At 71.7% G+C, this 56,989-nt stretch carries 53 protein-coding genes (2 of these 53 only partly in view); 36 read left to right on the top strand and 17 right to left on the bottom strand.

Annotation, left to right across the window (positions count from 1 at the left end):
- The 6 genes from I847_RS0111945 to rny all read left to right on the top strand — a co-directional run.
- Positions 1-1,667 carry the 3' portion of an alkaline phosphatase family protein gene (locus I847_RS0111945; RefSeq protein WP_028049869.1) on the top strand. Its footprint begins 409 nt before the window's first position, so only the last 1,667 of its 2,076 coding nucleotides appear in the window; the start codon falls outside the window, past its left edge; it ends in the stop codon at positions 1,665-1,667.
- On the top strand, positions 1,664-2,431 hold the full coding sequence (locus tag I847_RS0111940; protein WP_028049868.1) for an MBL fold metallo-hydrolase: 768 nt from the start codon (positions 1,664-1,666) through the stop codon (positions 2,429-2,431). The genes I847_RS0111945 and I847_RS0111940 overlap by 4 nt, the downstream gene beginning before the upstream one ends.
- A gap of 223 nt (positions 2,432-2,654) precedes the next feature.
- Positions 2,655-3,695, top strand: a complete 1,041-nt coding sequence (gene recA, locus I847_RS0111935) for a recombinase RecA (protein WP_028049867.1) — start codon at positions 2,655-2,657, stop codon at positions 3,693-3,695.
- A gap of 5 nt (positions 3,696-3,700) precedes the next feature.
- Positions 3,701-4,276, top strand: coding sequence for a regulatory protein RecX (locus I847_RS0111930; protein WP_028049866.1), 576 nt, complete (start codon positions 3,701-3,703; stop codon positions 4,274-4,276).
- A gap of 82 nt (positions 4,277-4,358) precedes the next feature.
- Positions 4,359-5,162: an alpha/beta fold hydrolase gene (locus I847_RS23465; RefSeq protein WP_155856129.1), complete on the top strand. Its 804-nt coding sequence runs from the start codon at positions 4,359-4,361 to the stop codon at positions 5,160-5,162.
- Between the two features lie 398 nt (positions 5,163-5,560).
- Positions 5,561-7,063, top strand: coding sequence for a ribonuclease Y (gene rny, locus I847_RS0111920; protein ID WP_028049865.1), 1,503 nt, complete (start codon positions 5,561-5,563; stop codon positions 7,061-7,063).
- An 8-nt stretch (positions 7,064-7,071) separates the two neighbouring features.
- On the opposite strand, the gene I847_RS0111915 is transcribed toward rny, so the two are convergent.
- The 4 genes from I847_RS0111915 to I847_RS0111900 form a co-directional block, all read right to left on the bottom strand.
- Complete coding sequence (locus I847_RS0111915) at positions 7,072-7,938, bottom strand: amino acid ABC transporter permease (RefSeq protein ID WP_028049864.1); 867 nt, start codon at positions 7,936-7,938, stop codon at positions 7,072-7,074.
- The gene (locus I847_RS0111910; RefSeq protein ID WP_028049863.1) at positions 7,935-8,624 is read right to left on the bottom strand and encodes an amino acid ABC transporter permease; all 690 of its coding nucleotides are present in this window, start codon (positions 8,622-8,624) and stop codon (positions 7,935-7,937) included. The genes I847_RS0111915 and I847_RS0111910 overlap by 4 nt, the downstream gene beginning before the upstream one ends.
- A 63-nt stretch (positions 8,625-8,687) precedes the next feature.
- The gene (locus I847_RS0111905; RefSeq protein WP_028049862.1) at positions 8,688-9,554 is read right to left on the bottom strand and encodes a glutamate ABC transporter substrate-binding protein; all 867 of its coding nucleotides are present in this window, start codon (positions 9,552-9,554) and stop codon (positions 8,688-8,690) included.
- A 78-nt stretch (positions 9,555-9,632) separates the two neighbouring features.
- Positions 9,633-10,409 carry an amino acid ABC transporter ATP-binding protein gene (locus I847_RS0111900; protein ID WP_028049861.1) on the bottom strand — a complete coding sequence of 259 codons (777 nt, stop codon included), beginning with the start codon at positions 10,407-10,409 and terminating at the stop codon, positions 9,633-9,635.
- Positions 10,410-10,489: 80 nt separating this feature from the next.
- Here I847_RS0111900 and miaB point away from each other — a divergent pair, with 80 nt between their 5' ends.
- On the top strand, positions 10,490-12,040 hold the full coding sequence (miaB, locus tag I847_RS0111895) for a tRNA (N6-isopentenyl adenosine(37)-C2)-methylthiotransferase MiaB (RefSeq protein ID WP_028049860.1): 1,551 nt from the start codon (positions 10,490-10,492) through the stop codon (positions 12,038-12,040).
- Here miaB and I847_RS0111890 read toward each other — a convergent pair.
- Positions 12,037-12,558: a YbjN domain-containing protein gene (locus I847_RS0111890; RefSeq protein WP_028049859.1), complete on the bottom strand. Its 522-nt coding sequence runs from the start codon at positions 12,556-12,558 to the stop codon at positions 12,037-12,039. The two genes, miaB and I847_RS0111890, sit on opposite strands and share 4 nt — an antisense overlap.
- On the bottom strand, positions 12,555-13,148 hold the full coding sequence (locus tag I847_RS0111885; RefSeq protein WP_028049858.1) for a YbjN domain-containing protein: 594 nt from the start codon (positions 13,146-13,148) through the stop codon (positions 12,555-12,557). The genes I847_RS0111890 and I847_RS0111885 overlap by 4 nt, the downstream gene beginning before the upstream one ends.
- 80 nt (positions 13,149-13,228) lie before the next feature.
- Here I847_RS0111885 and I847_RS25695 point away from each other — a divergent pair, with 80 nt between their 5' ends.
- The 5 genes from I847_RS25695 to I847_RS0111860 all read left to right on the top strand — a co-directional run bounded on the left by I847_RS25695 (position 13,229) and on the right by I847_RS0111860 (position 16,746).
- The gene (locus I847_RS25695; RefSeq protein ID WP_051274835.1) at positions 13,229-13,963 is read left to right on the top strand and encodes a hypothetical protein; all 735 of its coding nucleotides are present in this window, start codon (positions 13,229-13,231) and stop codon (positions 13,961-13,963) included.
- A gap of 74 nt (positions 13,964-14,037) precedes the next feature.
- A complete protein-coding gene (locus I847_RS23455; protein WP_051274834.1) occupies positions 14,038-14,523 on the top strand; it encodes a YbjN domain-containing protein in 486 nt (161 codons plus the stop codon).
- Positions 14,523-15,479 carry a tRNA (adenosine(37)-N6)-dimethylallyltransferase MiaA gene (miaA, locus tag I847_RS0111870; RefSeq protein ID WP_028049857.1) on the top strand — a complete coding sequence of 319 codons (957 nt, stop codon included), beginning with the start codon at positions 14,523-14,525 and terminating at the stop codon, positions 15,477-15,479. Before I847_RS23455 ends, miaA begins: the two co-directional genes overlap by 1 nt.
- On the top strand, positions 15,476-16,423 hold the full coding sequence (dapF, locus tag I847_RS0111865) for a diaminopimelate epimerase (protein ID WP_028049856.1): 948 nt from the start codon (positions 15,476-15,478) through the stop codon (positions 16,421-16,423). The genes miaA and dapF overlap by 4 nt, the downstream gene beginning before the upstream one ends.
- The gene (locus tag I847_RS0111860; RefSeq protein WP_028049855.1) at positions 16,420-16,746 is read left to right on the top strand and encodes a thioredoxin family protein; all 327 of its coding nucleotides are present in this window, start codon (positions 16,420-16,422) and stop codon (positions 16,744-16,746) included. Before dapF ends, I847_RS0111860 begins: the two co-directional genes overlap by 4 nt.
- Here I847_RS0111860 and I847_RS0111855 read toward each other — a convergent pair.
- Positions 16,692-18,095, bottom strand: a complete 1,404-nt coding sequence (locus I847_RS0111855; protein ID WP_028049854.1) for an MFS transporter — start codon at positions 18,093-18,095, stop codon at positions 16,692-16,694. The two genes, I847_RS0111860 and I847_RS0111855, sit on opposite strands and share 55 nt — an antisense overlap.
- Complete coding sequence (locus I847_RS0111850) at positions 18,092-18,691, bottom strand: class I SAM-dependent methyltransferase (protein ID WP_028049853.1); 600 nt, start codon at positions 18,689-18,691, stop codon at positions 18,092-18,094. Before I847_RS0111850 ends, I847_RS0111855 begins: the two co-directional genes overlap by 4 nt.
- Before the next feature lie 106 nt (positions 18,692-18,797).
- Here I847_RS0111850 and hflX point away from each other — a divergent pair, with 106 nt between their 5' ends.
- The 3 genes from hflX to I847_RS0111835 are packed head-to-tail and all read left to right on the top strand — an operon-like array spanning position 18,798 to position 23,439.
- Positions 18,798-20,315, top strand: a complete 1,518-nt coding sequence (gene hflX, locus I847_RS0111845) for a GTPase HflX (RefSeq protein WP_028049852.1) — start codon at positions 18,798-18,800, stop codon at positions 20,313-20,315.
- Positions 20,316-20,324: 9 nt separating this feature from the next.
- Positions 20,325-22,385: an ATP-dependent DNA helicase gene (locus tag I847_RS0111840; protein ID WP_028049851.1), complete on the top strand. Its 2,061-nt coding sequence runs from the start codon at positions 20,325-20,327 to the stop codon at positions 22,383-22,385.
- Positions 22,386-22,440: 55 nt separating this feature from the next.
- Positions 22,441-23,439, top strand: a complete 999-nt coding sequence (locus I847_RS0111835; protein WP_051274833.1) for an L-lactate dehydrogenase — start codon at positions 22,441-22,443, stop codon at positions 23,437-23,439.
- A gap of 133 nt (positions 23,440-23,572) precedes the next feature.
- On the opposite strand, the gene I847_RS27120 is transcribed toward I847_RS0111835, so the two are convergent.
- Both I847_RS27120 and lexA read right to left on the bottom strand, forming a co-directional pair.
- Positions 23,573-23,842, bottom strand: a complete 270-nt coding sequence (locus I847_RS27120) for a Rho termination factor N-terminal domain-containing protein (protein ID WP_028049849.1) — start codon at positions 23,840-23,842, stop codon at positions 23,573-23,575.
- 110 nt (positions 23,843-23,952) lie between these two features.
- A complete protein-coding gene (gene lexA / locus I847_RS23450) occupies positions 23,953-24,666 on the bottom strand; it encodes a transcriptional repressor LexA (RefSeq protein WP_034610123.1) in 714 nt (237 codons plus the stop codon).
- Between the two features lie 451 nt (positions 24,667-25,117).
- Between lexA and I847_RS27115 the strand changes: the two genes are divergently transcribed.
- From I847_RS27115 to I847_RS23440, 3 genes are all read left to right on the top strand, one after another.
- Entirely contained in the window at positions 25,118-25,504 is a 387-nt protein-coding gene (locus I847_RS27115; RefSeq protein WP_051274832.1) for a LysM peptidoglycan-binding domain-containing protein, read from the top strand.
- Between the two features lie 337 nt (positions 25,505-25,841).
- Positions 25,842-26,360 (top strand): transcriptional regulator NrdR, encoded by a 519-nt coding sequence (gene nrdR / locus I847_RS0111810; protein ID WP_028049848.1) that lies wholly within the window; start codon positions 25,842-25,844, stop codon positions 26,358-26,360.
- A gap of 47 nt (positions 26,361-26,407) precedes the next feature.
- Positions 26,408-28,414 (top strand): S9 family peptidase, encoded by a 2,007-nt coding sequence (locus I847_RS23440; RefSeq protein WP_051274831.1) that lies wholly within the window; start codon positions 26,408-26,410, stop codon positions 28,412-28,414.
- Here the strand turns inward: I847_RS23440 and I847_RS0111800 are convergent.
- Complete coding sequence (locus I847_RS0111800; protein ID WP_028049847.1) at positions 28,380-29,384, bottom strand: aldo/keto reductase; 1,005 nt, start codon at positions 29,382-29,384, stop codon at positions 28,380-28,382. The two genes, I847_RS23440 and I847_RS0111800, sit on opposite strands and share 35 nt — an antisense overlap.
- A gap of 122 nt (positions 29,385-29,506) precedes the next feature.
- Between I847_RS0111800 and I847_RS0111795 the strand changes: the two genes are divergently transcribed.
- Positions 29,507-29,704 carry a DUF5302 domain-containing protein gene (locus tag I847_RS0111795; RefSeq protein WP_028049846.1) on the top strand — a complete coding sequence of 66 codons (198 nt, stop codon included), beginning with the start codon at positions 29,507-29,509 and terminating at the stop codon, positions 29,702-29,704.
- A 56-nt stretch (positions 29,705-29,760) separates the two neighbouring features.
- On the opposite strand, the gene serA is transcribed toward I847_RS0111795, so the two are convergent.
- Positions 29,761-30,960 (bottom strand): phosphoglycerate dehydrogenase, encoded by a 1,200-nt coding sequence (gene serA / locus I847_RS0111790; protein WP_028049845.1) that lies wholly within the window; start codon positions 30,958-30,960, stop codon positions 29,761-29,763.
- A gap of 69 nt (positions 30,961-31,029) precedes the next feature.
- Positions 31,030-33,258: an AAA family ATPase gene (locus I847_RS0111785; protein WP_231384201.1), complete on the bottom strand. Its 2,229-nt coding sequence runs from the start codon at positions 33,256-33,258 to the stop codon at positions 31,030-31,032.
- 216 nt (positions 33,259-33,474) lie between these two features.
- On the opposite strand from I847_RS0111785, the gene I847_RS23435 reads away from it, so the two are divergent.
- The 5 genes from I847_RS23435 to I847_RS0111760 all read left to right on the top strand — a co-directional run bounded on the left by I847_RS23435 (position 33,475) and on the right by I847_RS0111760 (position 38,230).
- Positions 33,475-34,665 (top strand): PP2C family protein-serine/threonine phosphatase, encoded by a 1,191-nt coding sequence (locus tag I847_RS23435; protein ID WP_051274830.1) that lies wholly within the window; start codon positions 33,475-33,477, stop codon positions 34,663-34,665.
- Positions 34,662-36,254 (top strand): ATP-binding protein, encoded by a 1,593-nt coding sequence (locus I847_RS23430; protein ID WP_231384200.1) that lies wholly within the window; start codon positions 34,662-34,664, stop codon positions 36,252-36,254. Before I847_RS23435 ends, I847_RS23430 begins: the two co-directional genes overlap by 4 nt.
- Positions 36,251-36,688, top strand: a complete 438-nt coding sequence (locus tag I847_RS0111770) for a response regulator (RefSeq protein WP_028049843.1) — start codon at positions 36,251-36,253, stop codon at positions 36,686-36,688. Before I847_RS23430 ends, I847_RS0111770 begins: the two co-directional genes overlap by 4 nt.
- A gap of 142 nt (positions 36,689-36,830) precedes the next feature.
- Positions 36,831-37,763, top strand: a complete 933-nt coding sequence (locus I847_RS0111765; protein WP_028049842.1) for a PAC2 family protein — start codon at positions 36,831-36,833, stop codon at positions 37,761-37,763.
- Between the two features lie 263 nt (positions 37,764-38,026).
- Positions 38,027-38,230, top strand: a complete 204-nt coding sequence (locus I847_RS0111760; RefSeq protein WP_028049841.1) for a cold-shock protein — start codon at positions 38,027-38,029, stop codon at positions 38,228-38,230.
- A gap of 77 nt (positions 38,231-38,307) precedes the next feature.
- Here I847_RS0111760 and I847_RS23425 read toward each other — a convergent pair whose 3' ends face one another.
- Positions 38,308-39,099 carry a spermidine synthase gene (locus tag I847_RS23425; RefSeq protein WP_081680825.1) on the bottom strand — a complete coding sequence of 264 codons (792 nt, stop codon included), beginning with the start codon at positions 39,097-39,099 and terminating at the stop codon, positions 38,308-38,310.
- Positions 39,100-39,282: 183 nt separating this feature from the next.
- Between I847_RS23425 and I847_RS23420 the strand changes: the two genes are divergently transcribed.
- From I847_RS23420 to I847_RS0111740, 3 genes are read left to right on the top strand one after another with little or no spacing between them, the layout of a single operon-like run.
- The gene (locus I847_RS23420) at positions 39,283-39,753 is read left to right on the top strand and encodes an SAV_6107 family HEPN domain-containing protein (RefSeq protein WP_196804548.1); all 471 of its coding nucleotides are present in this window, start codon (positions 39,283-39,285) and stop codon (positions 39,751-39,753) included.
- Positions 39,750-41,024 carry a DNA polymerase IV gene (gene dinB / locus I847_RS23415; RefSeq protein WP_034610070.1) on the top strand — a complete coding sequence of 425 codons (1,275 nt, stop codon included), beginning with the start codon at positions 39,750-39,752 and terminating at the stop codon, positions 41,022-41,024. Before I847_RS23420 ends, dinB begins: the two co-directional genes overlap by 4 nt.
- 39 nt (positions 41,025-41,063) lie before the next feature.
- Positions 41,064-41,456, top strand: a complete 393-nt coding sequence (locus tag I847_RS0111740; protein WP_028049840.1) for a DUF3040 domain-containing protein — start codon at positions 41,064-41,066, stop codon at positions 41,454-41,456.
- On the opposite strand, the gene I847_RS0111735 is transcribed toward I847_RS0111740, so the two are convergent.
- Genes I847_RS0111735 through I847_RS0111725 form a run of 3 tightly spaced genes read right to left on the bottom strand, consistent with a single transcriptional unit; the run spans position 41,401 to position 45,949 of the window.
- Complete coding sequence (locus I847_RS0111735; protein ID WP_028049839.1) at positions 41,401-43,644, bottom strand: DUF3488 and transglutaminase-like domain-containing protein; 2,244 nt, start codon at positions 43,642-43,644, stop codon at positions 41,401-41,403. The genes I847_RS0111740 and I847_RS0111735 overlap by 56 nt on opposite strands.
- Positions 43,645-43,694: 50 nt before the next feature.
- On the bottom strand, positions 43,695-44,948 hold the full coding sequence (locus tag I847_RS0111730; RefSeq protein WP_028049838.1) for a DUF58 domain-containing protein: 1,254 nt from the start codon (positions 44,946-44,948) through the stop codon (positions 43,695-43,697).
- Entirely contained in the window at positions 44,948-45,949 is a 1,002-nt protein-coding gene (locus I847_RS0111725; RefSeq protein WP_028049837.1) for a MoxR family ATPase, read from the bottom strand. Before I847_RS0111725 ends, I847_RS0111730 begins: the two co-directional genes overlap by 1 nt.
- A 363-nt stretch (positions 45,950-46,312) precedes the next feature.
- Here I847_RS0111725 and mraZ point away from each other — a divergent pair, with 363 nt between their 5' ends.
- The 9 genes from mraZ to ftsW form a co-directional block, all read left to right on the top strand.
- Positions 46,313-46,789, top strand: a complete 477-nt coding sequence (gene mraZ, locus I847_RS0111720) for a division/cell wall cluster transcriptional repressor MraZ (RefSeq protein WP_028049836.1) — start codon at positions 46,313-46,315, stop codon at positions 46,787-46,789.
- A gap of 165 nt (positions 46,790-46,954) precedes the next feature.
- A complete protein-coding gene (gene rsmH, locus I847_RS0111715; protein WP_028049835.1) occupies positions 46,955-47,977 on the top strand; it encodes a 16S rRNA (cytosine(1402)-N(4))-methyltransferase RsmH in 1,023 nt (340 codons plus the stop codon).
- Between the two features lie 137 nt (positions 47,978-48,114).
- Positions 48,115-48,390: a hypothetical protein gene (locus I847_RS0111710; protein WP_231384199.1), complete on the top strand. Its 276-nt coding sequence runs from the start codon at positions 48,115-48,117 to the stop codon at positions 48,388-48,390.
- A complete protein-coding gene (locus I847_RS23410; RefSeq protein WP_081680823.1) occupies positions 48,387-50,273 on the top strand; it encodes a penicillin-binding protein 2 in 1,887 nt (628 codons plus the stop codon). Before I847_RS0111710 ends, I847_RS23410 begins: the two co-directional genes overlap by 4 nt.
- A gap of 49 nt (positions 50,274-50,322) precedes the next feature.
- On the top strand, positions 50,323-51,888 hold the full coding sequence (locus I847_RS0111700; RefSeq protein WP_028049833.1) for a UDP-N-acetylmuramoyl-L-alanyl-D-glutamate--2,6-diaminopimelate ligase: 1,566 nt from the start codon (positions 50,323-50,325) through the stop codon (positions 51,886-51,888).
- Complete coding sequence (gene murF, locus I847_RS0111695; RefSeq protein WP_028049832.1) at positions 51,885-53,333, top strand: UDP-N-acetylmuramoyl-tripeptide--D-alanyl-D-alanine ligase; 1,449 nt, start codon at positions 51,885-51,887, stop codon at positions 53,331-53,333. Before I847_RS0111700 ends, murF begins: the two co-directional genes overlap by 4 nt.
- Positions 53,330-54,412 (top strand): phospho-N-acetylmuramoyl-pentapeptide-transferase, encoded by a 1,083-nt coding sequence (mraY, locus tag I847_RS0111690; RefSeq protein ID WP_028049831.1) that lies wholly within the window; start codon positions 53,330-53,332, stop codon positions 54,410-54,412. The genes murF and mraY overlap by 4 nt, the downstream gene beginning before the upstream one ends.
- Positions 54,413-55,858 (top strand): UDP-N-acetylmuramoyl-L-alanine--D-glutamate ligase, encoded by a 1,446-nt coding sequence (gene murD, locus I847_RS0111685; RefSeq protein ID WP_028049830.1) that lies wholly within the window; start codon positions 54,413-54,415, stop codon positions 55,856-55,858. It abuts the gene before it with no gap.
- A gap of 40 nt (positions 55,859-55,898) precedes the next feature.
- On the top strand, positions 55,899-56,989 hold the 5' portion of the coding sequence (gene ftsW, locus I847_RS0111680) for a putative lipid II flippase FtsW (protein ID WP_081680821.1). The gene runs 169 nt beyond the window's last position; 1,091 of the gene's 1,260 nt are visible here — the first part of the coding sequence; its start codon is at positions 55,899-55,901; its stop codon lies beyond the right edge, outside the window.

The following is a 56,989-nucleotide window of genomic DNA, read 5'->3' as shown; positions in this document are numbered from 1 at the left end:
TGATCGCGGTGGTCGTGCGCCGTGCGCGTCGGCACGCCCGGCGTCAGGGCATCGTCGAGCGGGGCGACGGCGCGCCGCGGGAGGCAGGGATGCTCGTCGTGCAGCTGGACGGGGTCGCGGCGCCGGTGCTGCGGGAGGCCATCGAGGCGGGGTTGGCGCCGAACATCCAGCGGTGGATCACCAGCGGCGACCACGTGCTCGAGGACTGGTGGGCGCGCATCCCGTCGACGACCCCGGCGAGCCAGGCCGGCCTGCTGCACGGCGACTCCGGCCAGATCCCTGCGTTCCGCTGGTGGGACCGGGACCTCGGCCGCCTCGTCGTGACGAACCACCCGGAGGACGCGGAGCTGGTGGAGCAGCGGCTCACCACCGGGAAAGGTCTCCTCGCAGGCGGAGGGACAGCCATCTCGACGATGTTCTCGGGCGACGCCACGACGGCGTACGTCGTGATGAGCCGTTCGCGCACGAAGGGCCCCGACGGGGGCCTCGGTCCGGGTCCCGCGTACGTGCGGTTCTTCGCCAGCCCGTTCGTCCTCGCACGTGCGGTCACCGTGTCGGCCGGCGAGATGGTCAAGGAGCTCTACCAGGCCCGTCGTCAGCGGGTGCGCGACGTGCAGCCGCGCATCTCCCGGGCGGGCTGGTACATCATCCTGCGCGGCATCAGCAACGTGCTGCTGCGCGACCTCAACACGTCCTTGGTGGCCGAGGCGCTCCTGCGCGGAGACCCGACGATCTACGTCGACCTCGTCGACTACGACGAGATCGCCCACCACGCAGGGCCGACCCGCCCGGAGTCGCTGCGGTCGCTGGAGGGACTCGACCGAGTGCTCGGCACGCTCGAGCGGGTGATCGCCGTGGCGCCGCGTGACTACGAGATCGTCGTCCTGTCCGACCACGGGCAGGCGCTCGGGGCGACCTACGCGCAGCTCGGCGGGGAGAGCCTCCTGGACTCGGTCCGCGCGCTCATGGCCGAGCCGACCGCCGACGGGGTGGACAGCGGGACCGGTGAGGACTGGGGACCGCTGAACGCCCTGGTCAACAGCGCGCTGAACCTCTCCAACCGCACGGCGGTGCTCGGTCCGGACCAGGGACGCCCGAAGGTGCAGGCCGCGGACGAGCTGCCCGACGTGGTCACCGTCGGATCGGGCAACCTGGGTCTCGTCTGGTTCCCACGGGTCCCGCATCGCCTCACGCTCGAGGACTTCCAGGCGAGGTGGCCCGGACTCGTCACCGGGCTTGCGGCCCGACCGGGTGTGGGGGTCGTCGTCGTCGACACGGCCGACGGTGGACTGGTCGCCATCGGGCCACGAGGACTCGTGCTGCTCGAGCAGGAGGGCGCCGAGCCCGAGGGTGAGGACCCGCTGCTGCCCTACGGCCCGCGAGGGCGTCCGGACCTGGTGCGCGCCGCGCGCCTGCCGCACACGGGCGACCTGCTGCTGATCTCGACGGTGGGCGAGACCGGCCACGTGCACGCCTTCGAGGGGCAGGTCGGCTCGCACGGCGGGATCGGCGGCGCGCAGAACCACGCGTTCCTGCTGCACCCGTCGCACTGGCTGATGGACGACGAGCTGCGCGAGCCGGTCGGCGACGCCGAGATCCTCGTGGGTGCCGAGTCCGTGCACGAGCAGCTGATCCGGTGGGGTGCGGCGCGGGGCCTTCGACCGTGACGCTCCGGCTGCGCTGGCTCGGGCACGCGAGCACGGTGCTCGATCTCGACGGTGTGCGGCTGCTGACCGACCCGCTCCTCCTGCGGCACGCCGGTCTGCTGCGGCGGCGCGGCGCGGCCCCGCGTCCCGCTGACTGGCAGGGCTCGGCGACCGTGCTGCTCTCGCACCTGCACCACGACCACGCCGAGCTGGGGTCGCTGCGTCAGCTCGGCGGGACGCCGGTGCTGACGGCCCCCGCGAACGCGCACTGGCTGCGCCGGCGTGGCATCGAGGGCGCGACCGGACTCACCGACCACGAGTGGTGGGACGTCCCGGGCTCGCAGGTCCGGGTCCGACTGGTCCCGGCGGTCCACATCCACCGGCCGATGCCGCACCGGCCGAACGCGGCCAACGGGTTCCTGGTCACCACGCCGACCTACCGGATCTGGTTCGCGGGGGACACGTCCCCGTTTCCCGCGATGGCGGACCTGCCGGCCCTGGCCGAGGGGCCGATCGACCTCGCTCTCATCCCGGTGGGCGGCTGGGGACCGCGCCTCTCGGGGGGGCACATGGATCCCGCTCAGGCCGCGCGTGCCTGCGTGACGGTCGGGGTCCGGGCCGCCGTCCCCGTGCACTGGGGGACGCTGCACGCACCGGTGTCGCGACGACTGCCCCCGGGGTGGATGGACCGTGCCGGACCCGCCTTCGCGCACGCGGCCGCACGTGTGGCTCCGGACCTCGCCGTGCATGTGGTGGTGCCGGGCGAGCAGCTGGAGCTCTCCTGAGCTCCTTGCGCTGCATCTCGGCGACACGCGCGGCGTGTCGGAGCTGATCGAACGTCTGTTCGGTATGGTGTGTCGTGCGAGCGGTTGAGCCGCCCACAGCCCCCGCCAGAGTGCGGGGACGGGGGGGCTCGGCCGGGATGTCGGTGGTCGGACATAGCGTCTCTCGTGACAAGGACCAGCCCCCGTACCGCAGCACACGCTGCTCGAGACAGACGAGGTCACCATGGCCGCACCACAGGATCGCGAGAAGGCGCTCGAGGCAGCACTGAGCCAGATCGACCGCCAGTTCGGCAAGGGATCGATCATGCGCCTCGGCGACGACGGGCGTGCCCCGGTGGAGGTCATCCCCACCGGCTCCATCGCGCTGGACGTCGCGCTCGGTATCGGCGGGCTGCCCCGCGGCCGCGTCGTGGAGATCTATGGCCCGGAGTCCTCGGGCAAGACGACGGTGGCCCTTCACGCGGTCGCCAATGCGCAGCGCGCCGGTGGCATCGCGGCGTTCATCGACGCGGAGCACGCGCTGGACCCCGAGTACGCCAAGAAGCTCGGCGTGGACACGGACGCGCTGCTCGTCTCCCAGCCGGACACCGGTGAGCAGGCGCTCGAGATCATGGACATGCTGATCCGCTCCGGCGCGATCGACATCGTCGTCATCGACTCGGTCGCGGCCCTCGTGCCCAAGGCCGAGATCGAGGGCGAGATGGGGGACAGCCACGTCGGTCTGCAGGCGCGACTGATGTCGCAGGCACTGCGCAAGATCACCGGCGCGCTCAGCCAGTCCGGCACCACGGCGATCTTCATCAACCAGCTGCGCGAGAAGATCGGGGTGTTCTTCGGTTCTCCTGAGACCACGACCGGTGGCAAGGCGCTCAAGTTCTACGCCTCGGTGCGTCTGGACATCCGTCGCATCGAGACCCTCAAGGAGGGCACGGAGGCGGTCGGCAACCGGACCCGCGTCAAGGTCGTCAAGAACAAGATGGCGCCGCCCTTCAAGCAGGCGGAGTTCGACATCCTCTACGGCGTCGGCATCTCCCGCGAGGGCAGCCTGATCGACATGGGCGTGGAGCACGGGTTCGTGCGCAAGTCGGGTGCCTGGTACACGTACGAAGGCGACCAGCTGGGTCAGGGCAAGGAGAACGCCCGCACCTTCCTGAAGGACAACCCCGACCTGGCCAACGAGCTCGACAAGAAGATCAAGGAGAAGCTCGGCATCGGCGCGCGGATCGACGCACCCGCCGACGCCCCAGCGCCCGTCGACTTCTGAGACGCATGGCCTTCCAGACGGGCCGACGGGGGCGGAGCGGCAACGAGCCGCCCCCGGTCGGCGCGGCCGCGTCGGACGTCGAGCCGGACCAGGAGTCGGTCGCGCGCGCGATCGCGTTACGGCTCCTGACCGGTGCGGCGCGAAGTCGGGCCCAGTTGGCGGACGCGATGGCACGCAAGGACGTTCCGGACGCGGTCGCCGAGAAGGTGCTCGACCGTTTCAGCGAGGTCGGACTGATCGACGACGCCGAGTTCGCACGGATGCTCGTGCGGACCCGGCACGCCGAACGTGGGCTGTCCCGCAGAGCGATCGCGGTGGAGCTGCGTCGCAAGGGCATCGACGACGAGCTGGCCTCTTCTGCGCTGGAAGAGGTCGACGGCGACGACGAGGAGGCCGCGGCGCGCGCGCTCGTGCGGCGCAAGCTTGCTGCGACCTCCACGTTGGACACCCAGACCCGGGCCAGGCGCACGTATGCGGCGCTCGGTCGCAAGGGCTACCCGCCGGGACTCGTGTCACGGCTGGTGCGTGAGGAGCTCGCCGACGCGGCGTCAGAGGTCCCCGGCGGCTTGGAGCCGGACTGACCGGCTGACGGCATCGACCCGGGAGTCCGTCGGTGTTCCAGGGTCGGACGGTCCTTGGTGAGGGCCGTTGTAGGGTCACCCGGTGATTCAGGACCACCGCACGGTCCGCGTCGAGGACGGCACCACGATCGCCTACTCGGTCGTCGACGGGGCGGAGCCGACCGTCGTGATCCTGCACGGTCTGGCCGGCAGCAGCCGCGAGCTCGTCCCCACCGCCGAGGCGCTGTCCGGCCGGCGGGTGATCCTGGTCGACCAGCGCGGACACGGCCTGAGCACCCGCGTACCCGCCGACACGTCGCGAGCCGCCTTCGTCGGGGACGTGGTGCGGGTGATCGAGTCGGAGTCGTCCGGCCCTGTCGACGTGGTGGGGCAGTCGATGGGCGCGCACACCGCGATGCTGGTGGCGGCCGCCCGCCCGGACCTCGTGCGCAGGCTGGTGCTGCTCGAGTGCAACGAAGGGGGCGGGTCGGCGGACGAGAGCGCGGACCTCGGTGAGTACTTCCGCTCCTGGAAGGTCCCGTTCGCAGGTCGCGACGAGGCGCGCGCCGCTCTGGGTGACGGGCCGTTGGCCCAGGCGTGGGTGGCGGACCTGGACGAACGCCCCGACGGCCTCCACCCGCGGTTCGACCCGGACGTGATGGTCGCGTCGATCCGCGACGTCGCGGTGCCACGCTGGGAGGAGTGGGCGAGCGTGGTGGCGCCCACCCTCGTCGTCTACGCGGACGGGGGCATGTTCTCCGAGGAGGCGAAGGCCCGCTTCGTCGCCCATGGGAGGGACGCCACGCGGGTCGACCTGGTCGGCGCCTCGCACGACGCCCACCTCGACGCCTTCGAGCAGTGGGCCGCGGCGCTCACCGACTTCGTGACGAGCGCCGAGGCGTCCTAGGGCGTGGGTGTCCACGCCCACGACGAACTGGTGCGGATCCACGCCGATGGTCACGGCGGGTCGGGTCCTGCGTGCTCCGGGGACGACGCTTCGGCCGCCTGCCCTGGCCGGACAGATCCCCAGCACGGCACCCACGAGGGCGGAGCGGGCGCCGGGTCGCGACCCAGACGAGCGGCCGACGCCATCCGAGACAGTCGGGTCCCGGACCAGCCAAACCGAGGGACTCGCGGGATGTTTCGCTCCCGTCGACACTGTTCAGGCTCACGATGTTGGGAATCGTCCGGGTCGTGCCGGGTGGCGGTCCGTCATTTGTGCACCTCACCTGCGCGAGAATGGCGGTAGCGCACGGATCGACCTGCGCAGCGTGCACACGCGGACGGCGAGCGGAGGATGACTCAGTGGACGACCCAGGCGCCCTGGCCACCGTCGTCGGCCTGCTCGGCGCCTGCCTCGTTGCGCTGGTCCTCGTCCTCGTCGCTCGGCGCGAGGCGGGACTCCAACGAGCTCAGGCGGCGCAGGACGTCGCCGCGATCAAGGACGAGGCGCGCGCGCTCCGGGCGGACGCCGAGCGCCGAGACGTGCGGACCGCGGAACGCGAGCAGACGCTGGCTGCCGATCGTGCCGAAGTCGAGGAGCTGCAGAAGACGACCCGCGCCCGCGCGGACAGCGCCGCCCACGAGCAGCGTGAAGCGTCTCGACTCCGGGACGAGATCGACCGCGACGTCGCCCGCAGGATCGCCGAGGTGGACCGTGCAGCGATCGCCGAGCTCGAGGCGATCTCCGGGATGACAGCCGAGGACGCCCGCGCCGAGCTGGCGCGTCGGATCACCACCCAGGCCGAGAACGACGCCGCCGCGCAGGTTCGCCGCGCCGAGGCCCAGGCGCGCCGCACGGCGGACGCGCGTGCCCGTCGGATCATCACGACAGCGGTCCAGCGGCTCGCGGTCGCCACGAGCTCGCAGTCGGCGATCACGGTTCTCCCGCTGCCCTCGGACGAGATGAAGGGCCGGATCATCGGCAAGGAGGGCCGCAACATCCGGTCCTTCGAGGCACTGACCGGTGTGAACGTCCTCGTCGACGACCAGCCCGACTCGGTCGTGCTCTCGTGCTACGACCCGGAGCGGCGCGAGATCGCGCAGGTGACGCTCGAGGCGCTGATGGCGGACGGTCGGATCCACCCACAACGCATCGAGCAGGCGTACGGCGATGCCCTGGCGAGTGCCGAGGAGCGTACGGAGGCGGCCGGCCACGACGCTGCAGAGCGCGTCGGGATCGCGGGCCTGCATCCGACGCTGGTGCGCACGCTCGGACGTCTCCGTCTGCGCACGTCGTACGGGCAGAACGTCCTCGAGCACCTCATCGAGACGGGTCTGCTCGCTGCCGCGCTCGCCGCGGAGGTCGGTGCCGACGTCGAGGTCACCCGGCGCGGTGCGTTCCTGCACGACCTGGGCAAGGCGCTCACGTCGCAGCTTCCCGGGACGCACGCGGCCGTCGGCGCGGACCTCGCTCGACGGCACGGGGAGTCGCCCGCCGTGGTGAACGCGATCGCCGCTCACCACGACGAGGTCCCGCCGGAGACGGTCGAGGCAGTGCTCGTCCAGGTCGCCGACGCGATCTCGGCGGCGCGTCCCGGTGCCCGTCGGGAGGAGCTCGACCAGTACGTCGAGCGGATCGACAAGCTCGAGCAGCTCGTCGCTGCCCATGCCGGTGTGCGTCGCGCGCTGGCCATGTCCGCGGGCCGTGAGGTCCGGGTCGTCGTCGAGCCGTCCGAGGTGGACGACTACGCGCTGCCGCAGCTTGCGGTCGCCATCGCACGGCACATCGAGTCGGACCTGGCCTACCCGGGCGAGATCAAGGTGACGGTCATCCGCGAGATCCGCGCGAGCGCGACCGCCGGCTGACCGAGAGGTCACGTCGCCCCGGGTCCGACGGCGAGGCCGGGGGCCTCGGCGCGTGGCCGGCCAGCGGTCCGGCCGCCGACCCGCCGCGCCAGGCGGCCCGCCAGGCGGGTCAGCGCGTAGTTGATGACGATGAACATTCCTGCGGCGATCATCAGCGCCTGCAGGATGTTGCCGTCGCCCGATCCGAGCCGACGGGCGGCGTCGAGCAGGTCCGGATACGTGATGATCGAGCCGAGCGCGGTGTCCTTGAGGATGACGACCAGCTGGCTCGCGATGGCCGGAAGCATGGCGATGAGCGCCTGGGGCACCTCGATCAGCCGGAGCGACTGTGTCGGTCGCAGGCCGACGGCGAGGGCCGCCTCGCGCTGACCGCGCGGCAGGCTGTGGACGCCGGACCGGATGAGCTCGGCGAAGACGGAGCCGTTGTAGAACGTCAGCCCGAGCACGACCGCGACCAGGGGCAGATCGGCCGGCTCGACTACGTGCAGGCGCGCGATGCCGAGGTAGAAGAAGATCATCATCAGCAGGACCGGGACGGCCCGGAAGAACTCGACGATCGCGCCGCTGACACGGCGCACGAGCGACGAGCGGGAGAGCCGGCCGATGCCGAACACGATCCCGAAGATGCTCGCGGTCACGATCGAGATGCCCGCGGCCTTGAGCGTGTCCTTGAGTCCGGGCAGGAGGAAGTTCTCCCAGGCACGCGAACCGACGAACGGGTTCCAGAGGTCGGCGTCGAGCTGTCCCTTGGCCGCGAACGCGCGCAGCACCAGGAACCCGATGCCGGCGACGACAAGCGCGCCGACGATGTTCATCCAGAGCATCCGGCGCCGTGCCCGCGGTCCGGGGGTGTCGAAGAGCGGGGAGTCGGTCATCGGACGACCGCCAGTCGTCGCGACAGTGCCGTGGTCGCCATCCCGACGGGGACGACGAGAACGACGAAGCCGAAGGCGAAGGTCAGGAAGATCGCGAGGATGACGTCGGGTCGGAACTCGATCATGGTCTTCATCAGGCCGGCAGCCTCGGCGACGCCGGCCGCGGCCGCGACGGTCGAGTTCTTGATGAGGGCGATCAGGACGTTGCCGAGCGGTGCGACTGACCCGCGGAACGCCTGGGGCAGGATCACGAGACGCGCAGCCGGGAGGAAGCTCAGCCCGATCGCGCGGGCGGCCTCGGCCTGACCGATCGGCACCGTGTTGACGCCCGAACGCAGCGCCTCGCAGAAGAAGGCGGCGTGGTAGACGGTCAGGGCGACGACCGCGAACCGGAAGAAGTTCGTCGTGAAGTCCGGTGACAGCGTCCAGCCGAGCTGACCCCAGAGCCCGAGCACGCAGAACACCATGATGATCGTGAGCGGGGTGTTCCGGAACACGGTGACGTAGGCGGACCCGGCCCAGCGCAGGCTCGGGACGGGGGAGATGCGCATGGTGGCCAGCACGGTGCCGAGGACGAGGCCGAGGATCCCGGCGTACACGGTGAGCTGGATGTTCACCCAGAAGGCGCCGATGACGTCGAACTCCTCGAACAGGGACACGTACTGCTGCAGGTACCCGTCGTCCACCGGCACTCCTCTCGGGCGCAGACGTCCCGGAGGCCCCGGGCGGGCCTCCGGGACGTGGGGCGGTCAGCTGCAGGCGGCCGGCTTCGGCGGATTCAGGTCCGTGTTCGCCTTGTAGCCCGACGCGCCGACGTTGTCGGCGAGGAGCTCGTCCCAGGTGCCGTCCTCGATCATCTTCTTGATCGCGGTGTTGATCGCCTCGCACTTGTCGCTGTCCTTGGGCAGGCCGACCCCGTAGTTCTCCTCGGAGAACGGGTTGCCGACGACCTTGACCTTGCCCTTGTTCGCGGGCACCGCGGCCAGACCGGCCAGGATGATGTCGTCCGTCGTGACGGCGTCGACCGACCCAGCCGTCAGGGCCGTGACGCACTCGGCGTACCCCGGCTGCTCGAGCAGGTTGGTGCCCGTCGCGTACTCGTCCTTGATGCGCTGCGCGGAGGTCGAGCCGGTGACGGAGCAGAGGTTCTTGCCCTCGAGGTCCTCGGGGCCCTTGATCGAGTCGTCGTCCGCCGCGACGAGCAGGTCCTGCCCGGCGACGAAGTAGGGGCCGCCGAACGAGACGACCTCCTTGCGCTTGTCGGTGATCGAGTACGTCGCGAAGATCATGTCGACCTGACCGGTCTCGAGCAGGTTCTCGCGCTGAGCGGACGGCGACTGGACGAACTCGATCTGGTCCTCGCCGTACCCGAGCTCGTTCGCCACATACCTGGCGACGTCGACGTCGAACCCCGTGTACTCGTCGCCGTCCTTGAACCCGAGGCCCGGTTGGTCGAACTTGATGCCGATGCGGACGGTGCCCTGCGCGCCGCCGCTGCTCTCGGACGCCCCTCCCGTCGAGCCGGAGTCGGCATCGTCGTCGTCACTGCTGGAGCAGCCGCTCAGTGAGAGCATCGCCGCCGCTGCCAGGGCCGTGACCACTCGTCCTGTACGCATCCTGGGTCCCCTTTGTTGTGTGTGTTCCTGCGGTGTCGTTTCGGGTCTGTGGGTGTGGCCGGACTCTGGAGGAAGGTGTCAGTGGGAGAGGATCTTGGCGAGGAAGTCGCGGGCGCGGGCGCTCGTCGGCGCGGTGAAGAACGTCTCGGGTTCCGACTCCTCGACGATCTGGCCCGCGTCCATGAACACCACGCGGTGCGCGGCGCGCCGGGCGAAGCCCATCTCGTGCGTGACGACGAGCATCGTCATCCCGTCACGGGCGAGCCCGACCATGACGTCGAGGACCTCGTTGATCATCTCCGGGTCGAGCGCCGAGGTCGGTTCGTCGAAGAGCATGACCTTGGGCTGCATGGCCAGAGCGCGGGCGATCGCGACGCGCTGCTGCTGACCACCCGAGAGCTGCGCGGGCAGCTTGTCGGCCTGGTCGGCGACGCCCACCCGCTCGAGCAGCTGCATGGCGGTGGTCCGCGCGGCGGAGGTCTTCACGCCCCGGGCCTTGACCTGGCCGAGCACGACGTTCTGGAGCACGGTCATGTGCGCGAACAGGTTGAAGGACTGGAACACCATCCCGACGTCCGCCCGGAGCCGGGCGAGCGCTCGGCCTTCCTGCGGGAGTGCCTTGCCGTCCACCTCGATCACGCCAGCGTCGATCGTCTCCAGGCGGTTGATGGTGCGGCAGAGAGTCGACTTGCCGCTGCCTGACGGGCCGATGATGACGACGACCTCACCGCGAGCCACGGTGAGGTCGATGTTCTGGAGCACGTGCAAGGACCCGAAGTACTTGTCGACGCCCTGTAGTGAGACCAGCGCGTCGGCGGTATGTGACGCCGTCGGTGCGGCCGAGAGGTCCACCATCCGGTCAACCTAGTCGGGTATGCGCGGTTGCGCATGACGGGAATTCGGCCCTGCTCGCCGCGGTCGTACCCTTGGCCGTGATGCCGACCAGCCTGCTGCCCACCGCCGACGACACGTTCGGCGACTCCGGCGCGCGTACGTACGTCGTCAAGACGCTCGGCTGCCAGATGAACGTGCACGACTCGGAGCACATGGCGGGCATGCTCGAGCAGGCGGGGTACGTGGCCGCGAGCCCGGCCGCCGCTGCCACCGAGGACGCCGATGTGGTCGTCATCAACACGTGCGCGGTCCGTGAGAACGCGGCCGACAAGCTCTACGGGAACCTGGGCCGGCTGGCCGCCGTCAAACGAGCCCGTCCGGGGATGCAGATCGCCGTGGGCGGGTGCCTCGCACAGAAGGACCGTGCGGGGATCGTCGACCGGGCGCCGTGGGTGGACGTGGTCTTCGGGACCCACAACCTCGACGTCCTGCCGGTGCTGCTCGAGCGGGCGAGGCACAACGCCGAGGCGCAGGTCGAGATCGAGGAGTCCCTCAAGGTCTTCCCGTCGACCCTCCCGACGCGGCGGGAGTCCGTCTACGCGGGCTGGGTGTCGATCAGCGTCGGCTGCAACAACACCTGCACCTTCTGCATCGTCCCCCACCTGCGGGGCAAGGAGCGCGACCGTCGCCCGGGCGAGGTCCTCGCCGAGGTCGAGGCGCTCGTCGGACAGGGCGCGGTCGAGGTGACGCTGCTCGGGCAGAACGTGAACTCCTACGGCGTCGGTTTCGGTGACCGGGGTGCGTTCGCCAAGCTCCTGCGCGCGGCCGGCGCCATCGAGGGCCTCGAGCGGTTGCGGTTCACCTCGCCGCACCCCGCCGCCTTCACCGACGACGTCATCGAGGCGATGGCGCAGACGCCGACCGTGATGCCGCAGCTCCACATGCCGTTGCAGTCGGGTTCGGACCGCATCCTGCGCGCGATGCGTCGCTCGTACCGGTCGGACACGTTCCTCGGCATCCTCGACCGCGTGCGCCAGGCGATGCCGGACGCCGCGATCACCACGGACATCATCGTGGGGTTCCCGGGGGAGACGGAGGAGGACTTCCAGGAGACGCTGCGGGTGGTCGAGGCCTCCCGGTTCTCCTCGGCGTTCACGTTCCAGTACTCCCCGCGGCCGGGCACCCCCGCGTTCGACCTGCCCGGCGAGCTGCCCAAGGCCGTCGTCCAGGAGCGCTACGTCCGGCTCGCAGCGCTGCAGGACCGGATCTCGCTCGAGGGGAACCAGCTGCAGGTCGGCCGCACCGTCGAGGTCCTGGTGGCCGAGGCGGAGGGCCGCAAGGACGGTGCGTCGCACCGGCTCACGGGCCGTTCGGCCGACAACCGCCTGGTGCACTTCGCCCTTCGGGAGTCCGGCGAGGTACCGCGACCGGGCGACCTGGTGCGCGTAGACGTCACCTACGCGGCGCCCTACCACCTCGTCGCGGACTCGGCGGCTGATGATGGTGGCCGATTCGAGGTCCGACGCACCCGCGCGGGCGATGCCTGGGATCGACGTTCGGGCGACGACCACAGCCACGGTGGCGGCGGCGACGCGTGCGGTACGGGTGGACCCACCGGGCCGGTCGTGCTCGGGTTGCCGTCGATCCGCTAGTTGTCGGGGACGTCCGGCGGCGTCACGTCGTCGTGGGGGAGCAGGGCGTCCAAGGTCGAGAACATCTGCACGCCGGTGCCCAGTCCGCAGGCGAGCAGCTGAGCGAGCTGGATGTCCGTGACGCCGGGCTCGAAGTCCGCCGAGACCTCGCTGTAGAGCGCGAGGACGCCCTCTTCCTCGCGCAGGTAGGCCTTCGGCCAGATCCGCTCGCGGTTCCAGTCGTTGACGGCCAGGGCGGTCGCGGCGCGCTGGTCGAGCGGAAGGCTGCGGTGCCAGCGGCCCCGGACCTGGAGGATCTCCTGCTGCTCGCCGAGCATGAGGAACCAGAACCGGCTGCCGTCCCAGGTGCCGGTGAGGTCACCGTCGTCGTCCACCACGAACCGGTACCCGCGGCCGACCAGGTAGTCCGCGATGCGCTCGCGCGTCAGCGGGAGCGGCGGCTCGTCGCCGGGGATCGGTCGCTTGGTCGGCTTGGGCAGGCCACCCAGGACCCGTAGCAGCCAGCCCGGGCCGCTCACGGCGCGACCCCCGCCGGGTCGGGATAGCGCTCGTCGAGCGCGTCGAAGAACATGCTCCCCGTGGACAGGCCGCAGAAGAGCATCTGGCTGAGCTGCGCGTCGGTGGCCCCGTGCTCGAGGTCCGTCGCCACCTCCGACACCACGTGGATGCGGCCGTTGTCGCGGACGCGGACGTAGGCCTTGGGCCAGATCCGGTCGGCGTTCCACTCGTTGCAGATGTCGAGCACCTCTTCGAGCCGCTCGATCGCGACCTCGCGGTGCCACTGGCCGCGGATCTGGAGGATCTCGGAGTCCTCGCCGAACAGGAAGAAGTAGAAGAGCCGGCCGCGCCACAGACCGCCGAGATCGCCGTCGTTGTCGACGAAGTAGGAGAACGCGTTGTCGGTCATCCACGACGCGATGCGCGCCGGGGAGACGTCGGTCGGCAGGTCGTTCGAGGACTCGGCGATCCCGAGCTCCTTGGCCAGGAGCTCGGCGACGCGGTCGTGGAGCTCCTCGTCGTCCGCCGGGATCCGGGTGACGGGACCCGACGGCGCCGGGCGTGCCGGGCCGCGGAACCAACGCCGCGCACGATCCCCGAACGAGCTCATGCGCACGACCATACCGGCGGGCGCCCACGTTGGGGGACGGGGTGACCAGAGTCCCACCGTCCGGCCGCTACCGTCGGACCATGCTCGTCGCCGCCGCGCTGATCCCCGACACCGCGGTGCTCGTGGCCGGAGTCACCGGCGCCGCAGTCTCCGTGCACAGCCTCCTCGATCCGACGCTCGAGGCGATCACGCAGGTCATGGCGCTGGAGCCCGACGTGGTCGTGATCGTCGCCCCGGGACTCTCGGACCGAGTCCTCGGTGGGACGGTCAGCACGTCGCTCGCCGCCGCCGGGGTCCCCGACGACCGGGTGCTGTGGCCGACGCGCACCCTCACCCTGGACGACGACTCGGCGGGTCGCGACCAGCCGTCGGTGGCCAGTGCGGTCGCCCTCCACCTGGTCTCACGCGCGGGTCGGCACCGGGGGCTGCGCGTCGTCGAGGTGACGTCCGCGCCGGGAGCCACCGCCCTCGCCGCGCTCGGCCGTTCCCTCGCTGAGGAACGGCGCACCGTCCTCGTGGTCGTCGGCTCGGGCAGTGGGCGGCACGGACCGGACGCCCCGCTGGCCGACGACGAACGCGCTCCGGCGTACGACGCCGCTCTGCTGGCGGACCTGGCAGACGCCGAGCCGGATGCGCGGGCGCGCCTGGCCTCGTCGGATCCCGGTCTGGCCGCCGAGCTCGCCGTCCGCGGATGGGCACCCTGGCAGGTGCTGCTCGGCGCGGCTGGCGATCTCGAGGTCGAGGCGCGCCTTCTCGCGGACGAGGTCGTGCTGGGCGCGCAGCACGCGGTGCTCGTCTGGACGGTGCCGGCATGAGCCGCGGCGCCGGTAAGGTCTGCGTACCCACCAACGCCCGCAGCGCCGCCGCGGACTGACCCGACGAGGTACCGATGTCTGCCGAGAACACCGAGCCCACCCTCCCGCCGCTGTCGATCGAGCGGGCCGCCGCCCTCCTGGATGCGCAGGGCGCGAAGTACGGCACGGACGAGGACGGCGACCTGTACGCGGCCTGGGACGGGAACCCGTTCTGGTTCATGGTGACCGGACCCCAGAAGGCGTACTTCCAGGTCCGCGGTCGCTGGGGCCACACGGTCCCGCGCTCCGAGCTCGGCACGATGCTGATCGCGTGCAACGAGTGGTCCCAGCAGATGCTCTGGCCCAAGGTCTACGTGAAGGCCGACGAGGACGAGGTCGCGATCTACACCGAGCACACGATCGCGTGGGACCGCGGGGTGAGCGACGCGCAGCTCGACCTGCAGCTGTCGACGAGCATCGGCTCGTCCCTCGGCTTCTTCCGTGAGATGACCAAGCGGTTCATCCCCGAGACGCCCAGTGCGCCCATCGACATGAGCGATCCCGCGCGGCCCAGCATCTAGTGGCGCTCGTCGTCGCGGTCGTCGGGCCCACCGCGACCGGCAAGTCGGACCTCGGGCTCGCCCTCGCAGAGGCGTTGGCGGGCGAGGTCGTCAACGCCGACGCGATGCAGCTCTACCGCGGCATGGACATCGGCACCGCGAAGGTGCCGTTCGACGAGCGCCGCGGGATCGAACACCACCTCCTGGACGTCCTCGACCCGCACGAGGACGCGTCTGTCGCGGACTATCAGGAGCGCGCCCGGGCGACCTTCGACGAGATCGAGTCGCGCGGGCACAGGTCGGTGGCGGTCGGCGGCTCCGGGCTGTACGTGCGGGCGCTGCTCGACCACATGGAGTTCCCCGGGACCGACGCCGAGGTGCGTGCCGCACTGGAGGCTCGCGTCGAGGCCGAGGGTGCGCGGGCGTTGCACGCGGAGCTCGCAGCGGTCGACCCGCAGGCCGCCGAGGGGATCGGACCGCGCAACGCGCGCCGGATCGTGCGTGCGCTCGAGGTGGTCGCGCTGACCGGTCGGCCGTACTCGGCCACGCTCCCGCAGCACGTCTACGAGGTTCCGGCGGTGCAGATCGGGATCGACTGCGACCGAGGGGTACTGGACGAGCGGATCGCCGGTCGGGTCGAGCGCATGCGGCGTGGTGGCCTGGTCGACGAGGTCGAGAGTCTGGTCGCGAGCGGTCTGGGCAGAACGGCCTCGCGCGCCGTCGGGTACGCAGAGATCCTTGCCATGCTGGGCGGCGAGCTCACACAGGACGAGGCCTTCGACGCCATCGCCGCCGGCACGCGGCGCCTCGCGCGCAAGCAGATGGGCTGGTTCGGACGGGATCCGCGCGTGCACTGGCTCGACGCGCAGGACCCGCGGCTCGTGGAGCGTGCGCTGCGCCTCGTCGCCGCAGCGGACGAGGGCGAGCTCGGCCTGGCCACCGAGGATCCCGCGCCACGACGTAGCCTGGGCTCATGACCGCCGTGGCCACCTCGATGCTGCACGTGACCAAGGGACACGGCACGCAGAACGACTTCGTGCTTCTCGACGACAGGCAGGGAGCGCTCGACCTGTCCGCCGACCTCGTCCGAGAGCTCGCCGACCGTCGCGGGGGACTCGGTGCCGACGGCGTCATCCGGGTGATCGGCACGCAGCACCTGCCGGAGGGTGCCGCCGTCCTGGCGGAGGAGCCGCGTGCACGCTGGTTCATGGACTACCGCAACGCCGACGGCTCCGTCGCGGAGATGTGCGGCAACGGCGTCCGGGTGTTCGCCGCCTTCCTCGAGCGGCTCGGGCTGTGGGACGCGGCGGACGGCGAGCTGGCCCTCGGCACGCGCGCGGGCGTCAAGCGTGTCCGGCGGGTTCCCGTGCAGGCGGGCATCGGCGACGACGTCTGGTACGCCGTGGACATGGGTCGCTGGTTCCTGCCGGGCGGCGACGAGGCCGCCGGGACCGGGTCGGACGCCGTGGTGACGGTCGCCGGTGTCGACGACGCCCGCCCCGGCCTGAGCGTCGACCTCGGCAACCCGCACGTCGTGCTCGCCCTCCAGGACGAGGACGAGCTGACCGGGGCCGACCTCACCCGTGCCCCTGTGGTGAGCCCGGTGCCGCCGAACGGCGTCAATGTCGAGCTCGTCGTCCCGCTGGGCGAGGATCGCGCACCCGACGGCTCTCTCGTGGGCCGCGTCCGCATGCGGGTGCACGAGCGCGGCGTGGGGGAGACGCGGTCGTGCGGCACGGGGGCCTGCGCCGCCGCGCTCGCGGTCCGTTCCTGGGCCGGTGCGGGTGCGCCTGACGTCTGGCTGGTCGACGTGCCCGGCGGAACGGTGCGCGTCAGCGTGCTCCCCGGCGGCCACGTCGAGCTGGCCGGACCCGCGCTGCTCGTCGCTACCGCGGACGTGGACCTCTCGGCGCTGCGATGAGGCTGACTCCCGACGAGCTCGGCGTGCCGCTCGGCGAGCGCGCGACCGTCGTGCAGTTCTCCAGCACGTTCTGCGCCCCCTGCCGGACGACCCGGCACGTCGTGGACCGGGCCGTCGCCACCACCCACGGCGTGGCCCACGTGGATCTCGACGTCGCCGACCACACCGCGCTCGGTGAGCGGCTCGGCATCGACGTGACGCCGACGGTCCTCGTCCTGGACGCCGCCGGTGAGGTCACCCGACGCGCGTCCGGGGTTCCGACGCTCGCTCAGCTACGGAGCGCGCTCGAGGTGGCAGCGTCGGTGGGATCGGCCTCGGCCTGACGCGTCCGGACGCGTGGCGCAGTGACCATCGCACCCAGGGCGAACAGCCACGCCACGAGGAGGCTCGCCACGAACGGCAGGTCCGGTGCCGTGCCGGACGCGAGCACCGAGGTGAACGCCAGGCCGGTGAGGGCGAGTGCGAGCGCTGCGCCAATCGAGTCCGCGATCGACAGCGCCGAGCTGTGCGTGCCCTGGCTGCCGGGCGACGAGTAGGCCAGCACCAGCACCGTGAGCCGCGAGTAGACGAGACCCATCCCACCGCCTCCGACGGTCCAGCTCGCGATCGCCACGGCCGGCGGGAGGTGGGCGGCCGCCGCGACGGTCACGCCGCTGACGGAGACCACGACCAGCGCCGCGCCGAGCACGATCGCGTCGCGGCTGGCCAGCCGGTCACCGAGCCGGCCCTGCAGCCACGACGTGCTCGCCCAGGCCAGTGCCGCGAGCGTCAGAGCGATGCCGGCCGTCGTCGGCGAGAAGCCGTACCGATCGGTGAGCAGGTACGGCAGGTAGACCTCCGCGCCGAGGAAGCCACCCGCCACCAGGCCCCGGGTCGCGATGACGGCCGGCAGCCCGCGCGCGGCTCGCAGGCTCCCTCGGGGGACCAGCGGTCGAAGGGCGACGATCGCGGCTGCGCCGGTGATCGCTGCGACGGCGACCGACCACGGGAGCGGGACGTACACCGCGAGGTTCAGGCCGAGCACGGCTGCGGCCGCGAGGGTTGCCCAGGCCAGCCGACCCCGCCTCGCGGCGGTGGCCGGAGTCCTCGGCGGCCCGATCCGCCTGACGGCCGGTAGGAGGACCAACGACACCGGCAGGACCAGCAAGGCCACGCCGAGGAACACCCAGCGCCAGCCGACGTGCTGCGCGACGGCACCGGCCGCGGCGGGTCCGACGAGCGCCGGCAGCACCCACGCCGCGGCGAACCCACCGAACACGCGAGGATGCAGCACACCGGGGTAGAGGCGCGCCACGATGACGTAGAGGGCGACCGTCATCGCGCCGCCGCCCAGGCCCTGCACCAGGCGACCCAGCACCAGGACGCCCATCGTCGGGGTGAGGCCGGCTGCGACCAGTCCGACGGCGAAGAGGGCGGCGGCGAGCATGAGCGGCCCTCGCGGCCCGTGCCGGTCGCACCACGACCCCGCGACGACCATGCCGATGACGCCGGTGGCGAGCGGCCCGGCGAACGCGAAGGCGTACAGCGACGCACCGTCGAGCGCGCGGGACACGGTGGGCATCACGGTGGTGACGGCGAACGACTCGAACGCGACCAGGAAGATCAGGACGTACATGCTCCAGGTCGTGGTCCGCAGCCGCCGCCACTCGTGGCCGGCCTCGAGGACGCTCACGTCACCGTCAGGACGCGGAACCCCTTCGCGCTGGCGGTCCTCTCGACCGTCACGGGCAGCTGGTCCGCGATCCAGCGCTGCAGCGAATCCGCACCGAGGTTCTTCCCGACGACGAGCTGCGCCGAGCCGCCGTCCGTGAGCCGCGGGAGCCAGCGCAGGAGCAGCTCGTGCAGCGCGTCCTTGCCCACCCGGATCGGCGGGTTGGACCAGATCGCGGCGAACCTCACGTCGTCGGGGACCTCGTCGGGCCGGGCGGCCGTGAGGTTCGTGACCCCCACCCGCGACGCGTTGCGGCGCACCAGGTCCAGCGCCCGCTCGTTGACGTCCACGGCCCATACGTGTGCGGCCGGGGACTCCAGCGCGAGCGCCAGCGCGATCGGGCCCCAACCGCATCCCAGGTCGAGCAGCTGACCCGTCGCGGGTGCGTCGGGGGCGTGGTCGAGCAGGACACGGGTGCCGAGGTCGACGTGGTCCGGGGAGAAGATGCCACGCGCCGTCTCGACCTCGAGCTCGCGGCCGGCGAGGTGCACGCGCAGGACCCGGCGCTCCTCGGCGGACGCGGGGTGGGCGGTGAAGTAGTGGTCGTGCTCGGTCACGGCGCCGACCTTACCGAGCCCCGCCCGATCGGCTCGCAGCGAAATGCCTCTGCTCATGCCCGGTTCGCGTGGGACCCTGGATGCACGCCAGGAGAAGAGGAACCGCGTGAACGACCCGCAGCACACCACCCGCGAGACGCAGGACACCCCGGTGACCCGGTCCGCGCAGGACGTGGCCGACGATGTCGTGGCCCGTGTGCTCGCCCGGGCAGGGACCGCGCTGCAGGCCGGCGTCACCGTCCACTCGTCGTACGACGGTGACCAGCTGGACCTCGAGGAGCGCACCTCGCTGCGCCGCGTCGCGGGCCTGTCCACCGAGCTCGAGGACGTCACCGAGGTCGAGTACCGCCAGCTGCGGCTGGAGAAGGTCGTCCTGGTCGGTGTCTGGGGCTCGGGCACGGTGACGGACGCCGAGATCTCGTTGCGAGAGCTCGCTGCGCTTGCGGAGACCGCCGGGTCGCAGGTCATGGACGGTCTCTTGCAGCGAAGGGCCAAACCGGACCCCGGCACGTACCTCGGCTCCGGCAAGGCTGCCGAGCTGGCCACGCTCGTCGCGGCCGTCGGGGCCGACACGGTGGTCGTGGATGGCGAGCTCGCGCCGTCGCAGCGTCGTGCGCTCGAGGACATCGTGCGCGTCAAGGTCGTCGACCGGACCGCCCTGATCCTCGACATCTTCGCCCAGCACGCCAAGTCGCGTGAGGGCAAGGCTCAGGTCGAGCTCGCACAGCTCGAGTACCTCCTTCCCCGTCTGCGTGGGTGGGGCGACTCGATGTCCCGGCAGGCCGGTGGCCAGGTCGGCGGCGCCGCCGCAGGCATGGGCTCACGCGGACCCGGTGAGACGAAGATCGAGCTCGACCGGCGTCGCATCCGCAATCGCATGGCCAAGCTGCGCCGCGAGATCGCCGCGATGGAGCCCGCTCGCCTGACGAAGCGGGCCTCGCGCAAGAAGAACGCGATCCCGTCGGTCGCGATCGCCGGGTACACCAACGCCGGCAAGTCGTCGCTGCTCAACCGCCTGACGAATGCCGGGGTGCTGGTGGAGAACGCACTGTTCGCCACGCTCGACCCGACGGTCCGGCGCGCCGAGACCATCGACGGCCGCGTCTACACGCTCGCGGACACCGTCGGGTTCGTCCGGTCGCTGCCGCACCAGCTGGTCGAGGCGTTCCGCTCGACCCTCGAGGAGGTCGCCGACGCGGACCTGATCCTGCACGTCGTCGACGCCTCCCACCCGGACCCGGAGGGCCAGATCGCCGCGGTCCGGCACGTGTTCGCGGACATCCCCGGCGCCATGGACGTGCCCGAGATCATCGTGCTCAACAAGGCCGACCTCGCGACTTCCGAGACGATCGCGCGGCTGCGGTCGCGGGAGGTGCACTCGATCGTCGTCTCCGCTCACAGCGGCGAGGGGATCGAGGAGCTGCAGGCCCTGGTCGCGGACCAGCTGCCCCGCCCAGGCGTGAGCGTCGACCTCGTCGTCCCCTACCACCGAGGCGACCTGATCAGCCGCGTCCACGAGCACGGCGACATCCAGATCGAGGAGCACACCGCCGACGGGACGGCCATCCGCGCGCGGGTCGATGCAGGCCTCGCGGCGGAGCTCGAGGCGGCCGCGCACCACTAGGCTGACGCGGTGCCGGACACCGATCCCTCTGTCGAGGACCTCCTCGACGTCGCGGTCGGGGCGCTCGGCGGTGTGCGGCGCGACGGTCAGCACCAGATGGCGGTCGCCGTCGCGGAGACCATCGACAAGGGTGAGCACCTGCTGGTCCAGGCCGGCACAGGTACCGGCAAGTCGCTCGGCTACCTCGTCCCCGCCGTCCGGCATGCGGTCCTCGAGGACGAGCACGTGGTCATCTCCACCGCCACGCTCGCTCTCCAGCGGCAGATCATGACGCGCGACCTGCCGCTCGTCGCTAAGGCACTCGAACCGCACCTGCCACGGCCGGCGAGCATCGCTCTGCTCAAGGGGTGGCACAACTACGTCTGCGTCCACAAGGTGGCCGGGGGCTACCCGGAGGATGATCCACAGGCAGCCCTGTTCGAGCTCGGCGACCATGCGGGTGCCGTCGAGCACCCGGCCGCGGACGGCGCCGGCGAGAACCTCGGCGCCCAGGTGGTCCGGCTCCGGGAGTGGGCCGAGGAGACGACGACCGGAGACCGGGACGACCTCGTGCCCGGGGTCACGGACCGGGCCTGGCGCCAGGTGTCCGTGGCGTCCCTCGAGTGCCTCGGTACCAAGTGCCCCATGCTCACCGAGTGCTTCCCCGAGAAGGCGAAGGCGTCGTCGCGCGAGGCAGACGTCGTCGTCACGAACCACGCCATGCTCGGGATCGCGGCGTCCGGGTCCCCGAACGTGCTGCCCGAGCACCAGGTGCTCGTCGTCGACGAGGCGCACGAGCTGACCGACCGTGTGACGGCCCAGGCCACGTCCGAGCTGTCCGTCGCGGTCATCGAGCACGCCTCCCGACTGGCCCGACGGCACGGTGGGATCCCGACGACGGACCTGGACTCCGCCAGCCAGTCGTTGGCCGGGGTCCTGGTGGGCCTGCCCGAGGCGCGCTTCCGGGACGGTCTGCCGTCGGGGGCCCGGGACGCCGTGGCCGCCGTTCGCGACGCGACGCGCGCGCTGCTCAGCGTCCTGAAGCCGGAGGGCGGTGCGCAGCCGCAGGCCGATGCCGGTCGCAAGGTGGCACAGGCGACGATGCTGGCCCTGTTCGAGGTGGCCGACCGGATGGCCGCCGACCCGGACGACAACCGGCACACCGTCCTGTGGTGCGCCCGCTCCGAGGACCGCCGGGGGAACGTCTCGACCCGGTTGTTTGCCGCCCCGCTCGCGGTGAACGGCCTGATCAGGACGCATCTGCTCGGCGGTCGGTCCGGGGTGCTCACCTCGGCGACGCTCGAGCTGGGCGGCTCGTTCGACCCGATCGCTCGCGCGGTCGGTCTCGAGGTCCAGCCCGAAGCGGCTCCTGTGGGCCCCGGATCGCTCGATCAGGACACCCCGACGCCGCCGTCCTCGGTGCCCTGGCACGGGCTCGACGTCGGCAGCCCTTTCGACTACCCGAAGCAAGGGATCCTCTACCTCGCGCGGCACCTTCCGCCGCCCGGGAGGGAACCCGCCACGGAGGCCCAGCTCGACGAGATCGCCGAGCTGGTGACCGCGGCCGGTGGTCGAACCCTGGGCCTGTTCTCGTCGCGCCGTGCCGCGAACGCCGCCGCCGCCGCCATGCGCGAACGCCTCGACGTGCCGATCCTCGTCCAGGGCGACGACCAGCTGCCCACGCTCGTCTCACAGTTCATCGCCGACGAGTCGACCTGCCTGTTCGGGACCCTCTCGCTCTGGCAGGGTGTCGACGTGCCGGGCAGCACCTGCACCCTCGTGATCATCGACCGCATCCCGTTCCCGCGGCCCGACGACCCCGTGCAGTCGGCGCGCTCCGACGCCGTGGAGAAGGCCGGCGGGAACGGCTTCCTCGCCGTCTCCGCGACGCACGCCGCGCTGCTGCTCGCGCAGGGAGCCGGGCGGCTGATCCGCACCACGAGCGACCGCGGTGTCGTCGCGGTGCTCGACCCCCGGTTGTCCACGGCCCGCTACGCGCCGTTCCTCACGCGGAGCCTGCCGGACTTCTGGCGGACGACCGACCGCGCGACCGCGACCGCTGCTCTGCGGCGGCTCACGAGTTCGGGTTAGCCTCGAAGTCACCGCTTCGCGACCTCGCGATTCCCGACGACCAGAAGGGCCGTTCGTGACCGAGAGCCTGGACGTGGAAGATCTCGGCCTGCGGCCTTCCCGCTCCGCTCGAGGCACCAAGCTGGCGATCGTCGGCGCGGGTGCCGTCGGATCCACGATGGCGTACGCCGCCTTGCTGCGGGGAGCCGCCCGCACGGTCGCGCTGTACGACGTCAACGCGGCGAAGGTGCGGGCCGAGGTCCTGGATCTCGGGCACGGGATCCAGTTCATGCCGATGGCGCAGGTGATCGGATCCGACGACATCTCCGTGTGCGCCGACGCGGACGTGATCATGTTCACCGCGGGCGCCAAGCAGAAGCCTGGTCAGTCGCGGATCGCGCTGGCCGAGGCGACGATCAGCCTGGTCAGCAAGGTGCTGCCGAGGCTCGTGGAGGTCGCGCCGCACGCGGTGTACGTCATGGTGACCAACCCGGTCGACGTGGTGACGTACGCGGCGCTCCAGGTCTCGGGCCTCCCGCCGACGCAGCTGTTCGGGTCCGGCACGGTCCTCGACTCCTCACGGCTGCGCTACCTGATCTCCGCGCACACCGGCGTCGCCGTCCAGAACGTGCACGCCTACATCGCCGGAGAGCACGGGGACAGTGAGCTGCCGTTGTGGGGGTCGGCGAGCATCGGCTCGGTCCCGCTGCTCGAGTGGCAGGGGCACGACGGGCATGGCCCGCTGACAGCCGAGGTTCGCGACGCGATCGCCCGGGAGGTCGTCGAGTCGGCGTACCGGATCATCGAGGGCAAGGGTGCGACGAACTACGCCGTCGCCCTCGCCGGCTCGCGGATCATCGAGGCGATCCTCAAGGACGAAGGCCGGGTGCTACCTGTCTCGTCGTTGCTCACCGACTACTACGGGATCAGCGACGTCTGCCTGTCCGTACCCGCGATCGTCGGAGCCGACGGCGTCGGGGAGCGGCTCGCGGTCCCGCTCTCCGACGACGAGCTCGCCGGGCTCCGCCGGTCGGCCGACGCCGTGCGTGACGTCGCGCGGACGTTCGGCTTCTAGACGAGATCCCCGGACAGCATGCTCGGGTTGGCCGACGCAGGCACCTGACGGTCCTCGGCCGTCTGCGCCGAGACCGGTCGAGCGGTGAGCTGCGAGGTCGTGGGTGGTGCACCCTTCGGGCGGCGACCTCGTGTCATCGGTTCCGCAACGCCGCGACGAGCTCGTCCTTGCGCATCGTCGAGTGGCCGACGATGTCGAGCTCCGCCGCCCGGTGGCGCAGCTCGTCGACAGACCACTCCTCGTACTCGCCAGGCCGGGCGCTCTTCGGGACGGCCGCCGAGCGAGACGCCGCGTCCGACGCGTCGGCGGCTGGGGTGACCTGCCCCTCACTCCCGCCGACGGCCCCGAGCGCCTCGCCGATGGCTGCACCCGTGATGCGAGGGTCGCGGATCCGTCCGGGCATCACTGGCTCCTTCGGCTCGGCGTCTGGGTCGGTCCAGGGTGGACCGCCGACCGGCGCCGTGCATCCTGACAGGCCGGGTGCGCCCGGTACGCCGCGCACCCGGCGAGCGGTCAGAGACTGCGCAGCACGCTCACGACCCGACCAAGGATCGTCGACTCGTCGCCTGGGATCGGCTGGTACGCAGGGTTGTGCGGCAGGAGCCAGACGTGACCGTCGATGCGCTTGAGCGTCTTGACCGTTGCTTCGCCGTCGATCATCGCGGCGACGATCTCGCCCTGCTCGGCGACCGGCTGGCGCCGGACGACCACCCAGTCGCCGTCGCAGATCGCCGCGTCGATCATCGAGTCGCCGACGACCTTCAGCAGGAACAGGTCCCCGTCCCCGACGAGCTGGCGGGGGAGCGGGAAGACGTCCTCCACGACCTGGTCGGCGAGGATCGGGCCGCCGGCGGCGATACGGCCCACCACCGGGACGTAGGACGGTGCAGGCATCCGTTCGCCCTCGCCGTGGTCGGGGAACGCCTCACGGCTACCGTCCGGTGCCGTCCACGTGCCCACGCCCCGGGAGTCGTCGGCGTGCACGACCTCGATCGCGCGCGGCCGGTTGGGATCCCGACGGAGGTAGCCCTTGCGCTCGAGCGCCGTCAGCTGGTGCTTGACGCTCGAGGGGCTCGTGAGACCGACGGCCTCGCCGATCTCACGCATGCTCGGGGGGTAGCCGCGGGACTCGACCGACAACCGGATGGTGTCGAGGACCAGTCGCTGACGCGCCGTGAGGCCGTCCGGCCCCGGCGCGCCGTCCGGGAGTGCGTGGATCGTCGCCAGGTCGGCACCGTCCTGCGCCTTCGGGCCGGCCTGGCCGGAAGCGTCCGGCTGGTTGCGCTGGTCCGGCTTGTCGGGCTGGGACGTGTCCGGTGAGTCCGTCACTGCGCTCCTCCTGTGTCGGGCGGCTGCGAGCTCCGCCGGTCCTGTCGTCGTCGTGCCGCACTGGTCCTGGCCTGCGGTGACGCGTGCCGTCAACAGCTGCCGGGCGGTCATGTCAGTGGCTCGTGGTGCTCTTTACCTGCATCGCCACCCTAGGGAACTCGAGCCGGAAGATCAAACATCTGTTCGATCGTGTCTCGACAAGTGTCGGTCGGTGCTGATAGACATCGTACAGACGTACGACGAACGCATGTTCGACCGGCTCCGGCCGGTGCGAGACCGAGGGCTTCGCACGAAGTCCCCACGACGAAGTCCCCGGCATCCACCGGGCCGAGCGAGGACGAGGGACATCATGACCACGATGGCGATGGCACCGACGCTGCCGAAGGTGACGTCCTCGACCGGGCGTCCCGCGACCCGTTCGTCCCGTACCGACGTTCCCCGCCTGTCCGACCTGTCCCTGACTGGGCGGGGTCGCTTGGTGCTCTGGTTCCTTGCGTTGGTGCTGGTCGCGGGTGCGGTCCTGGGTGCCGGCCGTGCCGCCGCGGACAGCCCGCTGCCGGCGCAGCAGGTCGAGCAGCACGTCGTGCAGAAGGGCGAGACGATGTGGCAGATCGCGAGCACCATCGCTGATCCCGGGCAGGACGTGCGCGACGTCGTCGTCGAGCTGGTCCGCCTGAACGAGCTGCCCGGCTCCGGCCTGATGGCTGGTCAGGTGATCGTCGTTCCGCGTGTCTGATTCGGGGGCCACGCGGGTCGTGGGCACTGGCGGATGTGGTTCCTGCGCCTGCGAGTGGTTGTGGGGTCAATCCGCATGCAGCTGCGGGCGGTCCGGTCGGCCTCGGGCCGCGGCCGTGGTGCCGTGCCGGCTGTGGTGCCGTGGCGCGGCGCGATGAGGGTCGAGTGTCACCGAGGGCCGTGCGTCACGCGGATGAGCGTGGCGCTGTGTCCTGTGCGAGTGCGGGAGCCGAGGCGAGGCGGGGCGCCTTGCGACGGCGCAGCCGCTGGCCTACCGTCACGGAGGCGTTGCTGACGCCGCGCCGGTTGCCCGGTGCCACGCACTCGAAGGGGATCCGGTGCACTGTCCGTTCTGCCGCAACCCGGACTCGCGGGTCGTCGACTCGCGGACGTCGGACGACGGTTCGACCATCCGTCGCAGGCGCCAGTGCCCGAGCTGCAACCGCCGCTTCACCACCGTCGAGACCGCGAGCCTGTCCGTGGTCAAGCGGTCGGGCGCGACCGAGCCGTTCAGCCGGGAGAAGATCGCCGGCGGCGTGCGCAAGGCGTGCCAGGGGCGCCCGGTGAGCGAGGACGACCTCGCCCTGCTCGCCCAGAAGGTCGAGGAGACGCTGCGCGGCGCAGGGTCGGCGGAGATCGACGCCTACGAGATCGGCCTGGCGATCCTGGGTCCGCTCCGTGAGCTCGACGAGGTCGCCTACCTGCGTTTCGCGTCGGTCTATCAGGCGTTCGACTCGCTGGAAGACTTCGAGGCCGCGATCACGGTGCTGCGCGCGGAGCACGAGGCCGAGATCGACACCGACGGCGACGTCGTCGCAGAGGACGGACCACAGGCCGGGTCGACGGTTCGGGACTGACGGGCTTCGTCGCGACGTCAGTGGGCGCAGCGGAATAGGTTCGTCTGGTGCTGCCTACCGACATCGAGTTCCTGCGAGTTCCGGGTCCGCCGGCGGTCGGCCCGGACGGCACGCGTGCTGTCGTGTCGGTCGTCCGCCCGCGCCTCTCGGACGACGAGTACACGGGTGGTCTGTGGACCGTCCCGCTCGGCGACGAGACGGCCGGTCCGCGCAGGCTGACCCGGGGCCACCGGGACACCTCACCCGACGTCTCGGCTGACGGTCGCTGGGTCGCCTTCCTGCGCGCGGAGCCGCAGGGCAAGCCCCAGGTGCACGTCGTCGAGGCCACGGGTGGTGAGCCGGTTCGGCTCACCGATGTCCCGCTCGGGGCGTCGTCACCGCGCTTCTCCCCGGACGGCTCACGGATCGCCTACCTGGCCCGCGTGCCGGAAGCCGGTCGGTACGAGCCCGACGGGCGCCCGGGCGCCGAGCCGCCGCGGCTGGTCACCGAGCTGAGGTACCGCGCCGACGGGGTCGGCTTCGTGCGCGACCGACCGCAGCACCTGTTCGTCGTCGAGTGGTCCGCCGGCGAGCACGAGAACGCCGACGAGCTTCCCCACCCGCTCGCGCTGACCAGCGGGGACGTCGGGGTCGGTGGTGCGCGCTGGCTGCCGTCGGGTGACGGTCTCGTCGCGACCAGTGCTCGCCACCGAGACCGGGAGACCGATCTGCGGCAGGACGCTGTGCTGATCGACGCCCACCCCGTGGGAGCTCCGCGGCCGCCCGCCCCGCTCACGGATGCCGACGCCGGAAGCACCCTCGATGTCGAGGCGGTCCTGCCGTCCGCCGACGGCCCGTGGGTGTGGCTGCTCGCGAGCGACCTGGGACCGACGGGCCGGGACTTCGTCGCTGCGCAGGTCGGGCTGTTCCGGGTGGCGCTCGGGGACCCGTCGGCGACCCCCGTCCGCCTGACGGACCCGGAGAGCGTCGACCTGCTGACCAGCGTCCTCGTGGAGCACGAGGGCAGTGCGCTGGTGGCAGGTGAGGGGCGCGGGGCCGTCAGCCTCCTGCGGGTGGGAACCGACGGTTCTCTGCGGACGCTGGTCGACAGCACTGCCGTCGTGTCGGGGGCTGCTGCGGGCGGCGGCCGGATCGTGGTCACGGCGTCGACGCCGACGTCCACGGGCGACGTGTTCGTCGTCGATGCAGGCGGTGGTGCGACCGCGCTGACGGACCTGTCGGCGGAGCTGCACGCCACGGGGCACGTGCGTCTGCCGGTGGAGATCACGACCCGGTCGTCCGACGGGTACCCGGTGCACGGATGGGTGCTCCGCCCGGACGGCGCCGGACCGCACCCCACGATCGTGATGATCCACGGGGGCCCGTTCTCGCAGTACACGCACGGGCTCTTCGACGAGGTCCAGGTGCTCGCGCAGGCGGGCTACGCGGTCGTGTACGGCAACCCCCGCGGTTCGTCAGGCTACGGCGCCGAGCACGGTCGGGCGCTGCGGGGCGCCTTCGGCACGGTGGACACCGAGGACGTGCTCGCGCTGCTCGGCCGGGCGCTGGAGGACCCCGACCTCGACGGTGGCCGGGTCGGCGTGATGGGCGGCTCGTACGGTGGCTACCTGACGGCGTGGCTGACCACCCGGACGGACCGGTTCGCGGCGGCGATCGTCGAGCGAGGTTTCCTCGACCCGGTCAGCTTCGTCGGATCGAGCGACATCGGCTGGTTCTTCGGCCTGGACTACCTCGGCGACGCAGCAGACGAGGTCGGTGCGGCCGCGGTCGCCGCCCAGTCGCCGATGGCCCACGTGGGCTCCGTCCGGACGCCGACGCTGGTGATCCACTCCGAGCAGGACTGGCGGTGCCCTGTGGAGCAGGGCCAGCGCTGGTTCGTGGAGCTCAAGCGTCGTGGCGTCGAGGCCGAGCTGCTGCTGTTCCCGGGCGAGGGCCACGAGCTCAGCCGCTCAGGCACGCCGAAACATCGCCAGCAGCGGTTCGAGCACATCCTGCACTGGTGGGAGCGCCACCTGCCGGTCACAGATCGCTCGACCTCGACCCCCACAGGTTGATCCCGGCATCGACGGCATGTGGCTCGATCGCTGCGAGCTCGTCGTCCTCGAGGGGCGGGCCCATGGTGCACGCGAGGTTGTCGTCGAGCTGGTCGGTGGTTCGTGCGCCGACGAGAACCGAGGTGACCCGCGGGTCGCGCAGCACCCAGGCCAGCGCCAGCTGCGGCAGCGTGCGTCCACCCGCCCCGGCGATCGCGTCGAGCGCGCGCACGTGGTCGAGGACCTCGCCGGTGAGCCACTCCGGGCGGAGCGGTCCGCCACGGGCGACGCGTGAGTCGGCCGGGATCCCGCGCAGGTACCGGGTGGTCAGGACCCCTTGGCCGAGTGGGGAGAACGCGACGACGGCCATCCCGGCCGCCGAGGCGACGTCGAGCAGGGAGCGACCATCGGCGCCGGGTCGCTCGACCCAGCGGTTGAGCATCGAGTAGGCGGGCTGGTGCACCGCCAGTGACAGCCCGATGGACTGTGCCACCTCGAGCGCCGCGACGGTGCGGTCGGCCGAGTACGACGAGATCCCCGCGTACAGCGCCTTGCCGGACCGCACCGCGGACTGCAGGGCGCCCAGCGTCTCCTCGAGCGGGGTGTGCGGGTCGAACCGGTGGCTGTAGAAGACGTCGACCCGGTCGGTCCCGAGCCGCCGCAGCGACTCGTCGAGGGAGGCCAGCACGTACTTGCGGGACCCGTGCTCGCCGTAGGGTCCTGGCCACGCGCGGTAGCCGGCCTTCGTCGTGATGACGAGCTCGTCCCGGCGCAGGTCGGTGGCCAGCAGACGGCCCACCGACGACTCGGCGGCGAACGGCGGGGGGCCGTAGTTGTTCGCGAGATCCAGGTGCACGACACCTCGGTCGACGGCGTGCAGGACGAGTCGACGCTGGTCGGCGAACGGTGTCGCGGAGCCGAAGTTCTGCCACAGGCCGAGCGAGACGACAGGCAGCGAGAGCCCTCCGGAACGGCGGTGCGGCAGGTCCACCCGGGCGACGCTACCTGCCGGGGATGAGAAGGGGTGGCGTCATCGGCCGGCTTCAGGGACGCTGGCGGGGGAGAGGCGCAGACGCCACACCGCAGACGTACACCGCACAGGAGGAAACGCCCATGGCGAAGAACGACGAGAAGACGACCACGGCAGCGGTGAGCGAGGACGCGAAGGCGAAGTACCGCGAGGCGCTCGAGCGTAAGAAGACGAACCAGCACCGGACGTCGGACGGGTCCTCGAACACGGGCCAGGTCCACGGTTCGGAGACCGCAGGTCCCACGCAGCGCCGGTTCCAGCGCAAGTCGGGCTCCGCCTGACGAAGACGACGACGAGGGGCCCGACCGTCGAACGGTCGGGCCCCTCGTCGTTCAGGTCAGGACAGCTGGCGCAGGCGGACCGACTCCGGCCGCGAGGTGAGCGCGTCGACGACGACCGGGTCGATCGGCGCTCCGGCGTCGGTGACGACGTAGCCGAGCTCACCGGACGTGGTGAGCAGCTGGCCCTCGATGTTCACGCCGTGCTCGGCGAGCGTGGCGTTGACGGCGGCGAGCACACCCGGCACGTTGCGGTGCAGGTACGCGAGCCGGTGCACGCCGGGCTTCTGCTCGAGAGCGAGGTTGGGCACGTTGACGCTCAGCGTCGTCGAGCCGGTGTTCATGTAGTCGCGAAGCTTCGCCGAGACGAACTGCCCGATCGCCTCCTGGGCCTCCTCGGTCGATCCGCCCGTGTGCGGCGTGAGGATGACGTTCGGTAGGCCGCGCAGCTCGGAGTCGAACGGGTCGCCCTTGCGCTTGGGCTCGACGGGGAACACGTCGACCGCCGCACCGCTGACGTGGCCCGACACGACCGCGTCGCGCAGCGCGGCGTAGTCGACGACGAACCCGCGTGACAGGTTCAGGAAGACCGCGCCCGGCCGCATCTGAGCGAACTGCTTGGCTCCGAACAACCCCGCGTTCCCGCTGCGACCGTCGACGTGCAGAGTCACGATGTCCGCGGTCGCCAGGAGCTCGTCGAGGGTGTCCATGCGGCGAGCGTTGCCGAGCGCGAGCTTCTCGGCGGTGTCGTAGAACACGACCGACAGACCGAGGTTCTCGGCGAGCACCGAGAGCTGCGTGCCGATGTTGCCGTAGCCGATGATGCCGAGCGTCCGGCCGCGGATCTCGTGCGCGCCGGTCGCGGACTTGTTCCAGACGCCGTCGTGCATCGCCTTGTCGAACTCGGTCAGGCGCCGCGTCAGCGCGATCATCTGGGCCAACGCGATCTCGACGACCGACCTCGTGTTGGAGAAGGGCGCGTTGAACGTCGCGACGCCGCGGGCGGCGGCGTCGGCGAGGTCGATCTGGTTGGTGCCGATGCAGTAGGCGCCGATCGCGACCAGGTCGGGGGCGTTGGCCAGCACCTCGGCCGTGACGTGGGTCTTGGACCGGATACCGAGCACCTGCACGCCCTCGAGGGCGTCGATGAGCTCGGACTCGTCGAGCGCGCCCGTCCGGGTGGTCACGTCGTAGCCGGCGGCCTCGAGGATCGAGACGGCCTGAGGGTGCAGATTTTCGAGCAGGAGGGCTTTGGGCACGGGCCTATGGTGCGCCTGGTCGGGGCCCGGGCCTAGCGACGGTCCGCCCAGCGGACAGTCGGCGGCAGCTCACCAACCCTGCGGCAGGGGACGGTCGTGGACGACCTGCAGCGTCCGGGTCGGGCGCGTCATGGCGACGTAGAGGTCACCGGCGCTGGCGGCGAGCACCTCGGCAGGCTCCACGAGGACGACGACATCGAACTCCAACCCCTTGGCCTCGCGGGGGGTGAGCACGACCAGCTGCGCGTCCAGGTCAGCCGCGCTCGCGCCAGTCCCGACGGCCGCACGCAGCCCGGCGCCGGCGAGCGCGTCGGTGATCTCGGCGAGCCGGGCGTCGACCGCGATGACGGCGAGGCGCCCTGCGCCCGTCTCGTCGGTGATCTCGGCACTGAGCTTCTCGGCCCGACGGGCGACCGTCTCCGCGAACGCGTCGGCCGGGACGCGCTCGACGATCAACGAGTCGGGCACGTCGCGTGCCGACGTCAGCGGGCTGACCGGGAGCCGAGCGGCGACGGCGACCCGACGGGCCGTGTCGGCGACCGCCGCGGGTGTCCGGTAGTTGACGGTGAGCTCGTTGAGTCGCCACGACGAGCGCAGGACGGGGTCCAGCTGGCTCGCCCAGGAGCGCGCACCGGCGGCGGCGGTCGTCTGGGCGACGTCGCCGACGATCGTCAGGGACCGCGTCGGCACCCGGCGCAGGAGGCACCGCCACGCCATCGCCGACAGCTCCTGCGCCTCGTCCACCACCACGTGGCCGTACGTCCACGAGCGGTCCGCTGCGGCACGCTCCGCCGTCGTGAGGGTCGGACCTGTCGTCGCGAAGCGGTCAGCCAGCATCTCGGCCGAGACCATCCCGCCGGCGCCCGTCGACTCGAGCACCTGTCGGGCGTACGCCACCTCCGACGTGCGCCGCTCTGCCGCGGCGCGAGCCTCCGCCCGCGCCGCCTGGTCGTCCTCGCCGAGCAGCTCGGCGGCCTCGTCGAGAAGGGGGACGTCCGCCGGCGTCCAGGGAGCGTCGGGGGCACGCAGCAGCATCGCGCGCTGCTGCGAGGCCATGCCAGGTGCGGCTGACGCCAGCCGCGCGGGCTTGCTGAACAGGTCGGAGAGCAGCTTCTGCGGCGTGATGGGCATCCACGCGAGGTTCAGTGCGATGCGCACCTCGCGGTTGGTGCGGATCTCCTCGATGATCTCGCCGCGCTCGTCGGGCGGGACGTCCTGGCCGAGCGACGTCACGTACTGGTCCGCGAGCCGGCCGAGCATGTCGCGCACGAACGCGATGCGGGCCTGGTTGTGCGGACGGTGGTTGCGGCGGGCGCGGGCGATGGCCGAGGCGATGTCGCCCGGCCGGATGACCAGGTCGTGGCCCTCGACGCGCACGTGCACGGGCTGGGCGGGTACCCGCTCGCGGTCCCGGACCGCCCGGGCGATGACGTCGGCCCACAGCGCGCGGCCCTTGAGCTCGGCGAGCCGCTCGTCCTCGGTCGCCGTGGCGACGATGCCGGGGTAGAGCTCCGAGACGGTCGTCGTGACCACACCGGTCTCGCCGAGCGAGGGGAGCACCTGGTCGATGTACCGCAGGAACGTGCGGCTGGGACCGACGAGGAGAACGCCAGAGCGTTCGAGCAGCCGGCGGTGCGCATAGAGCAGGTAGGCGGCGCGATGCAGCGCGACAGCGGTCTTGCCGGTACCCGGACCGCCCTGCACGACGAGCGCGCCGTTCAGCTCGGACCTGATGATCGCGTCCTGCTCACCCTGGATCGTCGCGACGATGTCGCCCATCCGACCCGTGCGCCCCGCGGCGAGACCCGCGAGGAGAGCGCCCTCGCCGGACAGCCCGGACAGGCGGGCCTCGGAGTCGCCCAGCCGCTCCAGGTCGAGCACCTCGTCCTCGACGCTGGTGACGGTCCGCCCCCGCGTGACGACGTGCCGGCGCTGGACGACGCCGTCCGGGTTCTTGGCGGTCGCGCGGTAGAACGGCTGCGCGGCCGGCGCCCGCCAGTCCGTCAGCAGCTGGCTCTGCTCCGCATCCGTCAGTCCGATACGGCCGATGTAGCGGCGGGTGTCGTCGGCGAGGTCGAGGCGGCCGAACACGAGCCGCTCCTCGACCGCTTCGAGCTGGGCGATCCGGTCCTCGTACAACGTGGCGAACGCATCGCGCTCGCTGCGGTTCTGCGGGGAGCCGGACGGACCCTCGCGACGGACCTCGGCCAGCCGCGCACGCGTCTGCGCCCGCAGGTCGTCGAGCCGCCCGTAGAGCTGGTCGACGACCAGCTGCTCGCCGGCCAGCTCGTTGTCCATGCCTGCCACGTGGGCGTTCTCCGTTCCGCCGGGTCGACCGGCCGTGCGTCCAGCGCCCGTCGGCGCGTCGGGGGACGCGCGGCGCACAGAGCGGCCGTCCATTATCCGCCGATCGTGGGGTTCTGGCACGCACCCGTCCGGGTGGAGGGCCGTCCGCCGTCAGGCGGTCGCGTGCGGGTCCCCCTATCCTGCGGGGAGCCACGAGAGGAGGTACCGGTGACCGACGTCCGCGCCGACGCGCGACGAGCCAGCGCGAGCAACCCCACGGAGGACAGGGACGCCCCGCTCCGGCTGCTCCTCGTCGAGGACGACGCGGGCGACGCGTTGCTGGTAGAGGAGCTTCTCCAGGATGCCCACCTCGAGGTGGAGCTCAGCTGGGCGCGCACGCTCGACGAGGCGCTCGACGGCCTCGACGTCGACCTGGTGCTGCTCGACCTGGGCCTGCCCGACGCGGTCGGCATCGCCGCGCTCGAGAGGCTGCTCGGCGCCGGCGCACCCGGGGTCGTCGTGCTGACCGGGCTGGCCGGCACCGACCTCGGTCTGGAAGCGGTCGCCGCCGGCGCGCAGGACTACCTCGTCAAGGGGGAGGTGGATGCCGAGCTCCTCGCCCGGTCGGTGCGGTACGCGATCCAGCGCCGTCACCTCGAGGACGCCGACCGCGCGCTCTACCGCAGTCTCGTGCGGGCCGAGGAGGTCAACCGTCTCGAGCACGCGCTCCTGCCCACGCCCGCCATCCTCGACGAGCACCTCGAGGTCCAGGTCGGCTACCGGGCCGGCCGCGACGGCGTCCTCGGGGGCGACTTCTACGACGTCTTCGAGCGGCCCGACGGGACGGTCCTCGCGCTCATCGGCGACGTGTGCGGGCACGGCCCCGACGAGGCGGCGCTGGGGGCGACGTTGCGGACCGCGTGGCGCACCCTGGTCCTCGCCGACATCCCCGCCGACGGCATCCTCGAGCTGCTCGAGCGTGTGCTCATCTCGGAGCGTGCGCGGCCGGAGATCTTCACGACCGTCGCCATGGTCTGCGTGCCGCCTGACCGGGCGTCCGTCGACCTGTACCTGGCCGGCCACCCTGCGCCGTTCCTGCTCGGTCCTCCCTCGACCCTCCTGCCCACCCACGCCCGGGGTCGCGCGCTCGGCATCCCGGTGAGCGGGTCATGGGCACCCATGAGACTCGACCTCGCCGGGTCCTGGCGCATCCTGCTCTACACGGACGGCGTCCTGGAGGCCACCGTCGGTGGTGGTCGGGAGCGGGTGGGCAAGGCGGGCTTCCTGTCGGTCGTCGACGACGCGCTCGGCGTCGGCCACACCGACCTGGTCGCCCGGACCCTGCACGCCGTCCGGGCGCTGCACGGCGGCGACCTCGTCGACGACGCGGCGCTGGTCGTCCTGGGGTGGGGCGCGTGAGCGCTGCCCCACCGGCGCGCGCCCGGCGGTCCTCGACGACCCTGCGCCGCCGGCTCCGGGGGTGGCTGATCGCGGCCGGCGCCGTGCTGGCGATCGTGGCGATCGGCACCGCCCTGGTGCTCGACCGGCTCGTGGACCGGCAGGACGAGGTCACCCAGACGTTGTTCCTCGCGATCTCCCGGGCGGACGGCGCATACATCCAGCTCGTCGACTCCGAGACGGCTGTCCGCGGTTTCGCGCTCACCGGTGACCCCGTCACGCTGGGGCCGTACGAGCGCTCCACGTCCGACGACCTCTCCTACCGCACCCTCGCCGAGGAGGCGGCGGCCAACGGCAGCGACCAGGCGGTCGTCGCCGCAGCCCAGGCCGTCGCCGAAGCGGGCCAGAAGTGGAACGAGCAGTTCGCCGCACCTGTGATCGCGCAGGTGCGCGCCGGCGGGCCGGCCGAGGTCGCCCCCGCCCAGGTCGAGGAAGGGCGGATCCTGTTCGACCAGGCCCGCCAGGCCGCGACGGCGTATGCGGACCTGCTCAAGGAGCGCCGCGCCGGTACGCTCGCCGAGCTGCAGAGGTGGACCTGGGTCGCCGGTGCGACGGTCGGGCTCCTGGTGCTGGCCGCCGTCGCCCTCGGCATCGCGCTGTGGGTGACCCTCCGGCGGTGGATCCTCGAGCCTCTCGACGACCTCGCGTCCGACGCCCGTGCGGTGTCGTCGGGCGACCTCGGGCACGCCGTCGAGGTGACGGGCCCTGGTGAGATCACGGACCTGGCCGCCGACGTCGAGCGGATGCGGGTAGCGCTCGTCGCGCAGGTCCAGGTGCTCGAGTCGTCCCGCGCGGAGATCGAGAGCGCGCACGCACGTCTGACGGAGCAGGCCGAGGAGCTCCGCCGCTCGAACCGGGACCTGGAGCAGTTCGCCTACGTCGCGTCGCACGACCTTCAGGAGCCGTTGCGCAAGGTCGCCAGCTTCACGCAGCTCCTGCAGAAGCGGTACGGCGAGCAGCTGGACGAACGCGCGGACCAGTACATCGAGTTCGCCGTCGACGGAGCCAAGCGCATGCAGCAGCTCATCCAGGACCTGCTGGGGTTCTCGCGAGTCGGCCGCCTCGGTGTCGAGATGTCCGACGTCGACCTCGGTGACGCGTTGAAGCGCGCCCTCGAGCATCTCGACGAGTCCGTCACCGAGTCGGGCGCGGTCGTGACCCACGACCCTCTGCCGGTGGTGCGGGGAGAGGCACCGTTGCTGGTGCAGCTGCTCCAGAACCTCGTCGGGAACTCCCTGAAGTTCCGGGCGCCGGAGCGCCCGCCGAGGGTCCACATCGGTGCACGTCGCGTGGGAGACTACTGGGAGCTCGAGTGCCGGGACAACGGCATCGGGATCGACGACCAGTACGCGGAGCGGGTCTTCGTCATCTTCCAGCGGCTGCACCCGAAAGACGTGTACGCGGGCACGGGAATCGGCCTCGCGCTCTGCAAGAGGATCGTCGAGTTCCACGGTGGACAGATCGGCATCGACACCTCGGGCACCGAGGGAACCTGCATTCGGTGGACCCTGCCGGCCGCCCCCGAACCGACTGAGAGCGAGCACGCATGAACGACACGAAGGTCATCGACGTCCTGCTGGTCGAGGACGACCCGGGCGACGTGCTGATGACCCGTGAGGCGTTCGCCGACAACAAGGTGCGCAACCGGCTCTCCGTCGTCGCCGACGGTGCCGCGGCACTCGACTTCCTGCGCAAGACGGGCGAGCACGCGGAGGCTCCGACCCCCGACCTGATCCTGCTGGACCTGAACCTGCCGAAGATGGACGGCCGGGAGGTCCTCGAGGCGATCAAGTCGGACGCGACGCTGCGCCACATCCCCGTCGTGGTCCTGACGACGTCCGAGGCGGAGGAGGACGTGGTCCGCAGCTATGCGCTCCACGCCAACGCCTACGTGACGAAGCCGGTCGACTTCGACCGGTTCATCGAGGTCGTCCGGCACATCGACGAGTTCTTCGTCGAGGTCGTCCGACTCCCGGGTCGCTGAGCCCCCGCGCCCGGCACAGGTCCCGGAACAAGTCTCAGCGACGCGGCGTTGAGCCGGAACGGCAGGGGTTGCGCGCCGGCTCAGAACGATGGGCCGTGGATCGTGTCGACTGCCCCTCGCCCCGGACGGAGATGAGACGAGCATGCTGAACCCGAGCGATATCTACGACGTGGACCCCGAGGTGGCCGCCCAGGTGGAGGCACGCACCGCCCACGGTGGGGGTCCGGTTCTCGTGCACGCCGTCCGCGGCTTCGTCGACGCCGGGAACGCCGGCCAGCTTGCTGCCGAGCACCTCCTCGACGAGCTCACGACCACCCGGCTGGCCACGTTCGACGTCGACCAGCTGCTCGACTACCGCTCGCGTCGTCCGCTCATGACCTTCGACCAGACGACGTGGGCCTCGTATGCCGAGCCCGAGCTCGTCGTCGACGTCGTCGAGGACACCAACGGCGTCCCGTTCCTCCTCCTGCACGGCGTCGAGCCCGACGTCCAGTGGGAGCGCTACGTCGCCGCCGTACGGCAGATCGTCGAGCGGTTCGACGTGTCCCTCACCGTCGGTCTGCACGGCATCCCGATGGGTATCCCGCACACGCGCCCGCTGTCCGTGACGGCACACGCCACGCGCCCCGAGCTCGTCGCCGACCACCCGTCGTGGTTCGGCACGGTGCAGGTACCCGCGAGTGCGAGCGCGCTGCTCGAGCTCCGCCTCGGTCAGAACGGGCACGACGCCCTCGGCTTCGCCGTCCACGTGCCGCACTACCTCGCCCAGTCGGCGTTCCCGCAGGCAAGCCAGGCCGCGTTGCAGAAGGTGGAGGGCGCCACCGGCCTCGAGCTGAACGTCGAGTCCCTCACGCCGGCCGCCGACGAGGCGATGGAGGAGATCCAGCGCCAGGTCGACGCGTCCGAGGACGTCGCCGCGGTGGTCCACGCGCTCGAGGAGCAGTACGACGCGTTCACGCGCAGCATCGGCCGGACGAGCCTGCTCGCGGGCTCCTCGGACCTCCCGACAGCCGACGAGCTGGGTGCCGAGTTCGAGCGCTTCCTGGCCCAGCAGGGTGACGGCGGACCCGCCTGACGGAGGACCTTTACGCAATCGTTGCGTTCAGCGGGCTGCCGGATGGACGAAAACGTGGCGCAGCCCACAGCACCGATGCAAAGATGCACCCGTTGCAGTGACGGACTCGCTTGACCGGCCTCGTGACCTGGGCGTTCGCGCCTGGGGAGCGGTTCCGACCAGTCGTTCTCGGCTGGGTCACCCGGTGCAGGACGTGAGGCATTGCGGCACGGCGCGGACAGCAGGGTCGGCGCCGCCACCGGTGGGAACAGAAGGAAACGAACATGGCACAGGGTGCTGTCAAGTGGTTCAACGCTGAGAAGGGCTACGGGTTCATCGCCCAGGACGGCGGCGGCGCCGACGTCTTCGTCCACTACTCCGCCATCGACTCCTCGGGCTACCGCAGCCTCGACGAGGGCCAGCGCGTCGAGTTCGAGATCACGCAGGGCGCCAAGGGCCCGCAGGCCGAGAGCGTCCGCCCGCTCTGACCTGATCTCCCGCACGACCTGACGACAGGCTGCATGCCCCGGACCCGGGGATGCAGCCTGTCGTCGTCCTGCGGGCGTCACGTCACGGGCGGTCCGTCGCGCAGCTCCGGAGCGCCGGCGACGAAGCCGACGAGCTCCTCCTCGCGGAGCAGCCGGGCCGGTGCCGGCAGGCTGCGTATGCCACGCGCGAGAGCCGAGGACGCCAGCAGGTCGGGGTGGTCGGTCGCCGCGACGACGAGGTTGCCGTAGCCGCGCCCGCGCAGCAGCCCAGGCTCCGCGATGACGGCCACGTCGGCGAAGTGTCGGTCGATCGTGGCGACCTCGGCCCTGGCGCCGGCCAGCGGGGGTCGGTCGGCCGTGTTGACCAGGTAGACCCCGCCCGGGCGAAGGACACGTGCCACCTGCGCGACCATCTCACGGGTCCGGACGTGCCCCGGGGTGACGTCGCCTGCGAAGACGTCGCGGATCACGACGTCGGCCGACGCGTCGGGAAGCTTCTCCAGCTCCGCCCGGGCGTCGCCGGCCCGGATCCGCAGCGCGGGCGCGCGGGGGAGGTCGAACCAGCCCCGCACCAGCTCGGGCAGGGCTGTGTCCAGCTCGATCGCCAGCTGTCGCGAGCCGGGCCGCTCGGCGTCGATCGCGCGTGCCAGCGCGCACCCGGCGGCGCCGAGGTGCACGACGTCGAGGGGGCCGCCCGCGAGACCGACCCGGTCGATGACCTCCGCCATCTGCTGCATGTACTCGAAGACCAGGCGCGTGGGGTCGGCGAGGTCGAGATAGGAGCTCGGCACGCCGTTGACCAGCACGGTGACGCCGTCGGGGTCGTCCGGGTCGCGCTCCAGCTCGACCGTGCCCGTGGAGATCGGCATCGGTCCGGTCGGCCAGAGGGCCCGCACCGCCGCGCGTGTGGGTGGTCGCTGCGAGCCTGTGCTCCGGCGGGAGGTTCGATCGCGAGCGGGCATGGGCCCACGGTACGGGCCGCCGGAGGTTGACAGCATCGAACAAGTGTTCGATGCTTGAGGGACGGTTCGCAGACGACCAGGGAGGCCGTGATGGCACAGCAGCTCGACAGCAGGTCCGTGGGGGCCTCGGCCGGTCCGCAGTCCACCCGTGCCGCCGAGCTGCTCCGTCGCGCCGACGCCGAGCTCGTCGCCGCGCAGCTCTCCGGCGAGGCGTGGGAGCTGTTCACCCACGCCCACCTGGCCGCACTGCGGGCCGGTGCGGCGGTCGTCGCTGCCCGGACGGCGCCGACGCGGCCGGGCCGCCAGGCGTTGCGGACCGTCTGGCAGCTGCTGGACGCGGCGGCTCCGGAGCTGGCTGCCTGGTCGGCGTACTTCGCCGACGCCGCGCCGCTGCGGTCGGCCGTTGACGCCGGGCGGTTCGAGGAGCTCTCCGCTGGGCGGGCCGAGCAGGCGCTCTTCTGGGCGGAGGACTTCGTGGATGCCGCGCGCACGGCCGTGCACGGGGACGGGGTCGGCCACCACCACCTCCGTGGGGACGTCCACGCCCTGCAGGCGTCATGAGTCGCGCGCCCCGGTCGGCGGTGGCCAACCGCGACTGGGGACGCGAGGAGGACGGCTGCTCGATCTTGCACGTCGACATGGACGCGTTCTTCGCATCGGTCGAGCTGGCCCGTCGTCCGCAGCTTCGCGGGCTACCGGTCGTCGTCGGGGGAGCGGCCCGGGGTGTCGTTCTCGCGGCCACCTACGAGGCCAGGGCGTTCGGCGTGCACGCGGCGATGCCCATGTCGGCGGCGTTGCGCCAGTGCCCACAGGCGATCGTCGTCCCACCTGACCACCACGCCTACCACGAGGTCTCCACGGGCGTCATGCGGCTTCTCGGGGACGTGACGGCGCTCGTGGAGCAGGTCAGCGTGGACGAGGCGTTCCTGGACGTGGCCGGAGCCCGCCGACGTCTGGGGCCGCCCACCGTGATCGCGGCGCTGATCCGGCGCCGCGTCCACGAGCACTACGGGATCACCTGCTCGGTGGGCATCGGTTCCACGAAGTTCGTCGCCAAGCTGGCGTCGGGTCATGCCAAGCCCGACGGGGTGTTGCTCATCCCGCGCCGCGCCACAGTCGACTTCCTCCGGTCGCTGCCTGTCGGGGCGCTGTGGGGCGTCGGAGAGAGAACGGAGGCCGCGCTCGCCCGGTGGGGCATCCGCACGGTCGCTGAGCTCGCCGACAGCGACGTCACCACCGTCCAGCAGGCAGTCGGCCGGGTGGCCGGTGCGCACCTGTTCGACCTCTCGTGGGGACGTGACCCGAGGCCGGTGTTCCCGCATCGTGCGGAGAAGTCGGTCAGCGCCGAGGAGACCTTCGTCGTGGATGTCGCGGACCTCGCGGTCGTCCAGCAGAAGGCGCGGGACCTGGCGGACCGGTGCGCCACCCGGCTGCGCCTCAAGGGGCTCGTGACGCGGACCGTGAGCGTCAAGATCCGGACGTCCGACTTTCGCACCCTGACCCGCTCGCGGACCTTGCAGACGCCGACCGACGTCGGCCGGGAGCTCTACCTCGCGGCGCGCGAGCTGATCGCCGGTGTTGACCTCGGCGGACTGCCGGTCCGGCTCGTCGGCGTTCGCGTGGACGGGCTCTCGGCGGCGTCGGACACCATCCGGCACCCCACGTTGGAGGAGGCGGTGGGTGAACCTGCGAGAGGCCGCCGTGAGGTCGAACAAGCGATGGACCGGGTGCGCGGCCGTTTCGGCGGCGCGTCCATCCACGCAGGGACCACGCAGGTTGGTGGAGTACCCTCACGCTCGACTACCACCTTCGTTCCCGCGGATCTATCCTGAGGGCAACACAGGTGCTTACAGCTGACAACGGGGGTCAGGATGCCACTCTCGGAGTACGAGCAGCGTGTGCTCGAGCAGATGGAACGTCAGCTGACATCTGACGACCCTCGGCTCGCCAACACGCTGACTCAGCGCGGGCGTCGCCCGTTCGGCCGGTACGTGATCGCAGGCGTCGGTGCCGCGGTCGGCCTTCTGCTGCTCGTTCTCGGCGCCGCAGGCAGCCAGCCGGTGCTCGGCGTGGTCGGATTCATCGTGATGTTCGCGGCGGTGGCGTTCGCGTTCGCCGATCCGCGCCACAGCGGCCGCCGCTCCGGTCCGCGTGGTGTGGTTCAGGAAGATGGTGCCGTGCGGCCCGCGAAGAAGCGGCGGCCCGGCCTCATGAGCCGTTTCGAGGAGCGCTGGGAACGGCGTCGCGGCGACGGCGGTCGCTGAGCAGACCTTCTGCTCCTTCGACGAGGGCGTCCACCCACGTCGCCAGCTCTGCTGCGTCGGTCTGCGCGTCCTCACGGGCGTAACGCTCGGTCTCGACTGCGCGGGCCAGGGCGACCAGGGCGGCAGCTGACTCGCCGGACAGCTCTGCGCCTGTGCGCGTCATGAGCTGGGAGTTGACGGACGCGACGGCGGTGCGGGGCGTGTCGGAGTCCGACCAGACCAGCCCTCGTTTGGCCAGCCGTCGGCGGGCTCGCAACCACGCCCGTTCCGGCGTGAGGTCGGGCAGGAGGCCGGCGCGACGGCGGACGAGGATCAGCGCGAGCGACGCGACCACGAGGACGATGCCTACGGTGATCCCGACCGGGAGCCAGGCCGTGCTCGCCTGCTGAGCCGCGGCGTTGCTGCGCGGGGTCACCGGGGCGGGCGCCTGCGAGGCACCGGGGCTGGCTGCCGGGACGTTCTCGTCCTGCGGGTTCTCGGGCGAGTTGGCTCCCGAGAACGGGTCGCTCCAGGCGGGCAGCGGCCCGGTCTGGCTGGCCGGCGTGGGTTCGAACCGCACCCAGCCGTAGTTGGCGAAGTAGAGCTCGGGCCAGGCGTGCGACTGCTTCCCGGTCACGACGTAGGTCCCGTTGTCGTCGGGCTCGCCGGGCAGGAACCCGACGGCGACCCGCGCCGGGATGCCGAGCGTCCGCGCCATGATCGTCATGGAGGTGGCGAACTGCACGCAGTAGCCGTGTGTCGACTGCAGGAAGTCCCAGACGGCGTCGTCCGAGCGTGACGGTGCCACGTGGGTGTCGTACGTGAAGTTCGACGTCGCGTGGAAGAAGGTCTGCAGAGCCATCGCCCGCTGGTACGGCGTCTTCGCATCGGCCGTCAGCTCCCGCGCCTTCCGGGCGACGTCGTCGCTGTGCGACGTCTTCGGGAGCTCGAGGGTCGTTCCGCTGTCGCTGGGGTCGCCCACCCGGGCCGACGCCAGCTCGTCCTTCGTGAGCTTCGGGATCTCCACCTGCATGGAGTACGGCATGCCGTTGTAGGTGCCGCGTCGACCGATGACCTCGTCGCGCGCACCGTCGTACTGCCACGCTCCGTCGACGACGACGGTGCGGGGGAACGTACTGATGGGGAGTCGACGTTCGCGAAGTGCGCCCACGTCGACGGCGACATCCGCGAGCGTCCCGCGCTCGGCGTCGGGTGCCGTGCCGAACAGTCTCGGGTCCGACGTGAGCAGGGTCGCGGGATCCCAGGACGCCGGCTCGAGGGCGTCCGTGCGCTGCCAAGAGCTGCCGTCGAAGCTGGCGAGGGTGAAGGCGCGCAGCGGGCCCACCGTCCTGGCGGAGACGGTGCCCAGGGGAGCGTCGCCCGAGGCGCTCGGCGCGGGCGACGGCGTGAGCGGGTCGACGGGCGCGGTCCCGGGCTTGACGGTGTAGCGCATGACGACCTGGCCGGAACGGCTGCCGAGGCTCTGGCGCAGGTCGAGGTCGTCGCTGAGCTGCAGCGGGCCGACCGGTCCGGACCCGAAGGACGGCAGGCTCATCGACGCCCAGCCGGGGAACGAGGCGACGGCCGGCCCGATGACGACGGTGGCGATGATCAGCGCCAGCGACGAGAAGATCGCCACGGACGCGCGTCGCCCCTGGTCCGCGTGGGCGGTCGCCGGGGCTGCGCTCAGGGCGAGGAGGAGGAGGTAGAACATCGCGGTCCAGGCGAGGGCCCACCCGCTCGCGGGGAAGCCGAGGGCGACAGCGGGGATCCAGAGCGTCGCGAGCGCGAGGCCGGACGCTGCCGGTGCTCCGAGCCCGATCGCCAGGGCGTCAGCGAGGAGGAAGACGGCCAGAGCGCCGGTCACGACGAGGAGCTCCACCGACCGGACGCCCTGCATGGGTACGAGCGACTGGTTGATGACGGTGATTCCCTCGCCCGCGGTGGCGAGGGTGCGGTGGAACGACCCGGCGTCGGGGAGCACCCGCACGCGACCGGGCGTGGCGCCGTAACGGATCAGGAGGATCGTGACCGACACCACCAGTCCGGCCAGCGAGGGCGCCCACCACGACCGGGTGACCGCGCGGACACCCATGACGACCGCTGCGACGACGACGACGAGGAGCCAGCTCGCGGAGAGCCAGGTGCCCCGCACCATCAGGTTCTGCAGGGCGAGCAGGCTGGAGCAGGTGGCGAGTGCCAAGAGCATGGTGCCCAGAGCGGCGCGTGGCCCACGAGGGATCGGACTCAGGCGGCCGGTCATGAGGCCGACCCCAGGAGACGGAGCCAGCAGTCGACGATCGGTTCGTCCTGCGTGACGCGGCAGGCGCGCCAGCCGGCCCGGCGCAGTGCGCGGATCGTCTCCTCCGCGTCGGCGACGTGCGCCGGGGTGTCGGCGCGGACCACGGCCCAGGCCTGCGCGTCGTCGGCGACGTGGGCCAGCGCCGCACGGGCCGAGGCGCCGAGCGGACCGAGGACCGCGAGCACGATCCCGCCGGCGGAGTCTGTGGAGTGCAGCAGGTGCGCGTTCGCGACGAGGTCCACCTCGCCCTGCACGTTCGAGCGCGGACCCTCGAGATCGATCGTCCGGTCGAGGACGGCGGCTCGAGCGCCCGGGCCCGAGCGGCTGTGCACGAAGGTGAGCGGGTCGGGACGGGCATCGGTCTCCGACAGCGTGCCGCCGACCAACCGGACCGGGTGCCCACCCTCGAGCATCGCGAGCGCCATCGAGGCCGCAAGGGAGATCGACCACTCCAGCGCGGACGCCCGCGCGGGCAGGCCGAGCAGGACGGACACGGGGCGCATGCCGGCTCGCTCGTCGGAGCGGACCATCAGCGCTCCTCGACGGGCGCTGCTGCTCCAGTGCACTCGTCGCAGGTCGTCACCCTCGCGGTAGTCGCGCAGGGAGGCGTCGTCCGTCGACGGGGTGCGGGCCCCGAGCGCGACCCGGTCGGGCTCGCCCACGAGCACGTCACCGGGGGTGGGGAGCTGGACGACCGTCGGCCACACCGAGACCTCGGCCTGCTCGCCGAGGGTCGCGGACGCCCGTACGACCCCGAACGGGTCGCTGCGCGTGACGACGAGCGGCCCGAGCGGCCAGCGGCCGCGGCGCGCGGCCTGCACCGTGTAGCTGACGGTGACGCGGCGCGGCGCCCGGGCGACGCGCGCGCGCAGAGGCCGACCGCCGGACAGCTCCGTGGCGGCCTGCTCGGCGAACTTCAGGCCGGCGAGGCGTACCCGGGCAGCCGGGTCGGTGGCGGCGATGACGACGTCGATCTGTGCATCGGAGCCGGCGTGCACGGGGTTCGGGGAGCTGGTGCGGGTGACGCCGAGCCGGTGCCGGCCTCGGCCGGGGTCGAAGAGGAGCACCCCGACCGCTGCGGCGACGACCAGCAGGAGGAGCAGGGTCCCGATCCGGACGAGGTCGACGGAGCCGAGCACGACCCCGAGCTGGAGCGCGGCGATCCCGGCGGCCGCGAGGGTCCACCCGCGAGCGGTGGGTCGCAGTCGCATCAGCCGACGGCGCGACGGGTCCGCCCGGCGGTAGCCGATGCGGGCAGCGGGATGCGGGCGACGATGTCCGTGACGATGTCGGACGTGCTGCGGCCGGAGAGCCGCGACTCGGTGCTCGGCAGGAGCCTGTGGGCCAGCACGGGCACCGTGAGCTGCTGGACGTCGTCGGGCAGGACGTGGTTCCGGCCGTCCATCGCGGCGAGCGCCTTGGCCGCCCGCAGCAGCTGGATCGCGGCGCGCGGGGAGGCGCCGAGCCGCAGCCCCTGATCCTGTCGGGTCGCCGTGACCAGGTCGACGATGTACCGCTTGACGGCCGGGGCGGCGTAGAGGCGGCGGGTCGTCTCGATCGCCGCCTTGACCTGCACGGCGTCCGTCACGGCGACGAGGCTGTCGATCGGGTCGGACGTCTCCTGGAGGTCGAGCATGTCGAGCTCCGACTCGATGCTCGGGTAGCCGACCGTCAGCCGGGCCATGAAGCGGTCGCGCTGCGCCTCGGGCAGCGGGTACGTGCCCTCCATCTCGACCGGGTTCTGCGTCGCGACGACCAGGAACGGGCGCGGCAGCGGGTAGGTCCGTCCGTCGACGGTCGCCTGGGCCTCCTGCATGCACTCGAGCAGCGCCGACTGGGTCTTGGGGGAGGCGCGGTTGATCTCGTCGCCGATGACGATGTGCGCGAACACGGGGCCGGGCCGGAATTCGAACTCGTGCGTCTGCGACCGGTAGATGTTGACGCCTGTCAGGTCCGAGGGCAGCAGGTCGGGCGTGAACTGGATCCGCCCGACGGAGCAGTCGATGGACCGGGCGAGGGCCTTGGCGAGCGTGGTCTTGCCGACGCCCGGAACGTCTTCGATGAGCAGGTGGCCCTCGGCTAGCAGCACGGCGACCGTGACGCGGACGAGCTCGGGTCGGCCGGTCACGACGCTCTCGATCGCAGCACGCATCCGGAGCGTGGTGGCTACGACGTCGTCGAGCTCGGTCGACGTCGGGGTGGCCTGCAGCATGGCGCCTCCTTTGGCGGATCTGCCACGAGCCTAAAGGTCGTGGCGCCCTCGTTCATCGCGCATGGTCCCCCACTTCGCTCCACGTTCGTGGACGCGGACCGGTTCACGAGGTGCAGCGAGGCGTTCAAGGGCGGAATTTCACCCGTTTCGCCCGATTTTGCCTCATCGGGACCCAGGCGACGCGCTGAGCCGGGGCGCCTGCGTGTGAATCTCCTCCACTTCGCTCCACACGGCTGACCTGCGCATACGTCGTTCCGAACGGGTGAATCACGGGTAGCGCCGGGCCTCGGTGGAGTGAAGTGGAGTAGCGTGGAGGCACGTGGTGAGGCGGGGAGCGTCCTCACGGGGAGCAGAGGAGGCGTGGTGACGTATGACCCGTCCGCCGGCGCATTCGGCTCCTTCGCGCCCTTCCTCGGGACCTACACCCCGCGACTCGACGAGAAAGGCCGGCTCATCCTTCCGGCCAAGTTCCGCGGGCAGCTCGCGCCGGGTCTCGTCATGACACGCGGTCAGGAGCGTTGCCTCTTCCTGCTCCCGATGGCGGAGTTCCAGCGCATGCACGACCAGCTGCGCCAGGCGCCCGTGACCAGCCGCCAGGCCCGTGACTACCTGCGCGTGTTCCTGTCCGGGGCCAGCGACGAGCTGCCCGACAAGCAGGGCCGCATCTCGATCCCGCCGATGCTGCGCAAGTACGCGGGGCTGGACCGGGACGTCGCGGTCATCGGGACCGGGACCCGCGTCGAGATCTGGGACCTGCAGGCCTGGGAGACATACCTGTCCGAGCAGGAGGCCGGTTACGCCGACACGGCGGAGGAGGTCTTCCCGAACGGACCGTTCTAGGGCATCGCCCGTCACCAGCACAGCCACAGGCCGCCCGGTGAGACCTCCCCCCGACTTTCCTGACGCACTTCCCCGGCGTCAGAGGGTCGGAGGGGGATCTGGTCGGACGGCGGAGGGCCGTCCGACCTCACCTTTCCGCGAACGACACAAGGCAGGAGGCAGACGATGAGCGAGACCGACGACGCCGCCTCCCGACACACGCCCGTCCTGCTGCAGCGCTGCCTCGACCTGCTCGCGCCGGCGTTCGCGGACCACGACACGGCGGTGCTGGTCGACTCGACGCTCGGCATGGGTGGGCACACCGAGGGTGTCCTGGCGGCGTTCCCGAACGTCCGCGTCGTCGGGCTCGACCGTGACACGCAGGCGCTGGAGCTCGCCGGCCGACGCCTCGCACCCTTCGGCGACCGGTTCACGGGCGTGCATGCCGTGTACGACGAGATCGGCGAGGTCCTCGAAGATCTCGGCATCGCGAAGGTCCAGGGCGTCTTGATGGACCTCGGGGTGTCGTCGCTGCAGCTCGACGAGCGCGAGCGCGGCTTCTCGTACTCCGCGGACGCGCCGCTCGACATGCGGATGGACGCCACGACGGGTCAGACCGCCGCGGACGTGCTCAACACGTACGACGAGCGCGACCTGGCTCGGATCCTGCGCGAGTACGGCGAAGAGCGGTTCGCACCGCGCATCGCTCGGGCGATCGTCGCGCAGCGCGCCAAGCGCCCGCTCGAGCGCACCGGAGAGCTGGTCAGCATCGTGCGCGCGAACATCCCCGCCGCGACGCGCAAGACCGGGGGCAACCCCGCCAAGCGCACGTTCCAGGCGCTGCGCATCGAGGTGAACGGCGAGATCGAGATCCTCGAGAACGCGCTGCCGCAGTCGATCGAGGCGCTGGCGGTCGGCGGCCGGCTGGTCGTCGAGTCCTACCACTCGCTCGAGGACCGCGCGGTCAAGCGGGCCATGGCGGCGGGCGCGACGTCGAGTGCGCCTCCGGACCTGCCGGTCGAGCCGGCGACCCATGCGCCGTACCTGCGACTGGTGACCCGCGGCGCGGAGGAGGCCGACGAGGCCGAGATCGCACGCAACCCCCGCTCGCAGTCGGTACGCCTCCGGGCAGCGGAGCGCACCCGAGACACCCCTGACCACATGCTCCCCAGCCGTCAGACCCGACCGACCGGAAGGAGGGCGGAATGAGCGCCCAGTCCGCTGTCCGCACCAGGACCGCTCCGGCACGTCCCCGCACCGCGCCGCAGAATCCACCCGCACCGCGTCTGCTGGTCGTCCGCGCGCCGCAGCACGCTCGGACGCGAATGCCGTTCATCCTTGCCTGCATGGCCATCCTCGCGGGAGCCCTGCTCTCCGCCCTCCTGCTGAACACCTCGATGGCGTCGACGGCCTACGCGAAGTACGACCTGTCCAACCAGCTCGGCCAGCTCGACCAGGACGCCAAGGACAAGCAGGCGGACCTGGACGCCATGGCGTCTCCCGAGCACCTCGCCGCAGCGGCCGGGGCTCTCGGCATGGTCAAGACCAACGGCACGGGCTGGCTGAGGCTCTCCGACGGATCCGTGCAGGGCGCGCCCGAGCCGGCCGGGGCCGCCGGATGACGTCGCCGGTCACCGGTCGTGCACGGACCGCCGCCCGCCCGCCGAGCACCGGCCGGCCCGCGGGCGGCGGCACCGTGCCTCGGCCGCGACCGGGCGGACAGCCGCGGACCGTCGAGGTCGCGGTGGGCGCCGGTGCCCCACCGCCCGTGGAGTCGGGCGCGCGCAACCGCATGGCGTTCCTCACCGTCCTCGTCGTCCTCGCCCTCGTCGTGTTCGCCGGCAAGCTCGTCCTCGTGCAAGGCCTGAAGGGCCCGAGCATCGCCGCCCATGCGCAGCAGGGCCGGCTCAGCTCGGTGGCGTTGCTCGGTGGGCGCGGGGAGATCACCGACGCCGACGGGACCGCGCTCGCCGCATCCGTCGAGCGGTACGACATCTCCGTGAACCAGAAGCTCGTCGAGAAGTTCCGGAGCACGCGCACGCCCGCGGTGCCTGACGGCGCGGCCGGTGTCGCGGCCCGGCTCGCGCCGCTGCTGGACATGAACGTCGCCGAGCTCGGGGGCAGCCTCGTCGGCGATCGTCAGTTCGTGTACATCAAGAAGGGCGTGCTCCCCGAGGTCGCCCGTGAGGTGCTCAAGCTCGGACTGCCCGGCATCAACGTCGACCAGGTCTCCGAGCGCGTGTACCCCAACGGCTCGCTCGCCGGGAACGTTCTCGGGTTCGTCAACTCCAACGGCACGGGTCTGGACGGCCTCGAGCTCTCGCTCAACAAGCGCCTGACCGGCAAGGCCGGCGAGGAGATCTACGAGCGTGGCCTCAAGGGCCAGGCGATCCCCGGGGGGTACTCGCAGGAGAAGCCGGCCCGGCAGGGCGACTCCGCCATGCTCACGATCAAGTCGGACATCCAGTACCGCACGTACGCGGCGCTCACCGCTCAGGTGGCGGCCACGGGGGCGGACTCGGGTTCGGCCATCGTGATCGACACCAAGACCGGTGACATCTACGCCATCGCGGACTCCCGCACGGTCGACCCGAACCATCCGGGGGACTGGAAGGGCGGCTCGCTCTCGAGCGCGATCTCGGACGTGTTCGAGCCCGGCTCGACCGGCAAGGTGATCACGATGTCCGCGATCCTCGACAACCACGTCGCGACCCCCACGTCGCAGTTCCAGGTGCCGTACATCTACTCGCCCGACGGCAAGGAGAAGTTCCACGACTCGCACGAGCACGGGGTGGAGAACCTGACCCTCGCGGGGATCCTCGCGGAGTCCTCCAACACGGGGACGGTCATGGTCGGCCAGAACCTTCCGGTGCAGACGCGGTACGACTACCTGGCGAAGTTCGGCTTCGGGACGAAGACGGGCATCGAGATGCCGGGGGAGTCGGTCGGCATCCTGCACCCCGTGGACGACTGGCAGCGCCGCGACAAGTTCGCCGTGCTGTTCGGTCAGTCGGTGTCCGTCACAGCGATCCAGGCGGCGCAGGTGTTCGCGACGATCGCCAACGGTGGCGTGCGCGTGCAGCCGCACATCATCAAGGGCTGGACCTCTCCGGACGGCGTCTTCACACCGGTCGCCGCGCCGACCACGACGCGGGTCGTCTCGCCGGAGACGGCCAAGACCGTGCTCACGATGATGGAGAGCGTCGTCGACGACGGCACCGGCGCCAGCGCCGCGATCCCGGGCTACCGGGTGGCCGGAAAGACCGGTACGGCCCAGGCCTGGGCCTCCGACGGCACGCAGGGCATCACGGCCTCGTTCATCGGCGTGGCACCGGCCGACGACCCGCGGATCGTGGTCGCCGTGATCCTGCACAACCCCCGCAGCTCGATCTTCGGCGGCACGGTGGCGGCCCCGGTGTTCAGCGACGTCGCCGGCTACACGCTCGGCCAGCTCGGCGTGGCGCCGTCCGGCAGCACGGCGACGCTGTTCCCGACGTCGTGGTGAGGCGCGGCGCGCGACCGTCGGGCAGGTCCGCCCAGGGTAGATTCTCCCCATGACGTCCCCGGCTCGGATGCGCCCGATGCATCCCGCGGTCCACCGGGTCGCCGACCTCGTCGGGACGTTCGACCTGGTCGCAGCGGGACTCCCGGTCGCCGACGATGCGCAGCTGACGGGTGTGAGCCTGGCGAGCGGCGACGTCGTCGACGGTGACGTCTTCGTCGCGGTGCCCGGCCTCAAGGTGCACGGCGCGACGTTCGCGACGCAGGCTGTCGACGCCGGCGCGGTGGCGATCGTCACGGACCGGTCGGGTCTCGAGCTGATCGGCGAGCTCGCGGATCGCGTGCCCGTCCTGCTCACCGACGACCCGCGGACGCTCGCGGGTCCGGTCGCCGCGTGGGCGCACGACCAGCCCGGCGAGCGGCTCACGTCGATCGGGGTGACGGGGACCAACGGCAAGACCACGACGACGTACTTCGTCGACGCCGCCCTGCGAGTCGTGCACCCGCTGACCGCGCTGCTCGGCACGGTGGAGCTGCGGATCGGCGACGACGCGATCGAGAGCCCGCGCACGACGGTCGAGGCGCCGGCGCTGCAGGCCTTGCTCGCGGCGGCGCTCGAGCGGCACGCGACGGCCGTCGCCATGGAGGTCAGCTCGCACGCGCTGGCCCTCGGCCGCGTCAACGGCCTCGAGTTCGACGTCGTCGGGTTCTCCAACCTGCAGCGCGACCATCTCGACTTCCACGGCGACATGGAGGGCTACTTCCGGGACAAGGCGCGTCTGTTCGCGCCGGGTCAGGCCCGTCGGGGCGTCGTGGTCGTCGACGACGAGTGGGGTCGGCGGCTCGCCGCAGAGGCGCGTATCCCGGTCGAGTCGGTCGCGACGCACGTCGGATCGGGCCTGGAGGCGGACTGGGTCGTCACGGCCGCGGACATCGGTCTCGACGGTGTGGGCTCGACGTTCGCGCTCCGCGGACCGGACGGCACCGAGCACCAGGCGGCCAGCCCCTTGCCGGGTCTGGTCAACGTCTCGAACGCCGCGCTGGCGATCGTGCTCGCGCACCGGGCCGGCGTCCCGCTGGACGTCGCGATCGATGCGGTCGGTCACGCCCACGAGATCCCCGGCCGGATGGAGCGTGTCCTCGAGCGCGGCGACGGTTTCCCGCTGTCCCTCGTCGACTACGCGCACACCCCTGACGCGCTCGTGCTGGCTCTCCAGGCGGTCCGCCCCATCACGCCCGGGCGGCTCATCCTCGTGTTCGGGTCCGACGGCGACCGCGACCAGGGCAAGCGACCGATCATGGGGTCGATCGCGGCCGAGCTCGCCGACGTGATCGTCGTCACGGACGAGAACCCCCGTTCCGAGCAGCCTGAAGCCATCCGATCCGCCATCCTCGACGGAGTGCGGGCGAAGCGCCCGGACCTGGTCGACGTGCACGAGGCGACGAGTCGCGCGCAGGCCATCCGCGACGCCCTGGTCCTCGCCGACGAGCAGGACACCGTGATCATCACGGGCAAGGGGCACGAGCCGACCCAGGAGATCGCCGGAGTGTTCCACCGGTACAACGATCGTTTCGTGCTGCTCGAGGCGTTCGAGGACCGTCAGGAGCAGCACGCGTGATCGCCCTGACGGCGGCCGAGATCGCGGCCGCGACGGGTGGCGTGCTGCGCGGTGGCGTCGACCCGTCGCTCCTGGTCAGCGGGTCCGTGGTCGTCGACTCGCGCGAGGAGGTCCTCGGCGGTCTCTTCGTCGCCCTGCCCGGGGAGCACGTCGACGGTCACGAGTACGCGGCGGCCGCCGTCCGGGCGGGCGCCGCGCTCGTTCTCGCGGCTCGCGACGTCGTCGGCAGCGGTGGCGCGGTCGTTCCCAGTGTCGTCGTCCCGGACGTCGAGAAGGCACTGGGGGACCTGGCGCGCGCCGTCCTCGAGCGGTTGCGCGAGATCTCGTGGGAACCCGGCGGGAGCGGGCTCAAGGTCGTCGGCATCACCGGGTCGGTGGGCAAGACGACCACCAAGGACCTGCTCGCGCAGCTGTGCGGGAGCGTCGGGCCCACCGTCGCGCCGGTGCGGTCGTTCAACAACGAGATCGGCCTGCCGCTGACGGTCCTGCGGGCCGACGAGTCCACCCGGTTCCTGGTTCTCGAGATGGGCGCGAGCGGGCCCGGACACCTCGACTACCTCACCCAGATCGCACCGCCGGACGTCGCCGTCGTGCTCGTCGTCGGTCAGGCGCACCTGGGCGGCTTCGGGGGGATCGAGGCGGTGGCTCGGGCCAAGGCCGAGATCGTGCAAGGTCTCGTCGCCGACGGGGTCGCCGTGCTCAACGCCGACGACCCCCGCGTGTCGGCGATGTCGGCGCTGGCCCCGGGCGACGTCGTGACGTTCGGCGCCGCGCCGGAGGCGTCCGTCGGCGCGCGCGACGTCGTCCTCGATCGAGCGGGCCGCGCGCGTTTCACCCTGGTCTCGCGGCTCGGGACACCGGAGCGTTCGGCACAGGTCGAGCTGCGCCTCGTCGGCGAGCACCACGTGCACAACGCGCTCGGCGCGGCGGCCGCGGCGCTGGCTCTCGGCCTCGACGTCGACGAGGTCGCCGCAGGCCTGTCGGTCGCCGACGCCCTGAGCCCGCACCGCATGCACGTCGTGGACCGTCCGGACGGCGTGACGGTCGTCGACGACTCGTACAACGCGAACCCCGACTCGATGCGCGCCGCCCTGAAGGCGCTCGCCGTGCTGGCGGGACGCGACCGCCGCTCCATCGCGGTTCTCGGCGAGATGCTCGAGCTCGGCCCGGACGCGCGGACCGCGCACGACGCCATCGGCCGGCTCTGCGTGCGACTGAACATCGGCCTGACGATCGTCGTGGGCGAGGGGGCCCGCGCCATCCGCGACGGGGCCAACCACGAGGGCTCGTGGGGGGACGAGGTCGTGCTCGCCGACGACCTGGACGTGGCGACGCGGTTCCTGGAGTCCGAGATGCGCTCGGGGGACGTCGTCCTGGTGAAGTCGTCGTACGGTTCCGGCCTGTGGCGCCTCGGTGACCGGCTCGTCGAAGGAGCAGCGTCGTGAGAGCGCTGATGATCTCCGGCGGCCTGTCCATGGTCATCGCCCTGTTCGGCACGCCGTTGTTCATCCGGTTCCTGGTCCGCAAGCAGTACGGCCAGTTCATCCGGCAGGACGGCCCGACAGCGCACTTCACCAAGCGCGGGACCCCCACGATGGGCGGTGTCGTGATCATCGCGGCCACGCTGCTGGGCTGGATCGGCGGTCTGGTCGCGACCGGGACGATGCCGAGCGCGTCGGCCGTCCTCGTGCTCTTCCTGATGACCGGGCTCGGCCTGGTCGGGTTCCTCGACGACTTCATCAAGATCTCCCGGCAACGCAGCCTCGGTCTCAAGGCACGCTGGAAGATCCTCGGGCAGGGGCTCGTGGGCGTCACGTTCGCCGTCGCCGCGCTGCAGTTCTCGAACGACAAGCTCCGCACGCCTGCGTCCACCAACATCTCGTTCATCCGCGACACCAAGCTCGACCTGGCCTTCGGGGGGGTGACGCTCGGCATCCTGCTGTTCATCGTCTGGGCGAACTTCCTCATCACGGCCTGGTCCAACGCGGTGAACCTGACCGACGGCCTCGACGGGCTGGCCACGGGTGTCTCGCTCATCGTCTTCGGCGCCTACGTCATCGTCGGCGTCTGGCAGAACAACCAGAGCTGCCAGCACCTCCTGACCGCCGGACCCAGCTGCTACGAGACCCGCGACCCCCTCGACCTCGCTGTCGTCGCCGCCGCGATCGTCGGCGCGTGCTTCGGGTTCCTGTGGTGGAACGCCAGCCCGGCCAAGATCTTCATGGGCGACACCGGCTCGCTGGCCCTCGGCGGTGCCCTCGCCGGGCTGTCGATCCTGACCCGGACCGAGATCCTCGCCGCCATCATCGGTGGTCTGTTCGTGCTCGAGGTGATGTCCGACGTCATCCAGATCGGCTTCTTCAAGCTGACCCGGCGACGGGTCTTCAAGATGGCACCGCTGCATCACCACTTCGAGCTCTCGGGGTGGGGCGAGGTCACCATCGTCATCCGGTTCTGGATCATCGCCGGGCTGTTCGTCGCGCTCGGCGTCGGGATCTTCTATGCCGAGTGGGTGGCCGGGTAGGTGGCGCTCGAGCTTGAGGGCGCACTGGTCGTCGTTGCCGGCCTCGGCGTCTCGGGTCGGGCCGCAGCCGAGGTGCTTGCCGCCCACGGAGTGCGTGTGGTGCCGGTCGACGACCACGCCGACGACGTGATCGGCACCGCGGAGCTGCTCGAGGGGACCGCTCTCGACCGGGCCTCCCTCGTCGTCGCCTCTCCCGGCCTGGCCCCGGACCACCCGTTGCTCGCGGCAGCGCTCGAACGCGGGCTACCCGTCTGGAGCGAGGTCGAGCTCGCCTGGCAGGTGCGGGTCGACCGGGCGTCCGGCGGAGGTCCTGCGCCCTGGCTGGCCGTGACCGGCACCAACGGCAAGACCACCACCGTGGGCATGGTCGAGTCGATCCTGCGCGCCGCGGGCAGGGACGTCGCGGCGGTCGGCAACGTCGGGCCGCCGGTCGTGCTCGCCGCCACCGACCCGTCGCTCGACGTCCTCGTCGTCGAGCTGTCGAGCTTCCAGCTGCACTTCACGCACTCGATGTCCGCACAGGCCGCAGCCGTGCTCAACATCGCGGCCGACCACCTCGACTGGCACGGGTCGTTGGAGGCGTACGCGGCCGACAAGGGCCGGATCTTCGAGCGCACCCAGGTCGCGTGCGTGTACAACCTCGCCGACACCCGCACCGAGGAGCTCGTGCGCGAGGCGGACGTGGTCGACGGCGCCGTGGCGGTCGGGTTCACCCTCGGCACGCCGCTCGTCGGACAGGTCGGGCTCGTCGAGGACGTCCTGGTGGACCGTGGTTTCGCGCGCCTCCGGCACACGCACGCCGCCGAGCTGGGCACCTTGGCGGACCTGGCGCAGCTGGCCGGCCCGGACGGGACCGTGCCGCCGCACGTCGTCGCGAACGCCCTCGCGGCGGCCGCGCTGGCGCTCGCGCACGGGGTGGATCCCTCGGCCGTCCGCGCCGGTCTGCGTGCCTACTCGACCGGAGCGCACCGGCTGGAGACCGTCGCGACGATCGACCAGATCGCCTACGTCGACGACTCGAAGGCCACCAACGCGCATGCGGCCGCGGCCGCGCTCGGGGCGTTCGCGCCCGGGTCGGTCGTGTGGGTCGCGGGCGGGCTCGCCAAGGGGGCTCGCTTCGACGAGCTGGTCGCGTCACGGCGAGACCGGCTCGCCGGGGTTGTCCTGATCGGGGTGGACCGGGAACCGTTGCGTGAGGCACTCGCCCGACACGCACCCGAGGTCCCCGTGGTCGAGGTGGACGCCGGTGAGACTGGGAGCGTGATGACGAGCGCGGTGACCGAGGCACGACGGCTCGCCGCCGGTGCTTCCGGGCTTGGGACCACGGCCGGGCGCATCACCGTTCTGCTCGCCCCCGCGTGCGCGTCGATGGACCAGTTCACGTCGTACGCCGCTCGAGGTGAGGAGTTCGCCGCCGCCGTGCGTGCGCTCGGCGAGGACGTGTGACCAGGCGAGGACGCGTGACCAGGCAGGAGGGACCCCGGGCATGACCGCGACGACGCCGCGACCCGCCCGGGAGCACGGAGCCGAGCCGGGTGCACCCGCTGTGCGCCCGGGGTCGATGCTCGGGCAGTGGAACAGCGCAGTGACCAGCTACTACGTGCTCATCGGCGCCGCCGCGCTCCTGCTCGTCATCGGGCTCGTCATGGTGCTGTCCAGCTCCAGCGTCGAGTCGCTCGACGCGAGCGGATCGCCCTACAAGGTGTTCCTCAACCAGGCACAGTTCGCGCTGATCGGCCTCCCGATCATGGTCGGCCTGGCACGCCTGCCCGTCCGCTTCCTCCAACGCTTCGCGTGGCCGGTGCTCGGGGCAGCGATCCTGTTCCAGCTCCTCGTGTTCAGCCCGCTGGGCGGTGCGGCTGTGGGCGGCAACCAGAACTGGGTGCACATCGGTGGGTTCTCGGCGCAGCCGTCGGAGGCCATCAAGCTCGCGCTCGCCGTGTGGCTCGGGGCCGTCCTGACCCGCAAGCTCCCGTTGCTCCGGCAGTGGCGGCACGCGCTCATCCCCGTCGTGCCCGTCGCCGGGCTCGCGCTCGCCGTGGTGCTCGCCGGCCACGACCTCGGGACGGCCATGGTGCTGCTCCTGCTGGTCGCCGGCGCGCTGTTCGTCGCCGGTCTGCCCCTGCGGATGTTCGGGTTCTCGGCGCTGCTCGCCGTCGGTCTGACGGCCGCGCTGACGGTGACCAGCACGAACCGGAAGAAGCGCATCCTCGACTGGGTCTCCGGGAGCGAGTGCGACGCGCAGTCCTCCTGCTACCAGGCCCTGCACGGGGGCTACGGGCTGGCGAGCGGCGGCTGGGGAGGTCTGGGACTGGGGGAGAGCCGTGAGAAGTGGTCCTACCTGCCGGCCGCCCACAACGACTTCATCTTCGCGATCCTCGGTGAGGAGCTCGGTCTGATCGGGACGCTGCTCGTGCTCGCGCTGTTCGGGCTGCTCGCGTTCGCCATGATCCGGATCATCCGTCGCCACCCGGACCCGTTCGTGCAGATCGCCACCGGCGCGATCCTTTGCTGGATCATCGGCCAGGCCCTCGTGAACATCGCCGTGGTCATCGGCCTCGCGCCGGTGATCGGCGT

The sequence above is a fragment of the Cellulomonas sp. URHD0024 genome (assembly GCF_000426185.1).
Classification (GTDB): Bacteria; Actinomycetota; Actinomycetes; order Actinomycetales; family Cellulomonadaceae; genus Cellulomonas.
Note: the sequence above shows the minus strand (reverse complement) of the source record. Positions and strands in the feature narration are given on the sequence as shown.

Excerpts from the sequence above, each read along its gene's own strand:
- dinB (WP_034610070.1), top strand. The coding sequence starts at position 39,750 with ATGAGTCGCGCGCCCCGGTCGGCGGTGGCCAACCGCGACTGGGGACGC.
- I847_RS0111700 (WP_028049833.1), top strand. The coding sequence starts at position 50,323 with ATGACGTCCCCGGCTCGGATGCGCCCGATGCATCCCGCGGTCCACCGG.
- I847_RS0111795 (WP_028049846.1), top strand. The coding sequence starts at position 29,507 with ATGGCGAAGAACGACGAGAAGACGACCACGGCAGCGGTGAGCGAGGAC.
- I847_RS0111765 (WP_028049842.1), top strand. The coding sequence starts at position 36,831 with ATGCTGAACCCGAGCGATATCTACGACGTGGACCCCGAGGTGGCCGCC.
- I847_RS27115 (WP_051274832.1), top strand. The coding sequence starts at position 25,118 with ATGACCACGATGGCGATGGCACCGACGCTGCCGAAGGTGACGTCCTCG.
- I847_RS23425 (WP_081680825.1), bottom strand. The coding sequence starts at position 39,099 with ATGCCGATCTCCACGGGCACGGTCGAGCTGGAGCGCGACCCGGACGAC.
- I847_RS23420 (WP_196804548.1), top strand. The coding sequence starts at position 39,283 with ATGGCACAGCAGCTCGACAGCAGGTCCGTGGGGGCCTCGGCCGGTCCG.
- I847_RS25695 (WP_051274835.1), top strand. The coding sequence starts at position 13,229 with ATGCTCGTCGCCGCCGCGCTGATCCCCGACACCGCGGTGCTCGTGGCC.
- I847_RS0111785 (WP_231384201.1), bottom strand. The coding sequence starts at position 33,258 with ATGGACAACGAGCTGGCCGGCGAGCAGCTGGTCGTCGACCAGCTCTAC.
- I847_RS0111740 (WP_028049840.1), top strand. The coding sequence starts at position 41,064 with ATGCCACTCTCGGAGTACGAGCAGCGTGTGCTCGAGCAGATGGAACGT.
- I847_RS0111730 (WP_028049838.1), bottom strand. The coding sequence starts at position 44,948 with ATGCGACTGCGACCCACCGCTCGCGGGTGGACCCTCGCGGCCGCCGGG.
- I847_RS0111905 (WP_028049862.1), bottom strand. The coding sequence starts at position 9,554 with ATGCGTACAGGACGAGTGGTCACGGCCCTGGCAGCGGCGGCGATGCTC.
- I847_RS23455 (WP_051274834.1), top strand. The coding sequence starts at position 14,038 with ATGTCTGCCGAGAACACCGAGCCCACCCTCCCGCCGCTGTCGATCGAG.
- I847_RS23410 (WP_081680823.1), top strand. The coding sequence starts at position 48,387 with ATGACGTCGCCGGTCACCGGTCGTGCACGGACCGCCGCCCGCCCGCCG.
- recA (WP_028049867.1), top strand. The coding sequence starts at position 2,655 with ATGGCCGCACCACAGGATCGCGAGAAGGCGCTCGAGGCAGCACTGAGC.
- miaB (WP_028049860.1), top strand. The coding sequence starts at position 10,490 with ATGCCGACCAGCCTGCTGCCCACCGCCGACGACACGTTCGGCGACTCC.
- I847_RS0111725 (WP_028049837.1), bottom strand. The coding sequence starts at position 45,949 with ATGCTGCAGGCCACCCCGACGTCGACCGAGCTCGACGACGTCGTAGCC.
- I847_RS0111900 (WP_028049861.1), bottom strand. The coding sequence starts at position 10,409 with ATGGTGGACCTCTCGGCCGCACCGACGGCGTCACATACCGCCGACGCG.
- I847_RS0111770 (WP_028049843.1), top strand. The coding sequence starts at position 36,251 with ATGAACGACACGAAGGTCATCGACGTCCTGCTGGTCGAGGACGACCCG.
- I847_RS27120 (WP_028049849.1), bottom strand. The coding sequence starts at position 23,842 with ATGCCCGGACGGATCCGCGACCCTCGCATCACGGGTGCAGCCATCGGC.
- I847_RS0111735 (WP_028049839.1), bottom strand. The coding sequence starts at position 43,644 with ATGCTCTTGGCACTCGCCACCTGCTCCAGCCTGCTCGCCCTGCAGAAC.
- dapF (WP_028049856.1), top strand. The coding sequence starts at position 15,476 with ATGACCGCCGTGGCCACCTCGATGCTGCACGTGACCAAGGGACACGGC.
- I847_RS0111860 (WP_028049855.1), top strand. The coding sequence starts at position 16,420 with ATGAGGCTGACTCCCGACGAGCTCGGCGTGCCGCTCGGCGAGCGCGCG.
- I847_RS0111915 (WP_028049864.1), bottom strand. The coding sequence starts at position 7,938 with ATGACCGACTCCCCGCTCTTCGACACCCCCGGACCGCGGGCACGGCGC.
- I847_RS0111885 (WP_028049858.1), bottom strand. The coding sequence starts at position 13,148 with ATGAGCTCGTTCGGGGATCGTGCGCGGCGTTGGTTCCGCGGCCCGGCA.
- rsmH (WP_028049835.1), top strand. The coding sequence starts at position 46,955 with ATGAGCGAGACCGACGACGCCGCCTCCCGACACACGCCCGTCCTGCTG.
- I847_RS0111760 (WP_028049841.1), top strand. The coding sequence starts at position 38,027 with ATGGCACAGGGTGCTGTCAAGTGGTTCAACGCTGAGAAGGGCTACGGG.
- I847_RS0111710 (WP_231384199.1), top strand. The coding sequence starts at position 48,115 with ATGGCCATCCTCGCGGGAGCCCTGCTCTCCGCCCTCCTGCTGAACACC.
- I847_RS0111930 (WP_028049866.1), top strand. The coding sequence starts at position 3,701 with ATGGCCTTCCAGACGGGCCGACGGGGGCGGAGCGGCAACGAGCCGCCC.